This is a genomic window from Nostoc sp. (assembly GCF_036917815.1).
In the GTDB taxonomy this organism is placed as follows: Bacteria; Cyanobacteriota; Cyanobacteriia; order Cyanobacteriales; family Nostocaceae; genus Nostoc.
The window spans coordinates 57,672-111,608 of the sequence record NZ_JBALEK010000002.1 but is presented as its reverse complement, the minus strand read 5'-3'; the positions used below and the strand labels follow the sequence as shown (position 1 = coordinate 111,608).

Below are 53,937 nucleotides of genomic sequence, written 5' to 3'. Positions count from 1 at the left end.
CGCATCATTGCTGATTTTTTTCTTCCTCCTCTACTGCATAACTCCTTACTTCTGTCAAATTTTCTGTTAAGAAAGATGTTTATAATGGATAGCTTCTTAAGGGAGGTTGGGGGGATCAAAAGTCTGTGACGCAACTTTAGAAGACTTGTGTGTACACCGTAGCCCCGCTTGCAGGGAGGGGTTGGGGGTGGGGTGTTAGGGGACTTTTGCAAGATGTCTAATCTCAGTCTTGACCGAATATGGGACTTCCAACAAACCGATTCACTCACAACAACTTATCTGGTGTAATTGGCAGATCGCGAATCCGTTTACCTGTAGCATGATAAACTGAATTAGATATGGCAGCTGCTACCCCAACAATCGGAAGTTCCCCCAGGCTTTTAGTTCCGAGTGCATTCACATAAGGGTCGTGTTCCTCAACAAATTGCACTTCCATATTTGGGATATCTGCATGAACAGGAATCAGGTAATCTGAAAGGTTAGCACCAACTATTCTGCCCTGATTAGCATCTATTACAGTTTTCTCCATCAGCGCCATACCGATTCCCCATGTAATCCCGCCCAAAACCTGACTCCGTGCTGTCTTGAAGTTGAGAATTCGCCCTGCATCATAAACGCCTACGCAACGTCTAACTTTAATTTCTCCCAACAACTCATCAACTGCAACTTCCACAAAGATTGCACCAAATGAGTGTTTGGCGTATTGTTTGCTTTCTGGGTTGAGTGAGGATTCCTCTGTAACTTCTAAACTTTCTAATCCATGACGATGTAGAATATCGGTGTAGCTGTCTCGCTTCGATGGGTCTTGTTTTAAAAATATTTCTCCTGACTCGACGGTAATATCTGCTGCTTGAGATTCGTAAAGCAGAGAATTTGGATCTGCCATCGCCATTTTAATTATTTTATCCCGTGCCGCGATCGCTGCTTTATGCACCGCCGGGGAAACACTAGCAACTGTCATTGAGTTCCCGGTGATGGGGGCTTTAGGAAGATTACTATCACCTAATTCAAACTGCACTGGTAAGCCTAGTACTTCAGCAGCTACCTGCGTCATCACTGTATAAGTGCCAGTACCTATATCTTGAGTTCCACTTTGTACCTTCACCTCTCCAGTGGCAAAAATTTCTACCTTGACTGATGCAGTTGCAATGTTGGTGGGAAATGTCGCACTTGCCATTCCCCAACCAATGAGGAAATAACCATCTCGCATGGAACGGGGAACTGGATTGCGTTGTAACCAACCAAAAATTTCTGCTCCTTTTTGGTAACATTCTTTCAGGGATTTAGTTGACCAAGGTAATCCTGTATGCGGATCGACATCTGCATGATTTTTTAATCTTAGTTCAATTGGGTCAATATTTAAGGTGTATGCCAGTTCATCCATTGCTGACTCTAAGGCAAACATTCCCGTCGCTTCTCCTGGCCCCCGCATAAAGGTTGGTGTGCCAGTATTGATACGTGCCAAACGGTATTTAATTTCTAAATTGGCACAGTTGTACATCATTTTTGTTGCTGCACCTACAGGTTCTACAAAGTCATCAAAGAAGGAAGTTAAGGATGTACCAATGTGATTGATGAGAGTTAGTTTGCCTTCTTTGGTTGCACCTAGTGTTAGCTGCTGCTGAGTTGGGGATCTATGTCCGCAACCAGTGTACATTTGCGATCGCGTTAGTACAACTTTCACAGGGCGCTTTACTTGACGAGCTGCGATGGCAGCTAAAATTGTATGCGATCGCAGCAACGCTTTACAACCAAATCCTCCGCCTAAATATTTGGAGATGACGCGGACATTTTCTTGAGGAATATTTAGAACAGATGCCATCGCTTTTTGGGTTGCAGAAATGCCTTGAGTGGTTTCATACAATGTCAAATTATCCCCTTCCCACATGGCGATGGTTGCAGAAGGTTCTAGGGGATTATGATGTTCCATTGGCGTGGTATAAATTTGCTCCACCAGCACATCTGCCTGGGCTTTTCCTGATTCAACATTGCCTCTGGTGATTTTAGCCGGCATCATGCCAAAAAATATTGATTCGGGTTCAAATATCTCTGCGCGTGCCATTGTGACTGTCCCAGTGGCTTCTTCGTAGATAATTTTCACCTTTGAGGCGGCGGATTCAGCTTGTTCTAAAGTTTGGGCAATTACAATCCCCAGATGTTGACCATTGTAGTAGATGTTATGGTCTTTTTCGGTTGACTGAGGTTTTTGAGGGGCAAAGAAGGGTATTTTTACCAGAGATGGGGTTTGCTCATAAGTAATGATATCTAGCACACCAGGGGCGATGGCGGCTGCGGATGTGTCTATTTGGATAATTTTACCGCAAGCGATCGCGCTTTGAAAAATCACTCCATAAGTTAAATTCTCTATTGGCACATCGGCTGTGTAAGGTGCTTCTCCCGTTACTTTCAGCTTACCATCAACGCGATCGAGTGGTTTACCGATAATTTTATTCATAATCTTTCTACCACAACTGAAAGCGCCCGTACCAAAGCGCGTTTGACTAACTCAATTTTGAATTCATTGTCTGTTTGCGGTTTTGCTTCTTTGACGGCTGCTTCTGCTGCGGCTGTAAAGATACCTTCGTTAGTTGCTTTCCCTTTTAAAAATTCCTCAGCATCTCTTGCACGCCAAGGTTTGGGTGCTACCCCTCCAAAAGCGATTCTTGCTGATTTAATCATGTCTTGTTCTACATCTAAGGCAACGGCTACGGAAACGAGAGCAAATTCGTAGGAAGCACGATCTCTGACTTTTAAATAATAAGACTTATGTGCAAAATCTAAAACTTCAATGGCAACAATTAATTCTCCAGGCTGTAATAGAGTTTCTTTTGCTGGTGTCTCACCTGGTAAGAGATAAAAATCATGAATGGAAATTCGACGTATTTTTTCTGCCCCTTGGATGCAAATTACTGCATCTAATGCCGCTAGTGCCACAGCTAAATCTGAGGGATGAACGGCAATACAATGTTCGCTAGCTCCGAAAATAGCGTGAGTTCGATTGTAGCCTATAATTGCCGAACAACCTATACCTGGGGTGCGTTTGTTGCAGGGAAAAACCGGATCGCGAAAGTAACCACAGCGAACTCGTTGCAGTAAATTACCGCCCACTGTTGCCATGTTTCGTAGTTGTGGTGAAGCGCTTTGTAACAATGCTTGGCTAATTACTGGATAACATTTCTGAATTTGGGGATGAGAAGCCACATCACTCATGCGAGAGATAGCACCAATGCGGATGCTATTACCTTCAAATTCAATATCTGCTAAGGGCAAACTATTAATATCAATTAATATATTCGCTGTTTGAACTCCATCCTTCATCAATCCCAGTAAATCTGTGCCACCAGCAATAAATGCAGCAGTTTTGTCTTGTTCAACTGTTGCGATCGCAGTCTCTTTTGAAGTAACTTTAGCATAACTAAATGGCTGCATCTGACATTTCCTCTAGCACATCCTGAATCGCGGCAATAATATTCGGGTATGCTCCACAACGGCAAAGGTTTCCACTCATCCTTTCTCGAATTTCTGCCTCTGATTTTGGCAGTTCTTCCAATATCATCCCTAGGGCTGAGACAATTTGACCCGATGTGCAGTACCCACATTGAAAAGCATCATGGGTAATAAAGGCTGTTTGCATGGGGTGGAGTTGGCTATCTTGTGCTAATCCCTCAATTGTGGTAATTTCAGTATCGATGTGCATTACTGCTAAAGTCATACAAGAGTTAATTCGCCGACCATTAACTAGAATAGTACATGCACCACATTCACCGCGATCGCAAGCTTTTTTAGTGCCCATTAGACCCAGCTTTTCCCGAAGTGCATCCAGTAAAGTAACACGAGGTTCTAGCTTCACTGAGTAGGAAACATTATTGACATTCAAAGATAATTCTACTTCCTCTAAACCTAATATTTTCAATTCCTGGGTAAGTGAGTCGGAAGTGATTGGAGCTAAGGAATTTTCTTTCATGTTTCATGCAGATAATAATTACATGATTACTTTCAGCAAAACACTGCTGAGTTCAAAATGAGAATTATTACTCAGCACTGCTTTGGTGACGATGGTGTTCAAGTAAATAGACTAGTACGACACGGCGTAAATAAAGCAACCATTTTAAATAGCCAGAAAGCCTACAGAATAAGCATTCTTTCTTTTTACTTTTGCCTTTTTACTTTTGCCTTCTTGTACTAGATAGGCTATTTAGAGGTTTTTTTGGTAATATTCCTCTATTGCACCTACAGCTTTTAATAATGGCGAATCTAATGGTTCAATCCAATCTGCAACTTCATGAGCTAGACCAAGGGTTGAGATTCCTCCTGATGGTTCAAGTTTACCATTCAGTGTGTTGCTTTTAATAGATTGTAGGGTGGCGATCGCGTTGTTTAAATGCACTGAAAACTCAGGTTTTTTGTCTTTAAGCATCTGTTCGGCAATTTCAGACGCTTGATCGATTAGCTTGATAAATTCTTCTGTCTTGGTTTCCATGAATTTTACGGACAACTAAACTTTTTTACAATGAGATTTTGTCCCTCAGACCACTTGATATTTGGATCTTGTGAGTCTTTAATAAATGTCTGTTGGGCACCACCTGGATAACATTTCACAGGTGCTTGGGCACCAACAATGCCTTGATAAGTTATCGTTCCTGCTGGCAAAGTTATTGTTTCTATCATAGTGGCTTCATTGCCCCATGCTTGATTGAGAGCTAGATTCTTGATTACTGCTACATTTGTTTTATATTTATTAGTTGTTAAATACCTGCCGTATTTATTTCCACTATTACTATAATAGCGATAAAATGTCTGCGGCTGTTCTATTTTGACTTCCTGACATTTAGAATGCAAGAAGGTAACGGCAATATCAGATGGCAGAGGGCATAAAGAGCTAACTTCTTGGGCAAAGACTTGTGGTGAATTTACAAGACGCGGTAATGAACTGACTGAAAAACTTAGAAGGCTCAAACCAATAACCGAAGCTGACTTAAATTTCATCGAAACTCCTTTGCAGAATCTTTTTTGAATATAAAAATGATACAGCAAGCTTAGTGAACTTACAGGAAGTTTAAGAAATTTAAAAGTCAAAATTAGGGAATTTATCAGCCAAATCGACGTAAAGGCATTTATTCGTGTTTATCCGATTGGCGAAAAATACTGAAGTCTTGCAGTTGTGCTTACCACCAGTAACCGCAAAGCTGATGACAACCCATTAGAAGACCAATTAAGAGTTGATTCTTAAGAAAGATTGACTAACAAAGCACTCAGGAGTCAAAATAACGACTGTGGATCTAGCTCTAAATATGAGGCTGCCTTTAGACATGGAGGAAGCGGATGTATTCGTGAGGAAATTCTGAATTTTGACTTTTAATATGAACACAAATTTAACTCAGAAATTATCCAAACCCATAGTAGAGAAAGTTGCTGTTGTTGGTGCTGGTCCAGGCGGTTTAGCTGCTGCTATAGCACTCAGAAGCCAAGGTATTGACGTTCAAGTATACGAAAAAGCCCAAGAATTTCGTCCGGCGGGAACTGGATTAGGGCTGGCTCCCAATGGCTTGAATTCTTTGGATGCGATCGCACCGGGAATTGTCGAAGCGCTCAAAAGTTCAGGATGCGAGGTTCACCACACGGTTTTAAAGAATATTCAGGGAGAAACAATTCGGACTAACCAAAGCAAATACTTGGAGCAATACGGACAACCGTTGTTGACTATTTGGTGGTATCGTCTACAGCAAGTCTTAGCATCCAGATTGCCCTCTGACATTATTCACCTCAATCATCGCTGTATCGGCTTTGAGCAAGATGAAAACGGTGTCCAAATTCATTTTGATGGCGAAAAATCGGTAGATGCAGATTTGCTGATTGGGGCTGATGGCGTGAACTCTGTCATCAGAGAAACTTTATTTGGCGAGGGTAAGCCTAATTATATCGGTAGTATGTGTTGGCGTGCCGTCATCAAATATCACCATGAGCTATTTAATGACTATGAACTAGTTTTTGTCAAAGGCAATCAACAGTTTATGTACGTTCTGAATGTGGGCGGCGGCTATACTAGTTGGATTAGTCGCAAGTTCTCGCCTGAGTACTCACTTTCTGACAGCGCCCATCAGGTGAAGTCTCGCATTCTCCATGAATTAGCCGACTGGGATGAATCCTTTCGGGCGATGGTGGAAGCGACACCAGCCGAGCAAATTTGGGAAGGGCCAATTTGCGATCGCCCACCGTTAAATGAATGGAGTCAAGGCAGAGTTACTCTCTTAGGCGATGCTGCCCATCCAATGGCACCTGCTATGGCACAGGGAGCCAATACCACTTTTGAAGATGCATACCAACTGCGAGAGTGTTTTTCTGATTCAGCTAATCTCCAAGAAGCTTTAACTAACTACCAACAGCGTCGCACTGAGCGCACAAAAATCATCCAAGCTCGTAGTGCCTTGGGTGAGATGCGATACTACGAGGCTAACATCGTGGCATCTACCGGACAGAAACAAGAGCGCCAAATGAGTCTTAATGATGATTTTCAGAAATGGCTGTACAATTTCAAGCCGTCTGTAACAAGTTAAAATAATTCGTAATTAAATTTTAGGGTGCTATGAGAAAAGCTGCTTTTATCAAAAAGTGGCGTAAAAGCTTACAGCAGGTGCTAATCTTATCGAGTGATTTGAGCATATCAGAAGTGACCGTTTTTAGTCAAGCTCTAAAACCCAACAAATTCGTCGAATAATTGAGAATTATTCGCGTAAAATCAACATAACTTAATCAAATTGTTAATTTTTGTACAGTTTCAGGGTAGAGTAAAATATTAAATCTCCTTTTGGAGTTTCTATACCTCTATATATCTACTATGCCAAATCTGAAATAGATTGAGCTATTGTTAGCCCTAACTGAAATAATGCAAAAAAGCTATAAATTAACATTCCCCGGCAGAGCCAGGGAACGAGAGAGAGAATATTAACTCGCAGCTAAATTGCCCCAACCGACGTAGGGTAATTTTGCAGCCGTTGCCCGAACTTGGTCAGCGTTAGCCACCAATTGCCCGCAAGCGTCCCAAGTCCCAGAAATAAATGTGCTTCTAGTACCTTCTTCGATCGCAACTGGGGCGGTGTAATCATCAATTTGCACTTGCAATGTTTCCAAATTTACTGTGACGGTGGCTTGGGGATTGGCAGCCACTAACTCTTGCAGTTGTTTAACAGTAACAGCATCGGCTGTCAGACAAGGTATGCCCATTGCCACACAATTACCGAAAAAGATTTCCGCGAAGCTTTCACCGATTAAAGCTTGGATTCCCCATTTTGCGATCGCTTGGGGTGCATGTTCTCTTGATGAACCACAGCCAAAGTTACGGTTAACTATTAAAATCTTCGCACCTTGGTATTGAGTTTGGTCAAAGGGATGTTCACCTTTAAGTGCTGTTCGGTCATCGATAAACGCGCCTTCGCCTAACCCGTCAAAGGTAATGGCTTTTAAATATCGCGCGGGAATAATGCGATCGGTATCTATATCATTGCCCACTAAGGGTATACCGCGCCCTGAAACTGTTTTAACTTCACTCACCATAGATTTTATCTATTATTTCAATGACAGCCTGTTGAAAAAGGGACTGGGGACTAGGGAAGATGAGGATATGAGGAATAGTAATAGGTAAACTTTTAATTACCAGTCCCCAGTCCCTAGTCCCTAGTCCCCATTCCCCAACGTTACAGCAACTCACGCACATCAGAAACTTCGCCTTTAATCGCAGCTATGGCGACCATCGCCGGACTCATTAACAATGTCCGACCGGAGGATGAACCCTGTCTTCCTTTAAAGTTGCGGTTGGAGGAGGAGGCGCTGATTTGTCTTCCTTGGAGTTTATCGGGGTTCATGGCCAAGCACATGGAACATCCCGGTTCACGCCACTCAAATCCGGCTTCCTGAAAGATTTTATCCAGTCCTTCAGCTTCCGCCTCTTCCTTCACCCTTTCAGAACCGGGGACAACAAAAGCTTTGATTCCCTCTGCAACATGGCGACCTTTGGCGATTTTCGCCGCTTCTCGCAAATCAGTAATCCTGCCGTTGGTGCAACTACCAATAAAGCAGACATCTATTTTGGTACCCTTGATGGGTTGACCAGGATATAAATCCATGTAGCGGTAAGCTTCTTCGGCAATAAATCGGTCTTCTTCCAGCAGTTCTTCGGGTTGAGGTATTGATTGGTTGACACCGATACCTTGACCGGGAGTAATCCCCCAGGTAACGGTAGGGGAAATTTCGGCAGCGTCAAATACGACTACATCATCATACTGGGCATCAGCATCGCTCTTGATGGATTCCCACCAAGCCACTGCTTTGTCCCAATCTGCATCAATAGGTGCAAAATCTCTACCTTTAAGGTAATCGTAGGTGACTTGATCGGGATTGACGTAGCCGCATCTAGCACCGCCTTCGATCGCCATATTGCAGACTGTCATCCTCTCTTCCATGTTCATTTGCTCAAATGTCGTACCTGCAAATTCGTATCCATAGCCCACACCACCTTTAACGCCAAGGGTGCGGATGATATGCAAAATAACATCTTTGGCGTAAACACCGGGGTTGAGAGTGCCGTTAACTTCAATTTTGCGGACTTTCAGTTTGGAAAGGGCGAGAGTTTGGGAAGCGAGAACATCCCGAACTTGGCTAGTACCAATACCAAATGCGATCGCACCAAATGCCCCATGACTGGATGTATGACTATCTCCACAGGCGATCGTCATTCCTGGTTGGGTCAGCCCCAGTTCTGGAGCGATTACATGAACTATACCCTGACTACCAGAACCAATATTGTAAAAAGTTATGTTATTTTCTTGACAATTTTGTTCAAGCGCTTGAATCATTTCCTCTGCCAAGTTATCGGCAAAAGGACGCGCCTGGTTTTCTGTGGGTACAATATGATCGACCGTGGCCACAGTCCGCTCTGGAAACAGTACTTTTAGACCCCTCTCACGTAACATAGCAAAAGCCTGGGGACTGGTGACTTCATGAATTAGGTGAAGCCCGATAAATAGTTGCGTCAGCCCTGAGGGAAGTGTACCAACGGTGTGTAAGTCCCAAACTTTGTCAAACAGGGTACCTTTGCTCATACGTCAATCAGTATTTAAAGAGTCCGGCCTTAAATAGTATCAAAAAAGAGTCTCGGTTTTTGCAGATAACTTAATATTCTCTGACTGTCTAATTAGTAGATTTGCGCTTATCTCTTAACGATCATAGTGGGGTTCAAGCTTTCAAATTCGTTACTATATACCAATAAGACAGCCAGGGCTTAATATTACTTACATCATAGTCCCCTCACGAAGAGCGGGGAGGGGGTTGGGGGTGGGGTTCTTGTACCTCGCTCAAGGGAGAACAGTCCTAAAACCATTCGCTCACCTTTGAGGTAGCAAAAGCAAAAATTCTCCGAAATATTGAGATGCAATGATGTAAGTAACTTTATCCTTTTCCACAAGGATATGTTAAGACAATACCAGATTATTGCACTACCAGGTTATGTCCATAGATTTACGGGAATTTTATCAGGCTAGCGATCCCAGCAGAACCCTGTTTGTTAACAATAGCTCTGATAGCAAGTATTACATAGATTTTTCCTCAGTCCGAGGTGGTGATATTCTTGGCAAGCTGAAGCAGAAAATTACTTTTTTTAAGCCCAATGAACCCACTTGCACTTTATTTACTGGGCATATTGGTTGTGGAAAATCGACAGAACTATTACGGTTACAGGCAGAACTCGAAAAGTTAGGCTTCCACGTAGTCTATTTTGAGTCCAGTGATGACTTGGAAATGACCGATGTCGATATTGCTGATGTGCTGCTAGCGATCGCTCGTCGGGTGAGTCAAAGTCTGGATAAAATTACATTGGAGACACCCAACAAATTTAATGAGTTGCTCCAAGGTGCTTGGAAGGTCTTAAACTCCGAGGTGACGGGGGTAAAAGTTAAGGTTCCAAATATCGGTGATTTTGGTGTCACCTCTGAAAAAGATAAGCTTTCTCTGTCTGTGGGCATTGGTGAAATCACCGCGAAGATGAAAAATGACCCAAACTTGCGAGAAAAACTCAATCAGTATTTAGCGCCGCAAAAAACTAAACTGCTAGAAGCGATTAATCAAGAATTATTGGAACCTGCGATCGCTAAACTCAAACAGCAGGGTAAAAAAGGTCTAGTGGTAATTGTCGATAATCTTGACCGCATCGATAATCGTGCCAAACCTTGGGGTCGTCCGCAACAGGAATATTTATTTGTCGATCAGGGTGAGTTTTTAACAAGGCTTAATTGTCATCTACTCTACACTATGCCCTTGGCTTTGAAGTTTTCCAATGATTACGGAATGCTAACCCAGCGTTTTCCAGAAGATCCTAAGGTGTTACCAATGGTACCTGTACAAAAGACTGATGGCAGTGTTCATATACAGGGAATGGCACTCATGCAGCAGATGGTACTAGCAAGAGCTTTTCCTGACTTGACACCAGAGGAGCGTTTAAATAAAATTACGGAGATTTTTGATAGTGCTGCTAGCCTAGAGCGGTTATGTAAAATGAGCGGTGGTCATGTGCGGGATGTACTGAGGCTGCTGAATACCTGGATTATGGAAGAAATGAGTCTTCCCCTAACCCGTGAAACCTTAGAGCAAGTTATTCGTTCTCGGCGGAATGAAATAATGTTACCGATTTCTGATGATGAGTGGCAATTGTTACGTCATGTCAAGGAAAGGAAAAAGGTGAGTGATGACCACGGATATCAAAAACTGATTCGCAGTCGATTTGTATTTGAATATCGGGATGGTGGCGAGTCTTGGTTTGATGTTAATCCCATTTTGGCAGAGGCGAGTGAGTTGAACGTTCCTTAACGGTAGGGTGTGTTACGGCTTCGGTAACGCACCATCTCCGGTTTCCGGTGCGTTATGCGCGGTACACACCCGACATCTTCCGTAACGCACTATCTCTGGTTTTCGGTGCGTTACGCTTCGCGGTAACACACCCTATATCTGCTATTTGCCCTGGCTCTTTTAATCCAAAATCCAAAATTCCAAATTGGTATGACAGATTCACAGCAACCTGAAAATGAAAAGGGACTGCAACAATTAGCTTGGGCGATCGAGTCCTCTGTGGGACAGTTTAAGCTGATTTTGGCACGGTGTAATTATGTTAGCTTGCGCGATCGCTTAATCTCTAGACTGCGGGAAATTTGTCAAGTAGAAATTCGTGTCTTGGCGGTGCAGCAATCGAACAGAACTCTTTATACTGCGATTCAGGAAGAATTCGGCGAAGAAATACCAGCCTGTGTAATGGTTGTGGGTTTGGAATCAGTGCAGAATTTGTCTGTGATGTTAACTTCTGCTAATCAGGTGCGGGAAGAGTTTCGCAAGAATTTTGCTTTTCCCTTAGTGTTGTGGATTGATGATGAAATCTACAAGCAACTAATACAGTTTGCACCAGATTTGGAAAGTTGGGCAACTACGAGAAACTTTGCCATATCAACACAGGAATTAGTAGATTTTGTCATCGAAACTGCTAATCAATGGTTTAGTAATAACTTAAAATTTAGCGTCGATGTATATATCAAACTGGAAAATGAGTTAGAAACAGCACAAAAAGATTTAATCAAGAAGCCAGATGTTTATAATTTAGAAATTCAAGCTAATTTAGAATCCTTATTAGGTTTTATCAAGCAGATAAATAATCAAAAAGATTCCGCGCTACAGCATTATCACAAAGCCTTAGAACTTTGGCAACAAAGTCATCATTTAGAACAACAGGCAAAAATCCTTAGTGAAATTGGTTTTTGCTATTATCTCAAAGCTTTTAAACATCAAGATATTAATCATCCAGATTGGCATAAAACTTGGCATTCTGTTCAAGAGTATATTAATTTTATTAACCAGTTTCAAAGTCCAGATTTAGTTGCTAATGCAGTAGTTAAATTCGGTGATATATTACGAGACTTGCAAGAGTGGAAAACTTTACATAGTCTTTCTAAACAGGCTTTATTAATCCATGAAACTAATAACCAGCCAAGAGAATTAGCCAAGGATTACGGTTTTTTAGCTGAGGTGGCTTTGGCTCAAAAAAACTGGGTGAAAGCAAATCAGTTAGTTCAGCAAGCCTTGAAAACTTTTGCCGCGATTCCTAATGTGGAATCAGCGAATATGTCAGGGGTTTTATCTGCTGACTTTTCACAGGATCTGAAAAACCTCTCTCCAAACCTCTCTCCTGCAAGGAGAGAGGTTTTGAATTCTCCCCCTTCCCTTGTAGGGAAGGGGGCTGGGGGGTTAGGTTTCGTGGATGAGGTGAAAAGTCAGGTTTTATCTGATATTCCCGAAAGCGTTTTAAAATCAAAAGATTTGAGCTTATATCAGTTTATTCTAGGTCGTTCTCAATACCATTTAGGTCAAATTAAAGAGGCAACTCTCAGCTTAGAAACTGCTAGGGATGTGGGTAATCCCCTAGAAGATGTCAGGCTTTACTTGGATATTCTCAGGTTTTTGCAGCAGCTTTACTTTGAGCAGAAAGAATATCTCCAAGCATATAAAATCAAACAGCAACGGCGTTCCATTGAACAGCAATTTGGCTTGCGGGCTTTTATTGGTGCGGGTAGGTTAGAAGCTACAAAACAGGCATTTGTAGAGACATTGCGCTCTAACTCTCCCCAAGGAAACATTGCCCCAGAAATTGCTGCATCTGGTCGCCTATTGGATATAGAACGTTTAATTGAACGCATGGGTCGCCCTGATTATAAGTTGATAGTAATTCATGGGCAATCGGGTGTAGGCAAAAGTTCTCTGGTAAATGCGGGACTGGTGCCAGCTTTAATGAATAAAGCCATCGGTATTCAAGATTATTTGCCGGTGGTAATGCGCGTTTACACCAACTGGGTGGAAGAGTTGGGGAAGCTTTTGGGAGGGTGTGAGGAGTGGCGAGTTTGTAGAGACGCGATTCATCGCGTCTCTCCTGAGTGGCGAGAGTCAGAACCTCAACCTTCGACCTCAGAACTCGGAGGTTCGACCTTTGATATTCAAAATACCCACTCCTTACTTCTCTCGTCTTCTTCACGCCCTAGTGCAGACGCGATGAATCGCGTCTCTACAAAGTTCCTAATTACTCAACTACGCGAAAACGAACAGCGTAACCTGCGAACGGTGCTAATTTTCGATCAATTTGAGGAATTTTTCTTTGTTTACACCGAACCGGCACAAAGGAAGCAATTCTTTGAGTTTCTGGGAGAGTGTCTGAATATTCTATCGGTAAAAGTTATCTTATCGCTGCGGATAGATTACATCCATTACTTGCTGGAGTGCAATGATTTGCCCAGTCTTAAGATTATTGGTAATGACATTCTCAGTAATAATGTGCTTTACAAGTTGGGGAACTTCTCACCTGTTGATGCGAAGTCAATTATTCAGCGTTTAACTGCAAATACTAGTTTTCACTTAGAACCTGCTTTAGTTGAACAACTCGTGCAAGATTTAGCCGGAGAATTGGGTGAAGTTCGTCCCATTGAGTTGCAGGTTGTGGGCGCGCAACTGCAAAGGGAGAATATTACAACTCTGGCAGAATATCGGCAACGTGGCACTAAAGATGAATTGGTTAAGCGTTATTTGGATGAAGTTGTTAATGATTGTGGTGAAGAAAATCAGCAAGCAGCAAATATATTACTGTATTTGCTGACGGATGACAAAGGAACTCGCCCTCTGAAGACTCGCACTGAGTTGGAACGAGATTTGCAGGAGTATTTATCAGTTAGTGGTTTTTATCTCTCGGATATCTCCCCAACCTCCCTAAAAAAGGGGGGGTATATTCTCTTCACTTCTTTTTTAAGGAGGTCAACCCAGGCGGGGGGATCAGAAACTAGGGGGGATAAAGCTTTTGACATCAGCGAATTAGATGTAATTTTAGATATTTTGGTCAAATCCGGCTTAGTGGTTTTGCTACCAGAAAACCCGGCTGATCGTTATCAACTGGTACATGACTACATCGCCGCCTTTATCCACGAGCAACAACAACCGAAGTTAAAGCACGTGATGGCGGAACTGGAAAAGGAACGAGAACAAAGAAAACTGAGTGACGCGAAACTCAATCTTTTTCTCCAACGCGCCCTTTTGGTTGCCGTCGCCGCCGTATTATTATTAGCTGGGTTGGCAGGGTTATTATTCCGATCGAGACAAGAGGCGGTAACGGAAAGAACACAAGCTGAAATTAATGAAATTAACGCCCTGAATAATTCTTCAGAAGCGTTTCTTGTCTCTGAACAACATCCAGATGCTTTAATAACAGCATTAAAGGCTAGTGAAAAACTCAAACACGCACCTTGGGAAAAAGAAAGAAGCGATACCCAAATGCAAACTGTCTTAACTTTACAGCAAGCGGTTTACTTAAAGCCAAAGGAGCCAAAAGAAAATCGTGCGATCGAGGTGAATACCTTAGAAGGTCATAGCGATATGGTCAGAAGGGTCGCCTACAGCCCCAATGGACAACAGTTAGCTTCCGCTAGTTCTGACAACACCATCAAAATCTGGGATGTCAGTAGTGGTAAACTCCTCAAATCCCTCTCTGGTCATAGCAGTCCGGTCAATCTCGTCGCCTATAGCCCCAATGGACGACAGTTAGCTTCCGCTAGTTCTGACAAGACGATCAAAATCTGGGATGTCAGCAGTGGTCAACTCCTCAAAACTCTGACTGGTCATAGCGATACGGTCAATAGCGTCGCCTACAGCCCCAATGGACAACAGCTAGCTTCCGCTAGTTATGACAAGACGATCAAAATTTGGGATGTCAGCAGTGGTAAACTCCTCAAATCTCTGACTGGTCACAGCAGTGAGGTCAATAGCGTCGCCTACAGCCCCAATGGACAACAGTTAGCTTCTGCGAGTGCTGACAAGACGATCAAAATCTGGGATGTCAGCAGTGGTCAACTCCTCAAAACCCTGACTGGTCATAGCAGTTGGGTCAATAGCGTCGCCTACAGCCCCAATGGACAACAGTTAGCTTCTGCTAGTTCTGACGAGACGATCAAAATCTGGGATGTCAGTAGTGGTAAACTCCTCAAAACCCTGACTGGTCATAGTAATGTGGTCAATAGCGTCGCCTACAGCCCCAATGGACAACAGTTAGCTTCTGCTAGTTTTGACAGGACGATCAAAATCTGGGATGTCAGCAGTGGTAAACTCCTCAAATCCCTGACTGGTCATAGCAATGTGGTCAATAGCGTCACCTACAGCCCCAATGGACAACAGTTAGCTTCCGCTAGTGGTGACAAGACGATCAAAATCTGGGATGTCAGCAGTGGTAAACTCCTCAAAACCCTGACTGGTCATAGCAGTGGGGTCAATAGCGTCGCCTACAGCCCCAATGGACAACAGTTAGCTTCTGCTAGTGATGACAAGACGATCAAAATCTGGGATGTCAGCAGTGGTAAACTCCTCAAAACCCTTACTGGTCATAGCAGTGGAGTGAGTAGCATCGCCTTCAGCCTCAATGGACAACAGTTAGCTTCTGCTAGTTGGGACAAGACGATCAAAATCTGGGATGTCAGCAGTGGTAAACTCCTCAAAACCCTTACTGGTCATAGTGATTCGGTCTATAGCGTCGCCTACAGTCCCAATGGACAACAGTTAGCTTCTGCTAGTGCTGACAAGACAATCAAAATCTGGGATGTCAGCAGTGGTAAACTCCTCAAATCCCTGACTGGTCATAGCAATTGGGTCAGTAGCGTCGCCTACAGTTCTAATGGACAACAGTTAGCTTCCGCTAGTTATGACAAGACGATCAAAATTTGGGATGTCAGCAGTGATCAACTCCTCAAAACCCTGACTGGTCATAGCAATGAGGTCATTAGCGTCGCCTATAGCCCCAATGGACAACAGTTAGCTTCCGCTAGTTATGACAAGACAATCAAAATCTGGGATGTCAGTAGTGGTCAACTCCTCAAAACCCTGACTGGTCATAGCGATTGGGTCAAGAGCGTCACCTACAGCCCTAATGGGCAACAGTTAGCTTCCGCTAGTTCTGACAACACCATCAAAATCTGGGATGTCAGCAGTGGTCAACTCCTCAAAACCCTGACTGGTCATAGCAGTGAGGTCTTTAGCGTCGCCTACAGCCCCAATGGACAACAGTTAGCTTCTGCTAGTTCTGACAAGACAATAATTTTGTGGGATTTGAATTTCGATAATTTATTACACAGTGGTTGCAACTTGCTGAATGATTACCTCATTTCCCATCCAGAAGTGTTAGAAGAGTTGCAATCATGCCAAACTCCATCCCGTAAGGCGCAAGGGGCGACAGTGTTAGTCATCCAAGGTGAGAAGTTAGCGCGAAATGATGATATGAATGGCGCTGTTGAAAAGTTCCGCCAAGCGCAGCAGTGGAATAATAAATTAAAGTTTGATTCCCAGGCGAGAGCGAAAGAGTTGGCGAATCAAGTCAAGGCAGACCTAAACCCCAGCCCCTTCCCTGCGAGGGAAGGGGAGTAATAAGGTGAGTAAGATTCAAAGCCTCTCTCCTCTTAGGACAGAGGTCAAAGGTGTTGCATCCAAACAAGAACTGCTATAAATAATCACAAGGTAAAAGCATGGCATACAGCGATTTTAGTCTCGCTCAGGTGAAAAAGAGTTTTGACTTAAGACTCGATGAAACTCATAATTTATTTGCTGATACAAAATCTGTGACACCATCAGAAACCCTCAGAACGATTTTAATAGATTACATTCCTTTAGCAACTGCAATTTCAACCGAAAAAGCGAGGTCAGAGTTTTTAATTGCACCAATCCTCGCAGAAGTCAGACGATTATTAAATAATCAAATCTCGCTGTTTTCTGGAAATGAATTTAATGTGGATGCGACTCAAGGCTTGCAAGGTTTTTGCGATTACATCATCAGCAATTCTCAGGAGCAATTATTTCTTTCTGCTCCGGTAATGTTTATTTTTGAGGCGAAAAAAGAAGATATTATCGGCGGTCTTGGTCAATGTGTCGCGGCAATGATTGCGGCGCAGTTGTTCAATCAAAATCAAGGCAATGAAGTTGCGCGGATTTATGGCTCGGTTACGAGTGGAACTAACTGGAAGTTTTTATTTTTAGAAGAAACGACTGTTTATATAGATTCGACTGAGTACTATATTAAAGAAGTTGATAAGATTTTGGGTATTTTATTGCAACCTTTTGGGACTGTTTGAATATATATAGCAATCCGAATTGAAGCGTGAGAAAATACGTAGACAAAAAGTACGTATCTATAAGCATTTAAGCGATTTTCTTGATCACGAATGATTTAGGATTGCTATAGTAGGTGATAATCTTTTCCCCAAGGGGACTATCTGACTGGTTGGCGCAGCCCGCACTTCGGCAAGCTCAGTGACCACCGTAGGCATCGCTCATAATGGATGAAGCCCCATAAATAGAAGAGAGGTTAAAGATGCTAAATGCGGTTGAGTTTCAAGCAAAGATTCAAAATGGTTTAATTCACATTCCCGATGAGTACAAACAAGAACTCGGTGAAGGGGATGATATTGAAGTAATCGTTTTGGTGAAGAAAAAATCATCTCCCAAAAGAGACATAATTGATGAATTAACAGAGAATCCTGTTCAAGTGGATGGTGTACTCAGCCGTGAGGAAATTTATAACCCAATACGCTTGGGTTAAGGCTAAAACTCTTTGTCAAAGTAAATTTTTTTAACGAACCGCCAAGAACGCCAAGGACGCAGAGAGAACAAAGAAATGCTTAACTGAACTGTATTGATTTATAACCGATAATTATGAGTCTTAGTGCATCTTTTATTGATACCAATGTTTGGCTATATCGTTTATTTGACGATAATAAGATGGAGGTTGGAGAAAGAACAATAAAACGTGAGATTGCTATTGCAATTACACAGACTGAAGGAGACATCATTAGTACGCAGGTTGTGAATGAGGTTTCTGCAAATTTGCTCAAGAAAGCAGCCTTTAACGAAGAGCAAATCAAAACTGTGATTCAGTCGCTTTATCATCGCTGCACTGTGGTAGAGTTCAATCGGGAGCATCCAAATGAGAGCTTAAATCTTTTCCCTCACCCCCAGCCCCTCTCCCAAAGATGGGAGAGGGGAGACATAATTCTAGTTCCCCGAATCCCAAAGATGGGAGAAGGGGTTAGGGGATGAGGGCTATCAAAGTTTTTGCACATTTGGGATGCTCCCGTTCAATCTGACTATTTTTGAATCTGCATCAGATATCCGCAGTCGATATAATTTTTCTTTTTGGGATAGTCTAATTATTTCTTGTGCCCTATCTGCAAGAACAAGTATTCTCTATTCTGAAGATATGCAAGATGGGTTAGTAGTAGCTGATCAATTAAAAATTGTGAATCCATTTAAAAAAGGCTAGAAACCGCATCTAAGCTGTCTCTAGCCTTAATTTAATTAATGGGCAGTACCAGACTCGAACTGATGACGTCCTGCTTGTAAGGCAGGCGCTCTACCAACTGAGCTAACCGCCCAATCCTTAACTAATATAGCAAAACATTTCCCATTGCGCTAGTGGTTTTAAGAAAATCTTTTTTTCTCTTATACTGACTCAGTATTGAGTTATTCAGCACTGGCTCAACGCCCCCCTATCGCTAACAGGATTTAGGATGCCCTCTGGTCGGACGCACGATCGCATTACTATGTATGCTCTGCCGTTGGTGGCGGGCGTTACTTTGTGGCAAACTCGCAGTAGCAATGCGACTTTGTTGGTTGCAGGCGGGTTTCTCTTTGGTGGGCTGATGTTTGGCCCTGATTTGGATATCTACTCTGTGCAATTTCAACGCTGGGGTTTCTTGCGCTGGATTTGGCTACCTTATCAAAAAAGTCTCCGTCATCGTTCTTTTTTATCCCACGGGCCAATTATTGGCACGATTTTGCGGATACTTTATCTGGGGTGTTTGCTGGCTATTTTGGCAATTTTCGTGTTAGCGATCGCCCAAAGGTTGTGGAATCTGAGTTTTACTTGGCAGGATTTGGGGGGAAGTGTGGGGCGATCGCTCCTGCAATACCATACTGAATATATCGCTTTGTTTTTGGGTTTAGAATTCGGTGCAATGAGTCATTCTCTCAGCGATTGGGGCGGTTCGGCATATAAGCGTTTTAAAAAGCAGGGGGTTCGGGGGTTGCTTCCTAGTGGCAAAATGAAGAAGCGGAAAGTTACAAGTCGTGGTAATCGTTCTCGGCCAAAGAAATAATTTTTTAAACGCAAAGGTACGCAGAGGTATGGAAAATAACAATGAGACTTTGGTGGCTTTGCAGGAATTGATTGAGGTGGTGGGGAAGTTGCGATCGCCTGATGGTGGTTGTCCTTGGGATTTGGCTCAAACTGCCGAAACGCTCACGCCTTATGTGATTGAGGAAGCTTATGAGGTGGTGGATGCCATTAAGAGTGGGGATAAAGGGGCGATCGCGGAAGAGTTAGGCGATTTATTATTACAAGTGGTACTCCAAGCCCAAATCGCTAGCGAGTCTGGGCAATTTTCCCTCAAAGAAATAACTCAGGGGATTTCCCAAAAGTTGATTCGCCGTCATCCCCATGTCTTTGGTGATGTGTCTGTGGCAAGTGTGGATGAGGTGCGGCAAAATTGGGAACAAATCAAAGCTGCGGAAAAAGGCGAAGTTCTAGAGGTGCAAAAATTTAGTGCGAAACTCGCTCGTTATGGGCGCACACTTCCCCCAATGACGGGGGCAATGAAGATTTCTCAAAAAGCTGCGGCGATTGGGTTTGAATGGGAAAATATTCAGGGCGTTTGGGATAAGTTTCATGAGGAGTTGGGGGAGTTTCAACAAGCTTTAGCTGAGGAAACACCCGCACGACAAGAAGCAGAATTAGGTGATTTACTGTTTGCGGTGATTCAGCTCGCCCGTTGGCATAATCTTGACCCTAGTGCTGCTTTGCAAGGCACAAATCAACGCTTTGTCCAGCGTTTAGAAAAAATGGAGGCAGTTGTTGACCGTCCCCTTTCTGATTACAGTTTGGATGAGTTAGAAAAATTGTGGCAACAAGCAAAAGCTCAACTTGCTCAAGAAGAGAGTGGGGAATAGGGCATGGGGGAATGGCACGCTTGTAAAGCCCAAAGACTTATTTAGCCTCGTTCCCAGCCTCCAGTCCGTTATACCAATCGTTGCCGGCACTATCTTCAAACTAGTAGTCTGTCAAGCTAGTTTTGAGAGGTTCGTAGTTGCGCTTTAGCGCTAAAGCGCAACTACGAACTAAATTAATACCCCTCAATTTAAACTTGACGGACTACTAGCCAATACTCCAGTCACGACCATTGCCTAAACTTTGCATAATGATGCCTGTATAGCGGTATTCTGGCTCATTTGAGTTGCCTCTGATATCATGTCCGAATAATTAGTTATGATTCCCACAGTCATTGCACCCCACCCCTTAATCCCCTCCCCGCAAGCGGGGAGGGGAGACAAAGCATAGCTTTGGCGGGGTGGGGTTCTTAGAGTTTAATAAGTAAAGTAATCAAGCGGACATGATATGACACAGCTGTAATTCCACCGTAGCCTAGTTCCAATGCTTCGGTTGCTGCCCATTGCCAAGTTATGCAACTTATTTTTACACGGCTCCTAATGACGTTTTCAAAATTTGCCTTTAATTCTGGATGACCAAGCCCCTTCGGGGCGGGAACAGGGAAGAGGGAACTCTTAACAGTGCAAGAATTAGCCCCGTTCGCGCAGCGTCTTTGCCAGGAGAAGATTTAGGGTACAGAGCAACTAAATTTATTTATGAAAGAAATAAAAACATTTTTTAAGGGGACGCGTAGCGCAAGAAAAAATACGTCCTTGTACAAATCCCCTAATTTTAATTATGGGGATTTCCCTGTTCCCTGTTGCCCGTTCCCTGTTCCCTTTTAAAGCTAGTTAGAAACCAATCTTTATCCAATGGGCTGGTTTTTCGTATGTATCCAATAAAACTGCTTTCCAGAAACTTTTAAGAGTTTTTATCGGTCTGCTTCTCCAACTTCTGCAAAAATCAGCCAATGTCATCTTCTGCTCAAGGTATTCCCGGATTACCCGATTTGACGCATCCGATTGAGCTTGTCCAATTTGGAACCCAGACACTCAAAGCTTCACTATTATTAGTATTTTTGATCGTAGCTTTAGGAGTTGCGATCGCTCTGATCAGTTTTTCTCTCCGTCGCAGCCAGCCGGAACAACTGATATTCATTGGCGAATGGGCTGTTGGTTATTCCCAACTGTTGCGGGGATTACAGCATTTAACTCTAGTATTAGTTCTGTTAGTACCGGGATTTTTTCTCTGTTCAACTTTAAGTAATCGCTACCACTACTGGGAACAAGCAAAGGTGGCTCAAGTGGCTGAAAGTGTCGCAGGTGAGAAGCTCGAACAATTTGCGCCGCAAGTGCGCTACTCTATTCAAGAGCCATACTCTTATAACACCCAAGTCGGTGGCAAGATTGTCAAGGTAAATGAGACACGAGAAATCAACCGCTTCTTAACGCTGGGTGGTTCGCAAATTCAAGTTAAGCTTGATCAAAGTGTAGATGTTCCAGGGCGTAGTTCAATTTATCAGGCAAATTACACTGCTGATTATAAAGTAGTTAACCAACTCAAAGATATTAATAATTTTTTCTTTGAAGCACCGCCACCTAACGGCTACACACTGCTTGCTAGCTATAAAGTTGAGCGTGACGGTACTAGGTTACAACAAACTAATCCGGGAGACTATGGCTTTCCCTTTAGGCTGCAACCAGGGGAAGAAACCACCTTTCGAGTCACCTATCAGGCTCAAGGAGGTCCTCGCTGGGTTTATAGCGCCGCCGGACAGTTGCTTTCTAATTTTCGCCTCACAGCAATTGCTAACTTTGCGCCGGCTGATTTTGCTAGTGGTGTTGTACCGAATGAGATTAAAGTTAACGGACGCAGTACTCAATTTACTTGGAAATTTGACGATAATGTTTCTGTCAAAAATCCATTTGGAGTCTTTACCAACACCGAACCGATTCGTCACACAGGGGTAATTCCACGTCTTTTATTGCTAGCACCAGCAATATTTTTGTGGTGGATATTGTTATTATATTTTTCACTGCCAATGAGTTTCAAAAATGTTGCGATCGCTGGTAGTATTTTCTTTGCTTGTCTATTGACTTTGACCTATCTAGCTCGCGTCATCAATGCTGAGTTGGCTTGGACTTTAATTTCCATCATTTTACTAATTTTAACATGGGGATTGGGAGCTAGTCGTAGTGCTTCCCTAGCTGCGATCGTCGCCACTATTGCTGGAGCAGTGCTACCTATTTTTGGATTATTAGTACCGTTGAGCGGCCTCACCCTTAGTTTAGCCGGTTTTCTTTCAGCGGTTTGGCTAGCAGTTCGTCACTGGTATGGCTGGTACAGTTTGCATCCAGAAGACCAAAGATTATAGAGCTGTAGTTTTGATTGTGTCTATTCTAATACTCTTGCCTCTGCTACTTGTCGGTTTTTTCTCCCAGTGAAGCGAGTGAGGAATACTAGACATCTCCGAAAAAGATTTAGATACCACAAATTTGCACCCAGACCTAACCCCCCTTCCCCCCTTCCCTACGAGGGAAGGGGGGTTTTAAAGCCTCGCGACCTTTCGGGGAGAGGTTTGGAGAGGGGTCTTTTTTCTTTTCTGGAGATGTCTACTCAACAAATATATTATCCCGACGTTTTTCACAAAATGCGAACGAAGGTGCGTTTAACTGGTGTTAACGCACCAAATTAGATCAAAACTATTGAGGCAAAACTTGTCGCAGTGCTGCTAAAAGTTCGTCAACACTTTCCTTACGACTATTAAAGCCCATCAATCCCACGCGCCAGACAAGACCCGCTAGTTCGCCAAGACCACCGCCAATTTCAATATTATGTTCATTGAGTAACTGCCGGGCGATCGCTTTACCATCTACCCCTGCTGGAATGCAGACAGTAGTGAGCGTTGGTAGTCGATACTCTTGCTCAACGTGCATACTCAGTCCTAAGTTCTCTAACCCTTCCCAAAGATATTCTACGTTCTTTTGATGCCTCTGCCAGGAATTTGCTAATCCCTCTTCTGCAAGCAAACGTAGTGCTTCCCGCAATGCATAATATAAATTAATGGGTGCTGTATGGTGATAGGTGCGTTCAGCGCCCCAATACTTGCCCAACAACAACATATCTAAATACCAGTTTGCAACCTTTGTTTGGCGCTGTTGCAATTTTTCAACTGCACGCGCACTCATGGTAAAAGGCGAAGCACCAGGCGGGCAACCCAATCCTTTTTGGCTACAACTATAGGCCAGGTCAACTCCCCAAGCATCCAAAAACAAGGGGACACCACCTAAACTTGTCACCGTATCCACTAGTAACAAAGTGCCAAATTCACCACACAAATCAGCGACTCCTTCCAATGGTTGACGGGCACCAGTAGAGGTTTCGGCATGAACTAGAGCTAAAATAGCTGGGCGATGAGTTTTTAAGGCAGTTTGGATTTCATCTAGGTTAAAGACTTGTCCCCAAGGTTTGGTAAAATTTCGCACATCAGCGCCATATCGTCCAGCCATATCCACGAGGCGATTACCGAAGTAACCAGCTACACCAATTAAAACCACATCACCAGGTTCTACAGCATTGGCGATAGTTGCTTCCATTGCGGCTGTTCCCGTTCCACTGACTGCAATGGTGAGTTGGTTTTCTGTTTGCCAGACGTAGCGTAACAACGACTGAATTTCATCCATCAGTGCAAGAAAAGCTGGGTCAAGATGGCCAACGGGTGAGGTATTCATCGCCTGAAGAACTGTGGGATGGGCATTGGATGGGCCAGGCCCTAACAGCAGACGGGATGGGATTTCTAGCGGTGTGAGTTGCAAGCGCCCAGAGTCGTTGATTGAAATTGTTTGCGTCATAAATCTGTCTTCGCCTAGACGATACTTACAGGATCATATAGGACTCGTACTTGATTTTTGAAAAAACTCAGTACAACAAAAAGAACCTTTTTCCGTGTATTCCCATTAATTAAAGCCGTATATTTACCGATAAAAAGGATTTATTTTATTCCTAGATTGAATGTAACTAGCATAAATGGTACTAATACCACCGATACTGGCTACAACCTTACCTTGGAAGGTGATGTCCGAGTTAATTTGAGTATCGCCTAGTCTCAAGTTATTTAGTATAAATGTACTAATAAAGCCTGTAAGCTAATGAATACTAGCTTTATTTTTTGAAAAAATCTAAGTATATGTAGGGTGTATTTCAAAAATCAAATATGAATCGAATGGCACTAATAAAAGCTATAAGCTTCGCCCTAACTGGTTAAGAGCCTGGAGGCTCTTAACCAGTTTTGAGAGGGCTGCCGCCTTCTCTTTCTTGACCAGAGGCAGCAGCCCATTCGGAATACATTCCCAGCCTCCAGGCTGGGAACGAGGCGACATAAGTCTTTGGGCTTTACAAGCGTGCCATTCAAATATGAATCCTATATATCAATACGCTTGGGTTAAGGCTAAAACTGTTTGGGAAGGTTAATTTTTTTTAACGAACCGCAGAGGCACAGAGAACGCAGAGAGAAGGAGGAAATGCTTAACTGAACTGTATTGTCCTATATATAGAGCGATCGCACCGATGTTTTAGTGAATCTGTCATTTGCCAGAAGATGCGATCGCCGCAAAGTATTACACTGATTGAAACAAATGTGTGAGAGTAGATTTATTCACTTACCCGGAGACATAATTATGGTTTTTGCTGGCAAACGACCGAATAATTCAGGTGTTAGCAACGGTAAATTAGCATCCTGCCCTAACTCTCCTAACTGTGTTTCCAGTCAGAGTACAGATGCAACCCACAAGATTGCACCGTTGACTTTTACATCTACCCCAGATCAATCAATCGCTAATCTTAAAAAGATTATTCAGTCCTTACCAAGAACTAAAATCATTACCGAAAGTAAAGATTATTTATATGCAGAATTTAAAAGTGCTTTACTGGGATTTGTAGATGATGTAGAATTCTATCTGGACAGAAATGCTAATGTTATCCAAGTGCGTTCAGCCTCACGCTTAGGTCAGAGCGATTTAGGTGTCAATCGTCAAAGAGTAGAGACGATTAGAGCTAAGTTAAAATAATTCGTAATTCGTAAATTTAATTAGCTGAGGATTTATAGCCCAACAAGTAAGTTGATACGTTTTTAAGCTGAGTGTTTCAAATCGTTACAAAGATGGTGATACGCGGTGACGCAAAGATGCAATTTGAATGACGATTAACTTAAACACCAACCATTTGACAATTAGACATCTGGTGAAAAAGAGACGTAGCACTGCTACGTCTGTACAAGGGTTCTGGGTAACGCATATTTAATTTCTGGAGATGTCTATTTGATGTGGTGTTTCACCGAAAACTAGGAATTATAATTAGTTAAACCGAACTAGATAATATCTGCGATCGTAATATTTGTGAAACTTAATTTATTTAAAAACTTCGACTCCCGACCCCGATTAATAATTGCTATCGGACTGGCTGTATTAGTTTCAGTAATCCTTCCGCCTTGGCTGCACTTACCAACTCGCATTCTCTGCGCTTGGAACTCTGGCATTGACTTCTTCTTAGCCATAACCTGGTGGAAAATGATCAGGGCTACCCCAGAAAAAATCCGCCGTTATTCTGAGAGTGAATATGAAGGACATTTGGCTATATTCATGCTAGTGATTGCTGCGGCTTGTGCGAGTGTTTTAGCCATTGGGTTTTTACTAACTGATAAAAAAGCGTTGTCAACAATTCTGCTTATCCTACACGTCATACTTTCAATTATGACCATTGTCGGTTCCTGGTTATTAGTACATACAATGTTTGCAGTGCAATATGCACACAGCTATTACAAATATATTAATCATCGTCATAGTGAAGAAATCACCGGAGGTTTAGATTTTCCTAATAATGACAATCCAGATTACTGGGAATTTTTATATTATTCTTTTGTAGTTGGCATGACTAGCCAAGTTTCAGATGTGCAGACAACATCACCCGATATGAGGCGCTTGACTCTGTTACATAGTATATTATCCTTCTTTTTCAATACTACCATTTTAGCTATGAGTATTAATATCATTGCATCCCTCATTTGAATTGGGGATTGGGGACTGGGCAAGAAATTGCTTTAAGATTTGGTTGGCGTCTGAATCTAGATACTTATCTTAGGAGGATGTTTTAAAAGTCATCTTGTCAGTAGCAAAACGTTTTAGATCCCCCTAAATCCCCCCTCAATTGGGGGACTTTGATCCGGTTCCCCCCTTTTGAGCGGGGGGTTAGGGGGGATCTAAAAGTACCTAAAATTACAGCCAACCACTTTTAAAACATCCTCTAAAAGTCCCCAATCCCCAGTACAACCAGTTCAAGCCTAAGCCGAGGCACTCTTCATCATTGAGTTTCTCACTGTTGACACCAATGGCATCTCGCCCATTCCACAAGAAGATATTTATCCCACAACAGCCGGACTTACTACTTTCTGCTCTCTTTGGGAAGGTGGACGCATTCCCAAACCAAGTAAATTCAGCATTTCTCGGTCAGTATCATAATCTGGACAGGGAGTTGTCACAGTCAACATCTTGTTGTCGTCGCTAGAAAAGATAGAATTGGCTCCTGCCATAAAGCAGAAAGCTTGTTCAACTTGAGAAAGTCTCGCCCTACCAGCACTAAGACGCACATCAGAAGCTGGCATTAAAATTCTAGCTGTGGCAATCATCCGCACAATATCCCAAATGGGGACATCAGGCTGATTTTCTAAGGGTGTGCCCGGTACTTGGGAGAGAATATTAATCGGTACAGACTCTGGATGAGGATGTAAGTTTGCCAAAGTTTGTAACATCCCAACACGGTCATCGACTGTTTCGCCCAAACCCAGGATACCACCAGAACATACAGTTACATTTGTCTGACGGACATTCTCAATTGTGTTTAAGCGATCGCTATAAGTCCTCGTGGTAATAATTGTGCTGTAATATTCCTGTGAGGTATCTAAGTTATGGTTGTAGGCGTAAAGTCCCGCTTCTGCCAATTTCCTAGCCTGATTTGCCGTCAACATCCCCAGAGTACAGCACACTTCTAAACCCATTGCAGTCACATCCTTGACCATTTCCAGGACTTCTTCAAATTGTGAGTTATCCCGTACTTCCCGCCAAGCAGCACCCATGCAAATGCGACTAACACCAGTTTCTTTAGCTTTCTGGGCGATGTTAACTACTGTTTCCTTTTCTAGGAGTGCTTGCGCCTTTACCTCTGTTTGATAGCGGGAAGATTGGGCACAGTAGCTACAATCTTCTGGACAACCTCCCGTTTTAATCGATATCAGCTTACAAACTTGGATTTTTGTTGGGTCATGATATTGGCGATGCACGCTAGCAGCTTGATAAATCAGCTCTAGCAATGGCATGTTGTATATCGCCCTAATCTCTAATTCCTGCCAATTGTAGCGTATTCCCACCAGATCACTATCCTTCTTGTAGACTAGGTTATTGAACCTCGCATGTTAAACCTATTTTACGGCGCATTTTTTCAATTTTACGGTCATCAGTGCTGTATTCAGTTAGCTGATCTGCTGCAATTTTCAGCAGTCGTTCTAATTAGCACCATCGGGTATTTTGATGCAGCTATTAAGCCGAACAATTGTTAATTTTTATTCACCATAGCTTTGCATTTTATAAATCTAAAATTTAATAGGGGAAAAATATACTAGCGGTTACGTACTAACAAATCGACTATAAGTTTAAAAGGTAATATTTATGGCTACAGTATCTAGAAGCACTTTATCTCAATTTTCCCAAGAGCGATCGCTCATTCTCTGGTTTGATGAAATTGGGATTGCTGATATCCCTGTAGTTGGTGGTAAAAACGCCTCACTGGGGGAAATGATTCAACAGCTAACGCCCAAAGGCATTAATGTTCCCACCGGATTCACCACCACTGCTTACGCTTATCGTTATTTCATCCAATCAGCAGGGTTAGAAGCAAAACTACGCAAACTCTTTGCCGATTTAGATGTTGAGGATGTCAAAAATTTACGAGAACGGGGGAAAAAAGCGCGATCGCTATTAATCCACACCCCATTTTCTGTAGAATTGCGGGAAGCGATCGCCACAGCATACCATAGTCTCTGTGAACGATACCATACAGAGACAGATGTTGCAGTCCGTTCTAGCGCCACTGCTGAAGACCTACCCGATGCTAGTTTTGCCGGACAACAGGAAACTTACCTCAACGTTGTCGGTGTCCAAGGAGTTTTAGCCGCTTGTCATAAATGCTTTGCTTCCCTATTTACCGATCGCGCTATTTCTTATCGCCACACCAAGGCATTTGACCATTTTAGCATTGCTCTGGCTGTAGGTGTGCAAAAAATGGTGCGCTCTGACTTAGCAACCTCTGGGGTGATGTTCTCTATTGACACAGAAACCGGCTTTAAAGATGCGGCACTAATTACAGCCGCCTATGGGTTAGGTGAAAATGTTGTCCAGGGGTCTGTAAATCCCGATGAATATTATGTTTTTAAACCAACTTTAAAAGCTGGCTTTCGCCCAATTATTGATAAGAAATTGGGCAGTAAAGAACTAAAAATGATTTATGATGATGGCTCCAAATTTACGAAAAATGTTTCGGTTTCAGCCAGTGAAAGAGGTAAATTTGCCCTGAGTGATGAAGAGATTTTACAACTAGCAAGTTGGGCGTGTTTAATCGAAGACCATTATTCCCAAGTCCACGGTATTCCCACTCCAATGGATATCGAGTGGGCCAAAGATGGCATTACGAACGAACTTTTTATTGTGCAAGCGCGTCCCGAAACCGTCCAGTCGCAGAAGACGGGAAATGTGCTGCGGAGTTATCGGTTGTTATTGGCGAATCGAATCGGGAATGGGGAAAAATCTTCCCAATCCCCAATCCCCCTTGTTACGGGAAGTGCCATTGGGGAAGCAATTAGTCAAGGAAAAGTACGTCTAATTTTAGATGTTCAGAAACTCGAACAGTTTCAAGTTGGGGAAGTTTTGGTGACAGAGAGAACTGACCCCGATTGGGAACCAATAATGAAACGTGCTAGTGCAATTGTCACCAATTCTGGGGGTAGGACATGTCACGCAGCAATTATTGCGCGAGAATTGGGTGTACCTGCGATCGTGGGATGTGGCAATGGTACAGAAATCTTAAAAGCTGGTCAAGAGGTAACAATTTCTTGCGCTGAAGGGGAAGAAGGAAAAGTTTATGCAGGGTTATTACCTTTTGAGGTTGAAGAAGTCCCCTTAGAGAACTTACCGCGCACCCGCACTCAAATTTTAATGAATGTGGGTAATCCTCAAGAAGCATTAAGTTTATCGGCAATTCCCAACGATGGCGTAGGTTTAGCGCGAACAGAATTTATCATCGCTAACCAAATTCAAATTCATCCAATGGCGTTGATTCATTATGAATTGTTAAAAGATGAATTTGTCAAAGCTAAAATTGCTGACATCACCTCACTTTACGAGGATAAACCCCAGTATTTTGTAGATAAATTAGCCCAAGGCATAGGTAGAATTGCGGCGGCATTTTATCCCAAACCAGTGATTGTCCGAATGTCGGATTTCAAAAGTAATGAATATGCCAATTTGTTAGGTGGGCGACAGTTTGAACCCCATGAAGAAAACCCTATGCTAGGTTGGCGAGGAGCGGCACGTTACTATGATGAAGGCTACAGGGAAGCTTTTGCTCTAGAATGTCAAGCCATCAAACGGGTACGGGAAGAGATGGGTTTGACTAATGTGATCCCGATGATTCCTTTTTGTCGCACTCCTGATGAGGGGCGTTTGGTTTTGGCAGAGATGGCAAAAAATGGTTTAAAGCAAGGTGTTAACGACTTGCAAGTTTATGTGATGTGCGAGTTGCCCAGTAATGTTATTCTGGCTGAGGACTTTGCTGACGTATTTGATGGCTTCTCCATTGGTTCTAATGATTTAACTCAGCTAACACTAGGTATAGACAGAGATTCGGCGTTGGTAGCGAGATTGTTTGATGAACGCAGTCCGGCTGTCAAGGAAATGGTGAAAATGGCTATAAAAGCTGCAAAAAAACATAACCGCAAAATCGGCATTTGTGGACAAGCACCCAGCGATTACCCAGAATTTGCCCAGTTTTTGGTTGAACAGGGAATTGACTCGATTAGTCTGAATCCAGATTCGGTTTTAAAGACGATGCTGGAAGTGGCAAAAGTCGAGGGTGTCAATTCTTGACACTCCCCACGGGGGGCTACGGTGTACACACAAGTCTTGTAACATTACTCTACAGGCTTAATGATCCCCCCAACCCCCCTTAAAAAGGCAGGGCTGATTCATTCCCTAAAAGGCTCTGATTTACAAGCGTTTCAAGCAAAAAAGTCAGGTGACTAAAAAATCTGATTGGGCGAGAAAATCGCGTAGGCGTAGCCCGTCGTAGACATCGCACTGAAATTTACTCGTTGAGGTGGTATCTTTTCGATAACCAAATCAAGCAAATTTCTGACTTATACTATTGACAAAATCTCTAAGAGATCGAATGAAACAGCCCTGCCTTAAAAAGGGGGGCAAGAACCTCTCAAAGTCCCCCAATTTATCGGGGAGCCACTGCGGTCTTCTCCCTTGGCGCTAGCCTCTCCCTTTGGGAGAAGGGGAGACGCTAAGAGCGATACAGCGCTTCCCGCTATTATGCAATACAGCTTTTCTCCTTACCCCTCTCCTAAGATAGCTTTCAGCTTTGAGGATGTACCTCATAGCTGCCGAAAGTGCTGTAGCGCCGGCGGCAAGCGAGTCCGCGTACCCTTACAGGGAAGCAAGCTACGCTTTTAGCGTCTCGTAGAGAGCGTCTGGGGGTTTCCCCCATGAGCAAGTGGCGTGGATTTAGGATCTCCAACCATTTTGATTTGGAACAGAGACGTGTGTACACCGTAGCCCCTGGGGGAGAGGCTTTGAAAACCAGTTTTAGTTTTGCTCTGCTTGTATGAAACCACCCTGCTCTCCGAAGCCCAGAAGGGAGTTTGGCTCCCCCAACGCTCGGAGCGTTGGGGGCTGGGGGGTTAGGTTTTTGATTACTGAATCGATGCTCTAGAGCCAAACATATTAACCGAACCGTATCGGTTTTAATGAGCGCTAAAAGCGCACTTGCTCAGTTTCCGACGGTTAGTCCTGCGAACTTGAGAAGGTTAGCGAAGATGACTTCTCCATTACCTCCTAGTATCGGCTCCCAGTTATCAGGTGCTGCATTGAAGTAGGATTCACGATCCGAATCCAACAGACCATAAAACACCTCCGCTACAATCCGACCGCCCACCCAGCCTAGCTGAGTTTTGGCTCCATCGTTTTGGAGTAGTTGTTCTTCATGGAACGTCTCATCTGTTTCTAATTTGATTGCATCCACAACCGAGGCTTGGGCTTCGGCCAAGATATAAAACCACAGAGGAGTATCTCTTTGAAGACTTGAATCGATTGGGTTAAATTTGAAAACTCCATCCCTTCCTTCAACCGCATTTCTCGTAGATAGGTGCTTTTGGTCTAGTATTTTAACCGGAAAATCATTTCTTTGGAGTACATGTGCGATCGCTTGTCCGCCTTGCACTTTATATATGTTACCACGAAGTAAGTTGAGGAGGGCTAAGGAAGGGCGCGGGGGATGAGCCACTGTGTCTGGTAAGGTGTCCTTAGGGCCTATTGTATCCTCAACTTCCTTAACCAGACCCCCAACCGTGGCGCTGGTCGGTAGTACACTAGGTGGTAAAACACCAAGTGGATCTACCAAAGTGGTATCAATTTTGTAAGCAAATTGTAGCCGGACTTCAGGGTTCACTGTGTCATCTGCGGCTTTGTGTCGATCTTCGGTGGTGAAAACTCCAGGTTGCGTATTTGGAAAAAAGCGACCCCAGTCGTCAATGACATGGGTTTTGGGGAGCGGTTCAAATCCCAGCAAGCTGTTGTTATCTGGTTTTGACTCCTCGCTGGACGGGAAAATAGTCAATCTAGTCTCTTTGTTCAGCCGATAACCTGTCCTCACTCCTGAGTGTCCAAAGCGGTAAGCCGCAACCACAAATTCGCGGGGTAAGTTTTTCCGCTTATCATGAGTATAAAGGGCGTAAAGGTTTTTCCGCTCTTCAGGTGTTGTGGCTTCCTGAAGGTCAGCAAACACTTCAGCTTTGACAATGCGCGGTAAAAAATCTTCAATCACCAGCTTTTGATAAGTCCAGCGCACCTCATTGCGTGCTTGATTAAATAGGGCAGTACCAGTTAGTTCTTTATCCTCTTGGCTCAGTTTTTTAACCACTGCATTGTGATATCTGACAAATGCCAATTGAATTTGGCTGATGATAGAGTTTTCATCATTGCGTTTATCGCCAATAATAGCGCGACCGTTGGGGCTACGCAGTAAGTCTTGAATTGCTTGCTCATAAGTTGTTTGAGATTGACTCTGATTGCTATCTTTGAACAGCAAACTGGCACCGTCCTCCGCGTATAAGAAAGGTTGAGCATCGGGACCGTCGCCATATAATGAGTCCAAATCAAAGCGTGGGGTACGCAAGTTGGTAGGTAAACGATCTTGTTCTCCAGCATCTGCTGGGTTTAGTGATGATGTGTTGTCAAAGGTCAGATCGTGATCGATGAATTGACCAAAGTAGGTATAACCTGCTGGTACCCAAAGGTTTTCTTCAGGATCGGGACCGTCTTTAACCGTATCAACATCTCCCTTTATACTTGCAGCAAGTTCCACAAGTTGATGTGTCGGATAGTCTTCTTCTCTTAAGTGCAGCAGAGTCGTAAATGCTTGTTCCCGTGTGCCAACGGTACCGTGACCAAATCCGCTCATATGATACTCCTTAATGAAGGTTGAGTAAGAGCTTAAATAATTGTAATCGTTCACGGTGGTCAAAAAATATCCGATATGAAATGACACGGAATCAGGGATTTCCAAGAAATAAATTATCCAAGAAAACGAACCACAGAGGCGCAGAGGGCACGGAGAGATGAAGAAGAGAGAGGATTGTTGTATGAGATTTTTGAATGTTTTTTAATTTGGAAGTCCCTCAGTACAAAAACCAGTCTAGATTTGATTTTTTACGGTTAATTTTGAGTAATGGGGCGAAATGAGCAGTAAGGGACTGACAATAAATAAATTATCCATCTTGTGGGGTGGGCATCCTGCCCGCGAGTTTCTTGGGGTAAAGGCTATGCAACAGAAGCAGGACAAGTTATGCTCAACTACGGATTTAGTATTTTGAACTTGCCAGTGATTTATGCCGTAGTGAAGCCAGAAAATAATGACAAATGACAAAAAAATGGTTCCGAATTGGGATGTTGACTATATTTATCCTCTCAGTTGCCTTACGGTTTTGGGGACTGGAGCGATTCAACACTCTGGTATTTGATGAAGTTTACTTTGCTAAATTCGGTAATAACTATCTCACGCATACACCATTTTTTAATGCTCATCCACCTCTGAGTCAATATATTATTGGTATTGGCATTTGGATTGGCAGTCACATTCCTTTTTGGCATGATACGGTGAATGGACTTACAGGTTCATTGCGATCGCCTTGGACTTATCGTTGGTTAAACGCCCTCACAGGCTCATTTATTCCTTTAGTTGTGGCTGCGATCGCTTATCAGTTGAGTTATCGCCGTAGCTTTGCAATCCTTGCAGGTTTATTCACAGCTTGTGATGGCATCTTTCTAGTTGAATCTCGCTATGCCTTAAGTAATATTTATATCGTCATCTTTGGTTTGTTAGGGCACTGGTTTTTATTATTGGCATTAGATAATCAAAATCGGCGACGTTCTTTTTGGTTAATTTTTGCTGGCATTGCTTTTGGTGCGTCAGTCGGTACTAAGTGGAATGGTTTATGGTTCCTGTCAGGTGCTTATTTCACTTGGATAGCAGCTTGGGTAATTCATCTGATACATTCCTTTCCTAACCCCAAACTCTTTTTTACATCCCCCTTATTGCAGGAGGCAGGAGACAGGAGGCAGGAAGTAGAAGTCAGAAGGCAGGAGTCAGGAGTTAGTACTTATTTTCCCTCATCTCCATCATCTGAATCACCATTACAAAACTTGACTCAGCTAAATATTTTTCAGATGCTGTTTTATCTAGGAATTATCCCAGCTTTTATCTACAGCATTATCTGGATTCCTCACCTTCAACTAGATAAAACTTATGGATTTATTGCAGTACATCAGCAAATTTTGAAGTTTCACTTACATTTAGGTGGCAATAGTCCTGACGTGCATCCTTACTGTGCTGCCTGGTATAAATGGCCGTTGATGACTCGACCAATGGCATATTATTATCAAACGGCTGAAAGTATCACTGACCCCTTACCTGTAATGGGGCCTCCTTTACCTGCTGGTGCTGGACAAGTTATTTATGATGTCCACGCTATGGGCAATCCCTTTTTGTGGTGGTTTGGTGTTGCTGCTATGTTGTTTTTAGTAGGAATGCTGGTATCACAAGTCATAATTCACCTGGTAAAGGAAAAGCGTTTTTCTGTGCCTGCAACTCTTAGTGTTGATACTTGGATTGCCTTGTACTTAGTTATCAATTATTTTGCTAACTTATTACCTTGGGTGGAGGTGAAGAGGTGCGCTTTTATCTATCATTATATGTGTGCAGTGGTGTTTGTATTTTTAGCGATCGCTTGGTTTGTTGATCAGTGTCTTCGCAGTTATTATCAACAACTTCGGGTGCTAGGTGTCACCATTACTTTTATCATTCTGGCTGCTTTCATTTTCTGGATGCCTATTTATTTGGGTTTACCCCTCTCCCATGAAGGTTATAATCTGCGAATGTGGTTCCACTCTTGGATTTGATTAAATAAAGTGGCATTGGGCATGGGGTATCGGAAGAATAATAACTCCTAACTCCTAGCTAATTTCTCAAGTTAACATAGCTAAATATATAGATTTGCTTAATACATCGGTTTCACATTTCTTATCACTATGTAGCTTTATTTACTGTTAGAATGTTCAAAGCGCAAGCAGATGATATTAAGGCTGCAAAACGCAACACCAGGGCATGGTGAATTAAATACTAAGTAAAAATAATGAATGAGAAATTATAAAATTTTTTATATTTATCATTCTCCGTTATTATAAGTACCTAGTTTTGATGCTCCCGAATAATAGAGGAGGATCGTCATGAAAATGAACTTAGAATTGCCAGATATTAATTTAATTAGCTTAAAAGAGGCATCGATTCATCTTTCTAGTCAAATTCAGCCTCATGGTATCCTGTTAGTCTTGGAGGAGCCTGAACTAAAAATATTACAAGTTAGCACTAATACATTAAGTATTTTCGGAATCACTCCCGAAAATATGTTACAAAAAAAACTAGAAGATTTACTCGACCCATTCCAAATAGAGAAAATTCAAACAGGGCTATCCGGGGCAAATCTTGATTTCATCAATTCCACCAGAGTTTGGGTGCGAAAAAAAGATGATGAATACATAGTATTTGATGCAGTATTTCACCGCAATGAAGAAAAATTTTTAATTCTGGAATTAGAACCTGCTATTACTCAGGAAACTATTCCATTTTTAAGCTTTTATCATTTAGCTCAAGCCTCCATAAATCAACTAAAAAAAACATCAAATCTCCGTGAATTTTGTCAAGTTATCGTTCAAGAAGTGGGGAAAATAACGGAATTTGACAGGGTAATGCTATATAAATTTGATGATGATGGTCATGGTTCTGTTGTCGCTGAAGAAAAACTAGAAAGCCTAGAACCGTACTTAGGACTGCATTACCCAGAGTCAGATATTCCCAAACCAGCGAAAAAATTATTCGCTGTCAATTCGATCAGAATCATACCGGATTCTTCTTCTGAGCCAGTAAAAATTTTTCCTGTCAATAATCCAATTAGCGATCGCCCGATTGATTTAACCAACTCTATTCTCAGAAGTCCTGCTCCCTGTCATCTGGAGTACTTGCATAATATGGGTGTTGGTGCAACGCTGACTATATCTTTAATTAAAGACCAAAAACTCTGGGGACTAATTGCTTGTCATCATCAGTCCTCTAAATATATTTCCTACGAATTACGTAAAGCTTGCGAATTTTTGGGGCGATTAATATTTGCCGAAATCTCAGCTAGAGAAGAGACAGAAGACCACGATCGCCAGATAAATCTGACACGTATTCAATCAGTCTTAATTGAATATATGTCTGAAGACGAAAACTTTATTGATGGTTTAGTTAAAAACCCGCAGCATATTTTAGATTTGGCTAGCGCTCAAGGCGCAGCCGTGTGTTCTGGGGGAAATTGTCGGGTAGTTGGTGAAACGCCGAAAGAAGAAGACCTGAATTTTTTAGTCCAATGGCTCAAGAATAACGTTGAGGAAGAAGTATTCTATACAGATTCTTTGCCGCAGATTTATTCAGATGCCGAAAGTTTTAAAAACGTTGCTAGCGGTTTATTAGCTATTCCCATTGCCAAACGAAATTATGTTTTATGGTTTCGACCAGAAGTAATTCAAACTGTAAATTGGGGTGGCGATCCTAATCAGGCTTTTGAAGTTAGCCAGTCAGAAGGAAATGTCCGTTTATGTCCACGCAAATCATTTGAACTGTGGAAAGAAACCGTCCGCTTAACATCTTTACCTTGGAAAGATATAGAAGTTAAAGCAGCATTGGAACTGCGAAAAGCAATTGTCAATATTGTGCTGCGTCAAGCCGATGAACTTGCCCAGTTAGCGCAGGATTTAGAACGTTCTAACGCCGACCTGAAAAAGTTTGCCTACGTCGCCTCCCATGACTTGCAAGAACCTCTTAATCAAGTTGTAAATTACGTGCAGCTGTTGGAGATGCGTTATGGCGAAAAACTCGACGAAGAAGCCCACGAGTTTATCAGCTACGCTGTGCAGGGAGTTAGCTTGATGCAGACTTTGATTGATGACGTACTGGCATACTCGAAAGTAGATATGCAGGCGATCGCATTTCAAATAACTGAGGTAGAGACAGCCTTAAATCGGGCCTTAAGCAATTTGCGTCAACGGATTAATGAAACTGGGGCTACTATCACCCACGATCCCTTACCAACCGTGATGGCTGACAGCACCCAACTGATGCAGCTATTTCAAAACCTCATTGGTAACGCCCTTAAGTTCCACAGTGACCAGCCGCCACAAATCCATCTGGGAGCAGAAAGGATAGAAGATGCATGGCTGTTCTCAGTCCGAGATAATGGTATTGGCATTGACCCACAATTTAGCGATCGCATTTTCGTGATCTTTCAGCGCCTACATACACGGGATGAATATATCGGTACAGGTATGGGTTTAGCTATATGTAAGAAGATTGTCGAATGCCACCGGGGGCGAATCTGGATAGAGTCAACACTGGGTGAAGGCGCAACCTTCTACTTTACAATTCCAGTTGGAGGACGTGAACTTGAGCGTAGAAAGGGGAGAAAAACACAAAATGATCTTTTTGGTCGAGGACAATAAAGCCGACATTCGCTTAATCCAAGAAGCGTTGAAAAATAGTTCGGTACCACACGAGGTAGTCACGGTCAAGGATGGCATAGATGCTATGGCTTATTTACGTCAAGAAGGCGAATATGCTAATGCCCCGCGCCCTGACCTCATCCTCCTAGATTTGAATTTGCCCAAAAAAGATGGTAGAGAAGTGCTGGCGGAAATTAAAACTGACCCAGTACTAAAACGTATTCCAGTCGTTGTGTTAACAACCTCAAAAAATGAGGATGACATTATTGAGAGCTACAATTTGCATGTGAATTGCTATATTACTAAATCCCGCAACCTTAACCAGCTATTCAAAATCGTCAAGAGTATTGAAGATTTTTGGCTCTCTACTGTGACGCTGCCATTAGAGTGAAACCCAAAATTATGGTTGTGAGCTACTCAGTAAAAATCTTGTTAATTGAGGATAACCTACCTTACGCTAGGTTGTTACAAGAGTTTCTCATGCAAGCCCAATCCCAAGAGTTTACTCTGGTTCACGTGAAGCGATTGCGGGAAGCACTTCAGGAACTAACTCAGTGTAATTACGATGTTATTTTGTTAGATTTATCTCTACCTGACAGCGAAGGATTGTCATCTCTGCCTCCTCTAATTGGTCAAGTTCCAAACATACCGATTGTTGTCTTAACCAATACAAATGACGAAGAACTGGCAATTGAGGCAGTACGACAGGGGGCACAGGATTATCTAATCAAGCGCCAGGTAAATTCAGATGTATTGGTTCGCTCTTTGCGTTATGCGATCGAGCGCAAGCAGGTTTTAGAATCATTACGCACGGTCAATGAAACGTTAGAAATTCGGGTTGAAGAACGCACTGCTGAACTGTTGAAAGCCAATGAACTCAACCAGTTAAAATCTGAATTCGTCTCGATGTTCTCCCATGACATCCGCAATCCCCTAAATACTATTCTCTTGGCTGCTGGATTGCTACAAAACTACGACGAAAAATTGACCAAAGAGAAAAAACTGAATCATTTGCAAATGATTCGCTCGGCGATCAAAAACATGGGACAGCTCTTAGATGAAGTTTCATTCATCGGTAAAGCTGATTCTGGTAGACTGCGCTGTGAACTTATCAGCTTAGATTTAGAAGCTTTTTGTCGCCAACTGGTCGAAGAAGTTCGATTAATGGCAAACGAGAAACATCTGACTTTGGTATTCACCAGTTTTGGGCAATTAGGCGAAGCACTATGGGATAAAAGCTTGCTGCGGCACTTTTTGAGCAATTTACTTACCAATGCTATTAAGTATTCACTACCGGACGGACTAGTGCATTTTGAACTAATTGGTCAGGAAAAAACAGTAATTTTCCGAATTCAAGATTGGGGAATTGGCATTCCTAAAGAAGACCAAAAGCGACTGTTTCAGCCTTTCCAACGTGCGGACAATGTTGGAACCATTCCTGGTACCGGCTTGGGGCTAGCGATCGCTAAAAAGTGTGTCGATGCACATGGAGGCGAGATTGTAATCAATAGTGAAGTTGGAGTAAGTACAACCTTTACTGTCACCCTCCCTTTACTCAGAGTTTAAGCGGTTACAACAATTTTTATTACATAGAATAGTCTTTACGCGAAAATATCCTGTAGAGGTAGGTTGGGTGGAGCGGAGCGCAACCCAACAGATATCAGGATGTTGGCTTTGGCAAAGCCTCCAACGCCACTTGCTACAACGCGGGAAACCCGCGCAACGCAGTGGCTCCCCAACAAAGCAATTTTTTTTGCAAGATGCCGACTTGAAGCAACTGGCGTGGACTGAAATTAACTTTAATTGGGGCGCGGCAATTGGCGTAGTTTATGAGCAGTATCTAATTCACTATTGTTTTTTCTGCCATATCCCCAACCCAAGATGCGACGATATTCACCCATAATGCCACTTTCAATTAAATCATCCTCATTGACTGCAACATTGCTATGAGATTCAGGTGCAACATAGAGCGCATCCGCAGGGCAATAAGCCTCACACATAAAACAAGTTTGACAGTCTTCTTGGCGGGCGATCGCAGGTGGTTGGTTGGGTACGGAGTCAAAGACGTTGGTAGGACAAACTTGGACACATAAATTGCAATTGATACAAAGTTTATGACTGACAAGCTCGATCATGATACTGCTCCTGCTAGAACTTTGATACAGAGGGTGTGGTTTGAGTGGTTTGTACTGGTGGTGTAGCGATGGCATCCTTAATCCAATCACGTCTCACCCAAAGTCTTTCTAAGCCGCCAGTTGCTTGATAATAAAGCTGATTTGGATCGGTTTCGGGATAGTCCACACGAATATGTTCGCTGCGCGTTTCTGTGCGATGTAAAGCACTAAAATATGCCCATCGTGCTACAGCCGTGAGAGCTGCTGCTCGACGAGAAAATTCCACATCGCGTACTGTATCTTGTTTCGGGTTCCCTTGTACTTGCTGCCATAGCGTTTCTAATTTGGCGAGGGAATCTAGAAGTCCCTGTTCAGAACGCAAGTAGTTTTTCTCTAAAGGGAACATCTGGGCTTGTACACCACGCACGATCGCTTCACTATCGAATGTTTCAGAAGATGGTGAAGGTGATGGGCTATGCCCTGCCATAGGCGATGGCGTTCCGCCCACCGTAGGCGATCGCAATCCCACTTGACCAGTAGGACGCGCAACCCGTTCATTTGCTTGAGTGCCCAAACTTTTCGCAAACGCCGCCGCCCCAACTCCTGCCCATTGCCCTGTGGAGATTGCCCAAGCAGCATTGGGTCCACCGCCTCCAGAAGCTAACCCAGCTAAAAACTCCCGCGATGCAGCATCACCGGCGGCGTAGAGGCCAGGAACTTTTGTACTACAACTATCATCTACAATCCGAATTCCACCTGTACCACGAACTGTACCTTCTAAAACTAGTGTTACAGGCACTCGTTCTGTATAGGGATCAATGCCAGCTTTTTTATAGGGTAGAAAAGCGATGAAATGAGACTTTTCAATTACTGCTTTGACTTCAGGCGTGGCTTTATCCAAACGAGCATAAACGGAGCCTTTCAGGAGGGCATTAGGGAGTAACGATGGATCGCGACGACCATTCACATAGCCACCAAGATCATTACCTGCTTCATCAGTGTAACTAGCCCAGCCAAAGGGAACACCCCGTGTCACTGTGGCATTAAAACCGGTCGAAATTGCATAGTGATTGGAAGCTTCCATACTAGAGAGTTCGCCACCAGCTTCTACTGCCATCAGCAGCCCATCACCTGTATTCGTATTGCAACCTAATGCTTTACTCAAGAATGCACAACCGCCATTTGCCAAGACTACTGCACCAGCACGAACAGTATAGTTACGATGATGTTGCCTTTGCACACCTCTGGCTCCAGCTACTGATCCATCGTCAGCCAATAAAAGTTCTAAAGCCGGACTTTGGTCGAGAATTTGCACACCAACACGCCAGAGGTTTTTGCGAAGTACGCGCATATATTCAGGGCCATAATAACTCTGACGCACCGATTCCCCATTTTCTTTAGGGAAACGATAGCCCCAATCTTCCACTAGGGGCAAACTCAGCCAAGTTTTTTCGATCACACGCTCGATCCAACGTGAGTTAGCTAGGTTTTTTCCTATGCGATAACGCTCCGATAAAACTTTGTCCCAATTCTCTGGAGAAGGAGCCATGATGCCATTGCCACTGGCAGCAGCTGCACCGCTCGTACCCAGAAAACCTTTATCAACAACGATCACTTTGACTCCTTGGGATGCGGCTGCCCATGCTGCCCAGGCTGCCGCCGGGCCACCACCAATTACCAGCACATCAGCAGATAGGTGTAGTTCATTTTCTGTTAGCAATTCCTTATCCTCCTTTTGGCAGTCAACATATTTCTTTGCCACTGTGAGTAATGGCACGCTTGTAAAGCTATAAGCTTTGCCCTAACTGGTTAAGAGCCTGGAGGCTCGGAACCAGTTCTGAGAGGGCTGCCGCCTCCTCTTTCTTGACCAGAGGCAGCAGCCCATTCGGAATACATTCCCAGCCTGGAGGCTGGGAACGAGGCGACATAAGTCTTTGGGCTTTACAAGCGTGCCATTCGCCACTGTGAGCAGTTTTTACAGGCAAAAATCCACCCGCCTGCATTTTCCCTAACCTTTAAGCACCACGTTTTGCTAGTAATTCGTCATCGGTTCAATCTTCTATAATGAGCTACGATACTGGCGTATTGAGAGGGAGAAAGTTACCTACCGTAGCTTGGTTCGACATTCTTGCCTCCAAATTCAATGGGGACTGGGAAGATACACCTTGTTTTTTATCCTTATCTATGTAAATCTCAATAATATACTACTATATCTCTACTAATTTACCGTATTTTATTTGAGGGGCAAAAATAAAGTTTTAGAGGCTAAGAAGTGGGCAACAGATGAAAACGAGGATTTAATCGCACAAGTCATCAGCTAAAACCCATCTAATTTGCATATTAAAATTTTCTCAATATCTTGTGCGTTAGGCATCATCCAAAAACTAAATCAATTGGTTGTTGATGCCAAATTGAAGGATTATATCAACAACTACCTCAAGGGGACGATCGCCCCTGCATTCTAAACATGATACGGAGGGCTAATGAGCGGATCGAAACAATTAAAACTGGGTGCGTTCATGCGCCCAGTAAGCATACATACAGGCGCTTGGCGCTATCCTGGGGCTTTGCCTGATGCTAATTTTAACTTCCCAGCGCTGAAAAAATTCATCCAAAAACTAGAGCAGGGCAAGTTCGACGCATTCTTTATGGCCGATCACTTAGCAGTGCTGAATATGCCAATCAATGCGCTCAAGCGCAGCCATACTGTCACATCCTTTGAACCTTTCACCCTGCTTTCTGCCCTTGCCAGCGTCACCGAACACATTGGGCTGGTAGCCACCGCTTCCACGACTTATGACCAGCCTTACCACATCGCTCGCCGCTTCGCGTCTCTCGATCATATCAGTGGTGGTCGCGCTGGCTGGAACATCGTCACTACATCCAATCCAGAGGCAGCGCTCAACTTTGGATTAGAAGAAGAGGTAGATCATGACGAACGCTACGTGCGGGCTAGGGAATTTTATGATGTCGTCACGGGTCTTTGGGATTCTTTCGCTGACGATGCGTTCATTCGAGACGTTGAATCAGGGATTTATTTCGATTCTGCAAAAATTCACGTTCTCGGTCATAAGGGAAAACATCTGCTTCAAAATACTTACCTAAACTTAGCCAAAGCTGAGAATAGAGATTTCTTCCTCTCAGTGCGGGGACCATTGAACATTGCCAGACCTATCCAGGGTTGGCCGGTGATCGTCCAGGCGGGAGCCTCCGAAGCCGGTCGTCAACTGGCCGCCGCCACAGCCGAGGTCATATTTGCATCAGCCAACAACTTGGAAGTAGGAAAGGCATTCTTTGCCGACATTAAGGGACGCGTGCGGGCGATCGGACGCGACCCAGATAGCATCAAAATTCTTCCAGGTGTCTTGGTAATCGTGGGCGAAACCGTCGCAGAGGCGCGTGCCAAGCGTCTTCATTTGGACAGCCTAGTACATTATGACAGTGGGATCGCTAGTCTCAATAGCGCACTTGGCTACGACGTTTCGCGCTTTGATCCAGACGGTTCCTTACCAGAAATCCCTCAGACTAACGCTGGACAGACCTCACGCGAACGAGTAATAGCGCTGGCGCAACGCGAAAACCTGACTATTGGACAGCTAGCTCAACGCATCGGCAGTTACGGTGGACTGGCCTTTGTCGGCACACCCCAAACGATCGCCGATGATATGGAGCAATGGCTGACAGAAGAAGGGTCTGACGGCTTCAACGTCATGTTCCCTTTTCTTCCTGAAGGGCTGAATGACTTTGTGGACAAGGTTGTGCCAGAACTCCAACGGCGTGGGATTTTTCGCCACGACTATGAAGGCAAGACGCTGCGCGAAAATCTGGGACTGGCGCGCCCCGCCAACCGCTTCTTTCAGACCACAACTGCTTCCGTCAGCTAGACACCTATGGCAGAAAAAACATTTGAAGAAGAATTCAGCATAACAAGCTATGTTTGCCATAGTGCTAGGCGATCGCACTATCACTAGTCCTCATTCACACTTCTCACTCTTTCAAACAAAGCCCGATAAACAGGTTCACCCTTTTTTTGCGTGCCTATTTCTCGTTCTGTGGCTACTGGTAGAGGGTTTTGGGCCAACCATTCTCCTGTACCAATTTTCTCAAAAGCTGGATTTTCAGCAAAGCGATCGCGCATTTCCACAGCGATAAATTCCATATCTGATTGCAGAAATACAAACCCCCCAATCGCCAGATAATTAGCTAAGTCTGCCACTAGTTCTGGTTGGACTACACGACGTTTAGCATGGCGGGTTTTAAACCAAGGATCGGGAAATTGAATTGTAACGCGTTGTAAACTTCCTGGAGGGAGGGAAGATAAAAGTGAGTTCAGTGAGTTATTCACATTGCAAAATAAATAATGCAGGTTTGTTAAACCTAATTCAGAACGTAACTTATTCGCCTCCCCCACCAACGGTTCCCGAATTTCTAAGCCGAGAAAATTCCAATTGGGTTCTATCTTGGCCATATTCAACAAAAACAGTCCCTTAGCGCAGCCAATATCTAAATGTAGTGGTTGATTTGGCTTTGCATAAATTTTTTCCCATTCAAGGGGACTTGCCGGTGTTTGATACTTTTTACCAAGTGGATTAACATGCTGGCGGACTCGGACTGCTGCCAAAATTTGCTCTCCTTTACGCGAAAATATCCTGTAGTGAAACTCCAGGTTACAAGGAAGTCTAGCAAAAGTATGCCAAAAATTATCGGTCTATCATTCAATTGCCTACGCAGTAGCAAGTTCATATAGCAGTCTCAGTCAAATACGTCATACTTACACTGTATTTTCAGGTTGTCGAGAAATTTATATTTTGGAAGTCCCTCATTTTGCATTACTCTCTAGAATTAAAATGCCCTAGCACATTTGCTCTAGTCATGGAGGGAGGAAACTTAAACAGTGGATATTTTAGATTTATTTTATAAAGGTGGTCCAGCGATGTGGCCTCTGCTAGCTCTATCGATTCTGGCTTTGAGTGTGATTTTCGAGCGTTTATGGTTCTGGTTGCGAATGTTGACTCAAGAAAAGCAAATAGTCGATCGCATCCTGGATGCTGCCCAGGAAAATTGGGAAGTAGCTGCGGACATTGCAAGAGTTGCAAATAATCAGCCTGTAGGACGTTTTCTCTACGCCCCTCTTTGCCTAACAAAAACTGATGCGGAAACCTTTAGACTAGCACTGGAGGCTACTGCCGAAGATGAATTAGCTGGGATGCGGCGGGGCGAAAAACTTTTAGAAGCCGTGATTGCCCTCGCGCCACTGCTGGGATTGTTGGGCACAGTTTTGGGTTTAATCCGCTCTCTGCGCTCAATTCGCATTGGCGATTTGGGAACTGAATCTACTGCTGGGGTGACTACTGGTATTGGTGAATCCTTAATTAGTACGGCAAGTGGACTAATAGTTGCAATCATTAGTTTGGTATTTTACCGCCTATTTCAAAGTTTTGTAGTCAACCAAGTCAAAGTTTTTCGGAAGGCAGGGAATGATATGGAATTGCTCTATCGCCAGTCCCCCCCTGATTTTAGTAATAGTACATCAGCAATTGTGCCAGAAAATATCACTCCACCCCGTAAGCCAGGAAAGACTAGGCTTCCTACACCTCCTGAACCCCCGAATACAGCTAATTAATAGTCAATAATTCAACCCCCTAACCAGGTTTGAGAGTGAGACATGAAAGTTAATCTACATACTCCAATTGAAGAAGTTCAAATTCAAATCATCCCTTTAATTGATGTTGTTTTTTGTATTCTGACGTTTTTTTTGTTAGCAGCTTTACAATTTACACGGCAACAGGCAATAAATGTTGATTTGCCCAAAGCTAGCCCTAGCAGTGTATCTGGGATAACGTCACAGGGCGGAAGTCTGATTGTGACTATCGATGCCGTTGGCAATACTTACATAGAAAAACAGCCTGTAAAACAGGAAGATTTAGGACAGAGGTTAAAACAATATCTCCAAGCAAACCCCAATGCTGTTATTGTGCTTAATGCTTCGCGGACAGCAACTTACAATGATGTAATTGAGACATTGGACTTGCTGCGGCAAGTCGGGGGCGATCGCGTTTCTTTGGGGATTATTCCTGGTTCATCTCAACCACCCACAAACTCACTTAACCAGCCTGTTGTCCCCTCTTTCCCAATAAATCCTGGTGCTGCACCAGTTCCAGGTATCAATCCTGAAGGGAATATTATCCCTAAATTTCCCTTAGCACCTAATTCTGTACCCTTTCCTAGCATAAGTCAGCCTCCAACAGGACAAGGCATCAGTCCTATCAATCCTGGTATTTCAAACCCACCAGCATCCCAAGCGCCTGTAGCACCGAAAAAAACCCAACCTCCTCGTGAAGAAGGCAGAAGGCAGAGGGCAGAGGGCAGAAGGTAGCAATATGGTGTGGGCTTCTCTTCTCTTCTTAGGCTGCGTCAGACCCACACCATATTGCAGGCCACCAAAATCTCTGATTTGTTGGGGGACTTAAACCCAAGTTCGCTCCGGTCACTCTAATAAGGGCAGGAATCAGAATTCCCTTCTGCCAACTGAGCCTCCAGCGCTGGAGCCTTTCTTGTTAAAAGATGAGATAGGGGACTGGGGACACTTCGACAAGCTCAGTGCATCGCTGGGGACTGGGGACTGGTTATTCTCCTCTGCTGCCCCTGCTTCCTCGTGCCTCACCGAACACCTCGCGCCGTGGAGAGCAACTACATTTATGTATGGGGTAAGGCGCAGGCGATTTTAATCGCCGTCAATTTGATTCCCCTTCAATCTTTTTCCTAAACCTAAAGATATCCAGAATAAAATTCGGCTAGAGAAAATTTTCCTGCTACTTTATAAATAATTGGTTGAGCTTTAAAGATTTTTCCACCGATAAATTGAAGCAATTTATCACCAATTGCCATTCACGTTTCAGGGGTTGTGGCATGAATATCGTGACGCTTTTAATTGTTTGGGTAGTAACAGCTATCAGCCTGTTGATAATTAGTAAATTGCCTCTGGGAGTTGAAATTGACACTCCTGGGAAAGCCTTCTTTTCTGCCGCAGTTCTTGGTATTATAACGGCAATAGTCAGACCGATTTTAAGCCTCGTTTTTGCACTACCAAATTTACTTACATTGGAATTGTTATCCGGGATTTTCACATTTATGATTGCCGTAGTTTGTTTTAGTCTTGCTGCTTGGTTAGTAGAGGGCTTTCGCTTGCGCTACGGTATTTGGAGTGCTATTATTGGGGCATTTTCGCTCACTATAATTAACAGCTTAATCTACAAATTATTGGGAGTATAAAGTTAAAAGTTAGGAGTTAGGAGTTATTAACAATTCCTCACTTAGAACTCCTAACTTATCACTCCCATCTTTTAACTATTCGTTGGAACTTGGGGGAGCAACTGGGGTAGTTGATTGTTGTTTACGTTGTTCGCGTTTTTTGCGATCGGCTGAGAGCATATCTGCCATCACTACTAGTGCTTGCGCCATCTTGTCTAGGTTAGAGCGGTATAACTCCAAATCTCTGTTGAGTTTGTCATCAAAGAGATGCAAGCCAGCAGCGATCGCTTTCAGCGCCTCAGTGAGTTGCTTTTCGTCTTTAACCAATTCGGGATCTGACTGTTCTAATAACGAAAATACACCAATTGCGAACAAACGGTTGTATTTAAAGTTAGGATTATTGGCGATCGCTTGCAGTTGTGCTTGTAAGTCAGCATCTCTATCTAAGTACGTAGTTTGACCTAGCCACCCAATTAAATCTTTAATTGGTAAACTTTTAGCTACAGATTGCAATCTTTGGGCATCCTGTCGATAGCGTTGCGGATCTTTTTCTATAGCCTGACATAAGGCGTTAAAAATTGATTCTTGATCCCGTTCTGGTTGATAGCCTTCCATGAAACGGTCAAAAGTAGTGACGACACCCAAGGCATAAATTGGATTGTAGCTAAAATCGATATTTACTGACAGTAGATGCATTTCCACCATCAATTCTTCGACTACCCGACGATAAATAGTGTTGATCGGACGGGTGTGAAGATTATAGAAAGTTCGCTTTGTATCAGAGACTGTACGGACGTTATTCACAAAGAAAAAAGAAATGTTAAGGGCGACGTATCTTTATTTTGTCGCTTAAAGGCTACTTTGCCAAGTTGAGCTTTTAGCGGGTGACGGTTTCATTTACAATATAGAGACATCAGAAGTATTTTATAAGCTTGTAGCCACAGGAGATAAGACCTTTTCTCCTAAAAAAATAGCCAAAAATTATTATCCTTAATGATTCGTTGATCGTATTTATGAACTTCTCGCCACAGTTAATTGCTTTAGGTGAGTACCTAGCTGGTGAATTTGATAATCGGGAACAAGCCATAGCCGAACCAGTTTGGTATGTCCACCTCCGTCTGTGGCAAAGACCAGTTAATCTGTTCACAGAAGATAGCATTACCTTGTTTGCTGAACAGGCTAACGTTATTACCCTAGATCAACCTTACCGCCAGCGAATTATCCGCTTGCGTCAGGGGAGCAACTCTGACGCAACCGTGGAAGTACAATATTATATGCCTCAAGATCCAGGTGCATTAAAGGGTGCAGGTAATAACCCTGCTCTACTGAACACACTGACACCCGAACAATTAGATTTATTACCAGGTTGTATCCTAACAGTTACTCAGGAGAAACTAGCTAGCGATCGCTATAAGTTTACCGCTAGCCCACCACCAGAGACACGTTGCAGCTTTACTTATCTTGGCAATAGCGTCTATGTTTCCTTGGGTTTTGCAGCTACATCAGCAGAATTTGACAGCTACGACAAAGGAATCGACCCAGCAACAGGAAAAGCAACTTGGGGAGCGATTATGGGGCCTTATTGCTACACCAAGCGAAATCAGTATTGAATAAGATAATGTTATGAGTTGTGAATTTTGAATTAACTCCTGTAGAGACGCGATTAATCGCGTCTCTACTCCTCACTCCTAACTCTTTTTCAGCTGGCAATGCTACGAGGTACACCTTCTAAAGCTTCCTCTTCTGTTTCAAAGATTTCAAAGACAGTATCCATCATCGTCACTTCAAACACGAGTTTGGCTTCTGGATGTACATTGCAGATGCGGAAACTGCCCTTGACTTTATCAGCATCACGCATTCCAGCTACCAAAGACGTGAGACCAGAACTATCAATAAAATTTACCTGAGCCAGATTTACAACTACATGGCGACTGAGTTTGGAAATACACTCCTGTAACTTCAGGCGAAATTGCCAAGCAGTGGTAATGTCTAGGCGACCTGCTGGTGTCAGGACAATAACGGTGTTTCCGTCTTGTGTTGTATAACTTTTTTGGTCTATGTGAATCATTAAAGCCCTCCCCGTGGCATTCCTTTTCAGATTAACTACTTACAGAATTTTCTAATGCTGCCACTTGAGATTAACAAGCTATAGCTAAAATTGTCACCTTTTTCTGTTAAGTACTTCACTTTAGGAGTTTAACTCACCAAAATAGTGGGGAGTGGGGAGTGGGGAGTGGGGAGTGGGGAGTGGAGGGGAGAATTAATAACCAATGCCCCACTCCCCACTATTTTCAAGTCACTATTTTGGTGTCCAGTTGATCCAATCTTGAGGCTTAAGGAAGGTTTCATACAATTCGGCTTCGGGGGAATTGGGTTCCGGTTGATAGCCGTATTCCCAGCGTACTAAGGGTGGTAGGGACATGAGAATTGATTCAGTGCGTCCGTTGGTTTGCAGACCAAAAATAGTGCCTCGGTCATAAACCAAATTAAATTCTACATACCGTCCCCGGCGGTAGAGTTGAAAATTCCGTTGGCGATCGCCATACTCTATCCCATGTCGCCGTTCTACAATTGGTACGTAGGCTGGTAAAAATGCTCTACCACAATCTTGCACAAAGCTAAACAAATCTTCCCAGTTGCGGATTGCTGGTGTTCCCACCTGGTTGCTATAAGTAGCCGCTTCCCCATTGGGATTTGGCCCACGATATAAAGCACCCTGACCATCTTGGTAATCAAAAAACAGACCACCTACACCCCGTGTCTCATCACGATGCTTGAGGTAGAAATATTCATCACACCACTGTTTAAACACTGGGTAATACTCTGGGTGGTGTTGGTCACAAGCTTGTTTTAATGTTTTGTGTAAATGTGCCGCATCTTCAGCAAAGGGGTAATAAGGTGTTAAGTCAAGACCACCACCAAACCACCACACTGGCCCTGCTTCAAAGTAGCGATAATTTAGATGAACAGTGGGCACGTAAGGATTGTGAGGATGTAATACCATTGAAGTGCCCGTAGCATAAAAGCCATGCCCTGCGGCTTCCGGGCGTTGGGCTAAAATTGAGGCTGGTAAATGGTCCCCCCAAACTTCAGAAAAGTTTACACCTGCTTGTTCAAATATTGCACCATCTCGCAGCACGCGCGATCGCCCTCCACCCCCTTCTGGGCGTTCCCAACTATCTTCATTAAACTTAGCTACACCATCTAGTTTTGCCAATGATTCGGTAATTTCGTCTTGCAGCTGTTTCATAAACTGACTGACTCTAATCTGAGCGTCAGGTGCTGGCAAAGACTTGGATGATACTGCTTCTACAGTTGGTGTTTGCGAGTTGGTCAACATAGATTCCCGAACCTAAATTACAAATTCCAGAAAGCCACAAATTTTTCATTTTAAAATTTGGGGGAAACACGCGCCAACAATCTAGCTCTATTTGCCCAACCCGCTTTTTTCTTACCGGTTAAGCATTTATACGATTGATGGGCATCACTAGAGTTATTTTCCCTCAAATGCGTATAGGCTTCTATATTGAATTAGTTTTTTTTGAAATTCTTAATTGGAATATTCTGGTATAAAGACTAAATTTTAGTCTTAAGCTTGAGGTATCAAGGATTTGACTGGCCTACTCAAAACTTTTTTGCCATATTGTTGCTGATGTCGGATGTTAAGGTTTGTAGCGAATGGAGGCTTGCTATTTTTAGGGCATTTTTGAGAAAGTTTTAATTTAGGGGTTGAGCGTAGTTGCACACCATACCAGAGTTACCAGAAAGTGTCTAGGGAGGAGGATTAGGAAAATGCAAGGTTGGTTATCCAAATTCATCCACCGCAAACGTCGTCGTTTTTGCGCTTCCCTAGTATGGACGTATCGAGAGATTAGTTCTGCTTCTGTAGATGAACTGTGGCAAAAAGTGGTTGACTTAACAGATGTTTCCTGGCATCCACAACTTAAGAGTACTAATGTCCCCCACGGATTAGTACCCAAACCAGGATTGATTTTTCAAGCTGTAACACGCTTTTCGCCAATTCCCATCAGAATTTTTGTGGAATGTGTCAATCCTAAAGAGATGCTGAGTATCCGAGTGATGGCGATTCCTGGAATAGAAGAACGGGTAACTTACCAAGTAGAGTCAACGGTTTGTGGTACTTGTTTGTCTTATTCTGTAACGCTACGGGGTTGGTTATCGCCCTTGATTTGGTCTTTATCCCGTCCTTATGCAGACCGGGTTGCACGGTCTTTAGTCGAGGCTGTAGAAAAGACGGCGTTACCAGCTGTATCCGCTAAGAAAAAATCCCTTAATGACAGTTGTTTTGATTTTTAGGTACTGGAAGAGGACAAGGAGAAAAGGGCATAAAGAGAATAACCCATGCCCAATGACCACTTGCCCTGAGCGTTCGCGTAGCGTCTCGTAGAGAAGGGATGCCCAATGCCCAAAGAAAGTTAAGATTCTATTAGGTAATAATGCAATTTACTAAGTTTTATTACGGCAGTGACAGTGAAAATACTAAACTGACCTTACTTAAGAAGGCATCCAGTTAATAGCTCAGATGTTCGCCACAAGTGTATTTATTCATTTTGAATTTTGAATTTTTATGTACGATGTCCTCGATTCTCGCTCTGTCTTAGAAGTTTTGCGACCAGTGGAAGACCCAGAACTCCGCAAAAGTCTAGTAGAACTAAATATGATACGCAACGTCACGATTGACGGTGGCAAGGTTAGTTTTACTTTAGTCTTAACCACTCCTGCCTGTCCTTTACGCGAATTTATTGTCGAAGACTGTCAGAAAGCGGTCAAAAAACTCCCAGGCGTTACAGATGTCAGCATAGAAGTGACGGCAGAAACACCGCAACAAAAAAGTTTACCCGACCGCACTGGCATTTCTGGGGTAAAAAATATCATTGCTGTTTCCAGTGGCAAAGGTGGCGTTGGTAAAAGTACGGTGGCGGTGAATGTAGCAGTGGCTCTAGCTCAAACTGGGGCAAAAGTCGGCTTGCTCGATGCTGATATTTACGGACCAAATGACCCTACTATGTTGGGTCTGGCTGATGCCCAAATTACTGTGCGTTCCACTGAAATAGGTGATATCCTGGAACCTGCTTTTAATCACGGTGTCAAATTAGTTTCAATGGGCTTTTTGATTGACCGAGATCAACCAGTAATTTGGCGGGGGCCTATGCTCAATGGTGTAATTCGCCAGTTTCTCTATCAAGTTGAATGGGGAGAACTGGATTACTTGATTGTAGATATGCCACCGGGAACCGGAGATGCCCAGTTAACTTTAACTCAGGCAGTGCCGATGGCTGGGGCAGTAATTGTCACCACGCCGCAAACTGTAGCCCTGTTAGATTCTCGCAAGGGATTGCGGATGTTCCAGCAGATGAATGTCCCAGTATTGGGGATCGTGGAAAATATGAGCTATTTTATCCCGCCCGATCAACCAGATAAGCAGTATGACATCTTTGGTTCCGGTGGTGGCTCTAAAACAGCCGCCGAATTGGGAGTGCCACTATTGGGGTGTGTACCGCTAGAGATTTCCACACGAGTTGGCGGTGACAGTGGTGTGCCAATAGTCGTTGGTGAGCCAGATTCAGCTTCGGCAAAAGCATTAACAGCGATCGCTCTTACCATTGCTGGTAAAGTATCAGTTGCTGCCTTGACATAATTAATTTTAATTTCTATCTACTTCCTGGGCTATACCTTGGGAATACTAGAGATTGGGGGGTGGGGAGTAGGGAGATGGGGAAGCACCGGAAGCAGGGGAAGAAGAACTATTGCCCAATTCCCAATCCCCAATCCCCAATCCCCAATCCCCAACAATTAAAAAAGTCTAAACTGGAACAATGTTGTTAAAACGATCGCTCCCCAAAGTTCGCTGGAAGTCTTGGGTTAAGCCCTGGCAGTCTGTAGATTGGCTACTATTTTGTTTGCCAATTGCTGTCAGTATCTTTGGCGGCATCATGATTCTCAGTACGGAATTAAAGCAGCCTGTAACTGACTGGTGGTGGCACTGGATGGTAGCAGCTATCGGCGTATTTATAGCGCTGTTGTTATCTCGCATCCGTTACGAACTATTGATGCAGTGGCACTGGGTAACATATTCACTGACGAACTTCAGTTTAATCGCCGTGATGATTGCTGGTACTAGCGCTAAAGGGGCACAACGATGGATTAATGTTGCTGGCTTTAACGTCCAACCCTCAGAATTTGCCAAAATAGGGATGATCATCACCTTGGCAGCTTTGTTACACAAACGCACTGCTTCTAGTCTCGAAGGTGTTTTCCGCGTTCTGGCAATCACCGCTATCCCTTGGGGATTGGTATTTTTACAGCCAGATTTAGCAACATCATTGGTATTTGGTGCGATCGTTTTAGGAATGCTTTATTGGGCAAATGCTAACCCAGGCTGGTTAATTTTGATGATTTCTCCGGTGGTTGCCGCCATTTTGTTTAGTATATCTTGGCCATTAGCAGCGCCAGTAGTTTTATTTAAAGAACTATCTTTTGGCCTATTAGGGCTAATTTGGTCAGTTGCGATGGCTATTGTCGGTTGGCAAACCCTTCCCTGGCGTCGATTTGGTTTCGGCGCTATCAGTGCGTGGAGTCTCAATATACTGGGTGGCGAATTAGGAATCTTTGCCTGGAACCATATTTTAAAACCCTATCAAAAAGATCGGCTAACTGTATTCATGGACCCCGATCACGATCCCCTCGGTGCTGGGTATCACCTAATTCAATCTCGCATTGCGATTGGTGCTGGTGAAATTTCGGGCTGGGGTCTGTTCAAGGGGCCAATGACGCAACTGAATTTCGTGCCGGAACAGCATACAGACTTTATTTTCTCCGCAGTGGGCGAAGAATTCGGTTTTATTGGTTGTTTGCTAGTACTATTTGTTTTCTGCTTAATTTCCTTGCGTCTACTACATATTGCCCAAACTGCCAAAGATAACTTTGGTTCATTGTTGGCTATTGGGGTTTTGTCGATGATCGTGTTTCAGGTGATTGTGAACGTGGGTATGACTGTAGGTTTAGCGCCTGTGGCAGGAATTCCCCTGCCTTGGATGAGTTATGGGCGTTCTGCAATGTTAACCAACTTCATTTCCTTGGGAATAGTAGAATCAGTAGCAAATTTTCGACA

43 protein-coding genes and 1 tRNA gene (1 of these 44 cut by a window edge) are annotated in these 53,937 nt (G+C 43.4%); 25 read left to right on the top strand and 19 right to left on the bottom strand.

Features of this window, described 5'->3' with window-relative positions; genetic code table 11:
- Positions 1 to 265: 265 nt before the first annotated feature.
- From V7K97_RS00715 to V7K97_RS00695, 5 genes are all read right to left on the bottom strand, one after another.
- On the bottom strand, positions 266 to 2,455 hold the full coding sequence (locus V7K97_RS00715; protein WP_334798790.1) for a xanthine dehydrogenase family protein molybdopterin-binding subunit: 2,190 nt from the start codon (positions 2,453 to 2,455) through the stop codon (positions 266 to 268).
- The gene (locus V7K97_RS00710; RefSeq protein ID WP_334798789.1) at positions 2,452 to 3,429 is read right to left on the bottom strand and encodes an FAD binding domain-containing protein; all 978 of its coding nucleotides are present in this window, start codon (positions 3,427 to 3,429) and stop codon (positions 2,452 to 2,454) included. The genes V7K97_RS00715 and V7K97_RS00710 overlap by 4 nt, the downstream gene beginning before the upstream one ends.
- Entirely contained in the window at positions 3,416 to 3,964 is a 549-nt protein-coding gene (locus tag V7K97_RS00705; protein WP_334798788.1) for a (2Fe-2S)-binding protein, read from the bottom strand. The genes V7K97_RS00710 and V7K97_RS00705 overlap by 14 nt, the downstream gene beginning before the upstream one ends.
- A gap of 231 nt (positions 3,965 to 4,195) precedes the next feature.
- The gene (locus tag V7K97_RS00700) at positions 4,196 to 4,480 is read right to left on the bottom strand and encodes a hypothetical protein (protein ID WP_334798787.1); all 285 of its coding nucleotides are present in this window, start codon (positions 4,478 to 4,480) and stop codon (positions 4,196 to 4,198) included.
- Positions 4,481 to 4,485: 5 nt separating this feature from the next.
- Positions 4,486 to 4,986: a hypothetical protein gene (locus tag V7K97_RS00695; RefSeq protein WP_334798786.1), complete on the bottom strand. Its 501-nt coding sequence runs from the start codon at positions 4,984 to 4,986 to the stop codon at positions 4,486 to 4,488.
- A gap of 374 nt (positions 4,987 to 5,360) precedes the next feature.
- On the opposite strand from V7K97_RS00695, the gene V7K97_RS00690 reads away from it, so the two are divergent.
- A complete protein-coding gene (locus V7K97_RS00690; RefSeq protein WP_334798785.1) occupies positions 5,361 to 6,554 on the top strand; it encodes an FAD-dependent monooxygenase in 1,194 nt (397 codons plus the stop codon).
- Between the two features lie 388 nt (positions 6,555 to 6,942).
- Here the strand turns inward: V7K97_RS00690 and leuD are convergent, their stop codons facing one another.
- Together leuD and leuC are read right to left on the bottom strand one after the other, a co-directional pair.
- A complete protein-coding gene (leuD, locus tag V7K97_RS00685; RefSeq protein WP_334798784.1) occupies positions 6,943 to 7,551 on the bottom strand; it encodes a 3-isopropylmalate dehydratase small subunit in 609 nt (202 codons plus the stop codon).
- Positions 7,552 to 7,691: 140 nt separating this feature from the next.
- Entirely contained in the window at positions 7,692 to 9,095 is a 1,404-nt protein-coding gene (gene leuC / locus V7K97_RS00680; RefSeq protein ID WP_334798783.1) for a 3-isopropylmalate dehydratase large subunit, read from the bottom strand.
- A 403-nt stretch (positions 9,096 to 9,498) separates the two neighbouring features.
- Here leuC and V7K97_RS00675 point away from each other — a divergent pair, with 403 nt between their 5' ends.
- From V7K97_RS00675 to V7K97_RS00655, 5 genes are all read left to right on the top strand, one after another.
- Positions 9,499 to 10,854 carry an ATP-binding protein gene (locus V7K97_RS00675; protein WP_334798782.1) on the top strand — a complete coding sequence of 452 codons (1,356 nt, stop codon included), beginning with the start codon at positions 9,499 to 9,501 and terminating at the stop codon, positions 10,852 to 10,854.
- Between the two features lie 189 nt (positions 10,855 to 11,043).
- Positions 11,044 to 16,476: a WD40 repeat domain-containing protein gene (locus tag V7K97_RS00670; RefSeq protein WP_334798781.1), complete on the top strand. Its 5,433-nt coding sequence runs from the start codon at positions 11,044 to 11,046 to the stop codon at positions 16,474 to 16,476.
- A 98-nt stretch (positions 16,477 to 16,574) separates the two neighbouring features.
- A complete protein-coding gene (locus V7K97_RS00665) occupies positions 16,575 to 17,177 on the top strand; it encodes a hypothetical protein (protein ID WP_334798780.1) in 603 nt (200 codons plus the stop codon).
- Between the two features lie 239 nt (positions 17,178 to 17,416).
- Complete coding sequence (locus V7K97_RS00660; protein ID WP_334798779.1) at positions 17,417 to 17,644, top strand: hypothetical protein; 228 nt, start codon at positions 17,417 to 17,419, stop codon at positions 17,642 to 17,644.
- Between the two features lie 113 nt (positions 17,645 to 17,757).
- Positions 17,758 to 18,141 (top strand): hypothetical protein, encoded by a 384-nt coding sequence (locus tag V7K97_RS00655; protein ID WP_334798778.1) that lies wholly within the window; start codon positions 17,758 to 17,760, stop codon positions 18,139 to 18,141.
- 262 nt (positions 18,142 to 18,403) lie between these two features.
- Here V7K97_RS00655 and V7K97_RS00650 read toward each other — a convergent pair.
- A tRNA-Val gene (locus V7K97_RS00650) sits at positions 18,404 to 18,476 on the bottom strand.
- A 135-nt stretch (positions 18,477 to 18,611) separates the two neighbouring features.
- On the opposite strand from V7K97_RS00650, the gene V7K97_RS00645 reads away from it, so the two are divergent.
- The 3 genes from V7K97_RS00645 (at position 18,612) to V7K97_RS00635 (ending at position 22,400) form a co-directional block, all read left to right on the top strand.
- The gene (locus V7K97_RS00645; protein WP_334798777.1) at positions 18,612 to 19,199 is read left to right on the top strand and encodes a metal-binding protein; all 588 of its coding nucleotides are present in this window, start codon (positions 18,612 to 18,614) and stop codon (positions 19,197 to 19,199) included.
- A gap of 28 nt (positions 19,200 to 19,227) precedes the next feature.
- Positions 19,228 to 20,049, top strand: coding sequence for a nucleoside triphosphate pyrophosphohydrolase (gene mazG / locus V7K97_RS00640; RefSeq protein ID WP_334798776.1), 822 nt, complete (start codon positions 19,228 to 19,230; stop codon positions 20,047 to 20,049).
- Between the two features lie 947 nt (positions 20,050 to 20,996).
- The gene (locus V7K97_RS00635; RefSeq protein ID WP_334798775.1) at positions 20,997 to 22,400 is read left to right on the top strand and encodes a hypothetical protein; all 1,404 of its coding nucleotides are present in this window, start codon (positions 20,997 to 20,999) and stop codon (positions 22,398 to 22,400) included.
- Between the two features lie 328 nt (positions 22,401 to 22,728).
- On the opposite strand, the gene V7K97_RS00630 is transcribed toward V7K97_RS00635, so the two are convergent.
- Complete coding sequence (locus V7K97_RS00630) at positions 22,729 to 23,877, bottom strand: alanine--glyoxylate aminotransferase family protein (RefSeq protein ID WP_334798774.1); 1,149 nt, start codon at positions 23,875 to 23,877, stop codon at positions 22,729 to 22,731.
- Positions 23,878 to 24,702: 825 nt separating this feature from the next.
- Between V7K97_RS00630 and V7K97_RS00625 the strand changes: the two genes are divergently transcribed.
- Positions 24,703 to 25,092, top strand: a complete 390-nt coding sequence (locus tag V7K97_RS00625) for a DUF1499 domain-containing protein (protein ID WP_334798773.1) — start codon at positions 24,703 to 24,705, stop codon at positions 25,090 to 25,092.
- Positions 25,093 to 25,391: 299 nt separating this feature from the next.
- Here V7K97_RS00625 and V7K97_RS00620 read toward each other — a convergent pair whose 3' ends face one another.
- Positions 25,392 to 25,577, bottom strand: a complete 186-nt coding sequence (locus V7K97_RS00620; RefSeq protein WP_334798795.1) for a hypothetical protein — start codon at positions 25,575 to 25,577, stop codon at positions 25,392 to 25,394.
- Between V7K97_RS00620 and V7K97_RS00615 the strand changes: the two genes are divergently transcribed.
- Positions 25,501 to 26,088: a DUF1345 domain-containing protein gene (locus tag V7K97_RS00615; RefSeq protein WP_334798794.1), complete on the top strand. Its 588-nt coding sequence runs from the start codon at positions 25,501 to 25,503 to the stop codon at positions 26,086 to 26,088. The two genes, V7K97_RS00620 and V7K97_RS00615, sit on opposite strands and share 77 nt — an antisense overlap.
- Before the next feature lie 350 nt (positions 26,089 to 26,438).
- On the opposite strand, the gene bioB is transcribed toward V7K97_RS00615, so the two are convergent.
- Positions 26,439 to 27,446: a biotin synthase BioB gene (bioB, locus tag V7K97_RS00610; protein WP_334798793.1), complete on the bottom strand. Its 1,008-nt coding sequence runs from the start codon at positions 27,444 to 27,446 to the stop codon at positions 26,439 to 26,441.
- Between the two features lie 295 nt (positions 27,447 to 27,741).
- Between bioB and ppsA the strand changes: the two genes are divergently transcribed.
- Complete coding sequence (gene ppsA / locus V7K97_RS00605) at positions 27,742 to 30,213, top strand: phosphoenolpyruvate synthase (protein WP_334798772.1); 2,472 nt, start codon at positions 27,742 to 27,744, stop codon at positions 30,211 to 30,213.
- A 907-nt stretch (positions 30,214 to 31,120) separates the two neighbouring features.
- Here ppsA and V7K97_RS00600 read toward each other — a convergent pair.
- Positions 31,121 to 32,809 carry a peroxidase family protein gene (locus V7K97_RS00600; protein WP_334798771.1) on the bottom strand — a complete coding sequence of 563 codons (1,689 nt, stop codon included), beginning with the start codon at positions 32,807 to 32,809 and terminating at the stop codon, positions 31,121 to 31,123.
- Positions 32,810 to 33,127: 318 nt separating this feature from the next.
- Here V7K97_RS00600 and V7K97_RS00595 point away from each other — a divergent pair, with 318 nt between their 5' ends.
- The 5 genes from V7K97_RS00595 to V7K97_RS00575 all read left to right on the top strand — a co-directional run bounded on the left by V7K97_RS00595 (position 33,128) and on the right by V7K97_RS00575 (position 39,006).
- Positions 33,128 to 33,271, top strand: coding sequence for a GNAT family N-acetyltransferase (locus V7K97_RS00595; protein ID WP_334798770.1), 144 nt, complete (start codon positions 33,128 to 33,130; stop codon positions 33,269 to 33,271).
- Positions 33,268 to 34,806 (top strand): dolichyl-phosphate-mannose--protein mannosyltransferase, encoded by a 1,539-nt coding sequence (locus tag V7K97_RS00590; RefSeq protein WP_334798769.1) that lies wholly within the window; start codon positions 33,268 to 33,270, stop codon positions 34,804 to 34,806. The genes V7K97_RS00595 and V7K97_RS00590 overlap by 4 nt, the downstream gene beginning before the upstream one ends.
- 327 nt (positions 34,807 to 35,133) lie before the next feature.
- Entirely contained in the window at positions 35,134 to 37,440 is a 2,307-nt protein-coding gene (locus V7K97_RS00585; protein WP_334798768.1) for an ATP-binding protein, read from the top strand.
- On the top strand, positions 37,415 to 37,831 hold the full coding sequence (locus V7K97_RS00580; protein WP_442936829.1) for a response regulator: 417 nt from the start codon (positions 37,415 to 37,417) through the stop codon (positions 37,829 to 37,831). Before V7K97_RS00585 ends, V7K97_RS00580 begins: the two co-directional genes overlap by 26 nt.
- 11 nt (positions 37,832 to 37,842) lie before the next feature.
- Positions 37,843 to 39,006, top strand: coding sequence for a hybrid sensor histidine kinase/response regulator (locus V7K97_RS00575; protein WP_334798766.1), 1,164 nt, complete (start codon positions 37,843 to 37,845; stop codon positions 39,004 to 39,006).
- 233 nt (positions 39,007 to 39,239) lie between these two features.
- Here V7K97_RS00575 and V7K97_RS00570 read toward each other — a convergent pair whose 3' ends face one another.
- The 3 genes from V7K97_RS00570 to V7K97_RS00560 form a co-directional block, all read right to left on the bottom strand.
- A complete protein-coding gene (locus V7K97_RS00570; protein ID WP_334798765.1) occupies positions 39,240 to 39,575 on the bottom strand; it encodes a 4Fe-4S binding protein in 336 nt (111 codons plus the stop codon).
- Positions 39,576 to 39,588: 13 nt separating this feature from the next.
- On the bottom strand, positions 39,589 to 41,274 hold the full coding sequence (locus V7K97_RS00565; RefSeq protein WP_334798764.1) for an FAD-binding protein: 1,686 nt from the start codon (positions 41,272 to 41,274) through the stop codon (positions 39,589 to 39,591).
- A gap of 67 nt (positions 41,275 to 41,341) precedes the next feature.
- Entirely contained in the window at positions 41,342 to 41,557 is a 216-nt protein-coding gene (locus V7K97_RS00560; RefSeq protein ID WP_334798763.1) for a hypothetical protein, read from the bottom strand.
- 480 nt (positions 41,558 to 42,037) lie between these two features.
- On the opposite strand from V7K97_RS00560, the gene V7K97_RS00555 reads away from it, so the two are divergent.
- On the top strand, positions 42,038 to 43,438 hold the full coding sequence (locus V7K97_RS00555; RefSeq protein ID WP_334798762.1) for an LLM class flavin-dependent oxidoreductase: 1,401 nt from the start codon (positions 42,038 to 42,040) through the stop codon (positions 43,436 to 43,438).
- 83 nt (positions 43,439 to 43,521) lie between these two features.
- On the opposite strand, the gene trmB is transcribed toward V7K97_RS00555, so the two are convergent.
- Positions 43,522 to 44,175, bottom strand: a complete 654-nt coding sequence (gene trmB, locus V7K97_RS00550; RefSeq protein WP_334798761.1) for a tRNA (guanosine(46)-N7)-methyltransferase TrmB — start codon at positions 44,173 to 44,175, stop codon at positions 43,522 to 43,524.
- Positions 44,176 to 44,448: 273 nt separating this feature from the next.
- Between trmB and V7K97_RS00545 the strand changes: the two genes are divergently transcribed.
- From V7K97_RS00545 to V7K97_RS00535, 3 genes are all read left to right on the top strand, one after another.
- A complete protein-coding gene (locus V7K97_RS00545) occupies positions 44,449 to 45,177 on the top strand; it encodes a MotA/TolQ/ExbB proton channel family protein (protein ID WP_334798760.1) in 729 nt (242 codons plus the stop codon).
- Between the two features lie 42 nt (positions 45,178 to 45,219).
- Complete coding sequence (locus V7K97_RS00540; RefSeq protein WP_334798759.1) at positions 45,220 to 45,930, top strand: ExbD/TolR family protein; 711 nt, start codon at positions 45,220 to 45,222, stop codon at positions 45,928 to 45,930.
- Between the two features lie 533 nt (positions 45,931 to 46,463).
- The gene (locus V7K97_RS00535) at positions 46,464 to 46,826 is read left to right on the top strand and encodes a phage holin family protein (RefSeq protein WP_334798758.1); all 363 of its coding nucleotides are present in this window, start codon (positions 46,464 to 46,466) and stop codon (positions 46,824 to 46,826) included.
- A 75-nt stretch (positions 46,827 to 46,901) separates the two neighbouring features.
- On the opposite strand, the gene psb29 is transcribed toward V7K97_RS00535, so the two are convergent.
- Positions 46,902 to 47,609 carry a photosystem II biogenesis protein Psp29 gene (psb29, locus tag V7K97_RS00530; RefSeq protein WP_334798757.1) on the bottom strand — a complete coding sequence of 236 codons (708 nt, stop codon included), beginning with the start codon at positions 47,607 to 47,609 and terminating at the stop codon, positions 46,902 to 46,904.
- Positions 47,610 to 47,818: 209 nt separating this feature from the next.
- Here psb29 and V7K97_RS00525 point away from each other — a divergent pair, with 209 nt between their 5' ends.
- Positions 47,819 to 48,415 (top strand): chromophore lyase CpcT/CpeT, encoded by a 597-nt coding sequence (locus V7K97_RS00525; RefSeq protein ID WP_334798756.1) that lies wholly within the window; start codon positions 47,819 to 47,821, stop codon positions 48,413 to 48,415.
- Between the two features lie 89 nt (positions 48,416 to 48,504).
- Here the strand turns inward: V7K97_RS00525 and V7K97_RS00520 are convergent, their stop codons facing one another.
- Both V7K97_RS00520 and hemF read right to left on the bottom strand, forming a co-directional pair.
- Positions 48,505 to 48,873, bottom strand: coding sequence for an STAS domain-containing protein (locus V7K97_RS00520; RefSeq protein ID WP_229463326.1), 369 nt, complete (start codon positions 48,871 to 48,873; stop codon positions 48,505 to 48,507).
- 231 nt (positions 48,874 to 49,104) lie between these two features.
- The gene (gene hemF, locus V7K97_RS00515) at positions 49,105 to 50,145 is read right to left on the bottom strand and encodes an oxygen-dependent coproporphyrinogen oxidase (protein ID WP_334798755.1); all 1,041 of its coding nucleotides are present in this window, start codon (positions 50,143 to 50,145) and stop codon (positions 49,105 to 49,107) included.
- 452 nt (positions 50,146 to 50,597) lie between these two features.
- On the opposite strand from hemF, the gene V7K97_RS00510 reads away from it, so the two are divergent.
- The 3 genes from V7K97_RS00510 to rodA form a co-directional block, all read left to right on the top strand.
- Positions 50,598 to 51,122: an SRPBCC family protein gene (locus V7K97_RS00510; protein WP_334798754.1), complete on the top strand. Its 525-nt coding sequence runs from the start codon at positions 50,598 to 50,600 to the stop codon at positions 51,120 to 51,122.
- Positions 51,123 to 51,393: 271 nt separating this feature from the next.
- Positions 51,394 to 52,464, top strand: coding sequence for an Mrp/NBP35 family ATP-binding protein (locus V7K97_RS00505; protein WP_334798753.1), 1,071 nt, complete (start codon positions 51,394 to 51,396; stop codon positions 52,462 to 52,464).
- Between the two features lie 178 nt (positions 52,465 to 52,642).
- Positions 52,643 to 53,937: the 5' portion of a rod shape-determining protein RodA gene (rodA, locus tag V7K97_RS00500; RefSeq protein WP_334798752.1), read on the top strand. 19 nt of this gene lie beyond the right edge of the window; the window shows 1,295 of its 1,314 coding nt (coding positions 1-1,295); it begins with the start codon at positions 52,643 to 52,645; its stop codon lies off the right edge, out of view.

Bases quoted from the DNA above. Each gene is read 5' to 3' on its own strand.
- V7K97_RS00715 (WP_334798790.1), bottom strand. From the start codon at position 2,455: ATGAATAAAATTATCGGTAAACCACTCGATCGCGTTGATGGTAAGCTG.
- V7K97_RS00710 (WP_334798789.1), bottom strand. From the start codon at position 3,429: ATGCAGCCATTTAGTTATGCTAAAGTTACTTCAAAAGAGACTGCGATC.
- V7K97_RS00705 (WP_334798788.1), bottom strand. From the start codon at position 3,964: ATGAAAGAAAATTCCTTAGCTCCAATCACTTCCGACTCACTTACCCAG.
- V7K97_RS00700 (WP_334798787.1), bottom strand. From the start codon at position 4,480: ATGGAAACCAAGACAGAAGAATTTATCAAGCTAATCGATCAAGCGTCT.
- V7K97_RS00695 (WP_334798786.1), bottom strand. From the start codon at position 4,986: ATGAAATTTAAGTCAGCTTCGGTTATTGGTTTGAGCCTTCTAAGTTTT.
- V7K97_RS00690 (WP_334798785.1), top strand. From the start codon at position 5,361: ATGAACACAAATTTAACTCAGAAATTATCCAAACCCATAGTAGAGAAA.
- leuD (WP_334798784.1), bottom strand. From the start codon at position 7,551: ATGGTGAGTGAAGTTAAAACAGTTTCAGGGCGCGGTATACCCTTAGTG.
- leuC (WP_334798783.1), bottom strand. From the start codon at position 9,095: ATGAGCAAAGGTACCCTGTTTGACAAAGTTTGGGACTTACACACCGTT.
- V7K97_RS00675 (WP_334798782.1), top strand. From the start codon at position 9,499: ATGTCCATAGATTTACGGGAATTTTATCAGGCTAGCGATCCCAGCAGA.
- V7K97_RS00670 (WP_334798781.1), top strand. From the start codon at position 11,044: ATGACAGATTCACAGCAACCTGAAAATGAAAAGGGACTGCAACAATTA.
- V7K97_RS00665 (WP_334798780.1), top strand. From the start codon at position 16,575: ATGGCATACAGCGATTTTAGTCTCGCTCAGGTGAAAAAGAGTTTTGAC.
- V7K97_RS00660 (WP_334798779.1), top strand. From the start codon at position 17,417: ATGCTAAATGCGGTTGAGTTTCAAGCAAAGATTCAAAATGGTTTAATT.
- V7K97_RS00655 (WP_334798778.1), top strand. From the start codon at position 17,758: ATGAGTCTTAGTGCATCTTTTATTGATACCAATGTTTGGCTATATCGT.
- V7K97_RS00645 (WP_334798777.1), top strand. From the start codon at position 18,612: ATGCCCTCTGGTCGGACGCACGATCGCATTACTATGTATGCTCTGCCG.
- mazG (WP_334798776.1), top strand. From the start codon at position 19,228: ATGGAAAATAACAATGAGACTTTGGTGGCTTTGCAGGAATTGATTGAG.
- V7K97_RS00635 (WP_334798775.1), top strand. From the start codon at position 20,997: ATGTCATCTTCTGCTCAAGGTATTCCCGGATTACCCGATTTGACGCAT.
- V7K97_RS00630 (WP_334798774.1), bottom strand. From the start codon at position 23,877: ATGACGCAAACAATTTCAATCAACGACTCTGGGCGCTTGCAACTCACA.
- V7K97_RS00625 (WP_334798773.1), top strand. From the start codon at position 24,703: ATGGTTTTTGCTGGCAAACGACCGAATAATTCAGGTGTTAGCAACGGT.
- V7K97_RS00620 (WP_334798795.1), bottom strand. From the start codon at position 25,577: ATGGCTAAGAAGAAGTCAATGCCAGAGTTCCAAGCGCAGAGAATGCGA.
- ppsA (WP_334798772.1), top strand. From the start codon at position 27,742: ATGGCTACAGTATCTAGAAGCACTTTATCTCAATTTTCCCAAGAGCGA.
- V7K97_RS00600 (WP_334798771.1), bottom strand. From the start codon at position 32,809: ATGAGCGGATTTGGTCACGGTACCGTTGGCACACGGGAACAAGCATTT.
- V7K97_RS00590 (WP_334798769.1), top strand. From the start codon at position 33,268: ATGACAAAAAAATGGTTCCGAATTGGGATGTTGACTATATTTATCCTC.
- V7K97_RS00585 (WP_334798768.1), top strand. From the start codon at position 35,134: ATGAAAATGAACTTAGAATTGCCAGATATTAATTTAATTAGCTTAAAA.
- V7K97_RS00580 (WP_442936829.1), top strand. From the start codon at position 37,415: ATGATCTTTTTGGTCGAGGACAATAAAGCCGACATTCGCTTAATCCAA.
- V7K97_RS00575 (WP_334798766.1), top strand. From the start codon at position 37,843: ATGGTTGTGAGCTACTCAGTAAAAATCTTGTTAATTGAGGATAACCTA.
- V7K97_RS00570 (WP_334798765.1), bottom strand. From the start codon at position 39,575: ATGATCGAGCTTGTCAGTCATAAACTTTGTATCAATTGCAATTTATGT.
- V7K97_RS00560 (WP_334798763.1), bottom strand. From the start codon at position 41,557: ATGCAGGCGGGTGGATTTTTGCCTGTAAAAACTGCTCACAGTGGCGAA.
- V7K97_RS00555 (WP_334798762.1), top strand. From the start codon at position 42,038: ATGAGCGGATCGAAACAATTAAAACTGGGTGCGTTCATGCGCCCAGTA.
- V7K97_RS00540 (WP_334798759.1), top strand. From the start codon at position 45,220: ATGAAAGTTAATCTACATACTCCAATTGAAGAAGTTCAAATTCAAATC.
- V7K97_RS00535 (WP_334798758.1), top strand. From the start codon at position 46,464: ATGAATATCGTGACGCTTTTAATTGTTTGGGTAGTAACAGCTATCAGC.
- V7K97_RS00525 (WP_334798756.1), top strand. From the start codon at position 47,819: ATGAACTTCTCGCCACAGTTAATTGCTTTAGGTGAGTACCTAGCTGGT.
- V7K97_RS00520 (WP_229463326.1), bottom strand. From the start codon at position 48,873: ATGATTCACATAGACCAAAAAAGTTATACAACACAAGACGGAAACACC.
- hemF (WP_334798755.1), bottom strand. From the start codon at position 50,145: ATGTTGACCAACTCGCAAACACCAACTGTAGAAGCAGTATCATCCAAG.
- V7K97_RS00510 (WP_334798754.1), top strand. From the start codon at position 50,598: ATGCAAGGTTGGTTATCCAAATTCATCCACCGCAAACGTCGTCGTTTT.
- V7K97_RS00505 (WP_334798753.1), top strand. From the start codon at position 51,394: ATGTACGATGTCCTCGATTCTCGCTCTGTCTTAGAAGTTTTGCGACCA.